This window comes from Halomonas sp. AOP7-E1-9, from assembly GCF_052376035.1.
Classification (GTDB): Bacteria; Pseudomonadota; Gammaproteobacteria; order Pseudomonadales; family Halomonadaceae; genus Vreelandella; species Vreelandella citrativorans.
On the sequence record NZ_JBQSVC010000016.1, the window covers coordinates 1 to 57,671 of the forward strand.

The window sequence follows — 57,671 nt, forward strand, 5'->3', positions numbered from 1 at the left end:
TGTTTAACGCCCGACTCACGTGTCGATTTGGAGCCGCTGTGCGGCGAAAAATATGCTGCTCTGAAGACGATTGCTATAAATCTATTAGTGCCGAACTTAGAGACTATATGATCGAAAATAAAGTCGAAGTTTGTTGGCAATATTCTCTGTCTCCTCCAAAGATAGTTCGGGGACATCACCCCATTCCGTTCCTCCAGTTTCAATAGTTCCTGCCACATGAAAATGAACATGAGCGATTGACTGACTGGACGGAACACCATTATTTTGCCAAATGGTAATGCCTTTTGGTTTGTACTCGTTTTCCACTGCTTTAGCAATATCCCTCACCGCAACAGCGAGTTTCTCAGCCTCTTCCTCAGTAACGTCTAGTATGGTTTCAACATGTCGATTGGGTATTACAAGTAAATGAGGACAGCCCCTTTGCTCTCTAGTTACTAGGTGTAAGAGGCCGGATGATAGATTAAGCCATAGGAGCTATCCTCTCCTGGCAGCACGTGACCTCATTGCTTACTTTATTCAGGAGCAGCGAGATGGATATTAAACTACACAAGACAGCGACCACTACCCCACGCATCCGCCGCGAGATCCAACGGGCACCCGCCTCGATGAGCGATAGTGAGTTGGCACGGCGTTATCATGTTTCTTGTCCCACGATTGCTCGGTGGCGCTACCGAGAGGCGCAACATGATCTGTCTCATACACGGCACAACTTGCTCACAACCCTGTCTTCTGCCCAGGAAGAAATTGTCGTGGCCCTGCGGGAGTATCTGCGGCTGAGTGTCGACGATCTGCTGGTGGTAGCAAGAGAATTTCTGCATCCGGACCTCTCACGTTCCGCACTACAGCGCCTGTTGAAACGTCGTGGTTTACCCAGCCTCGCGGCCCTGAAAAAGCAGGAGAGAGCGGCTCAAGCACCGACCCATAAGCCTTCCAAGGCCTATACGCCGGGGTATATCCATATCGACGTTAAACACCTGCCTCAAATGCCCGACGAGAACCGCAAGCGTTACCTTTTCGTGGCTATCGATCGCGCTACACGCTGGGTCTATCTTGAGGTACGTCAACATCAGTCCGCACAAGATGCCGACGCTTTTCTACACCATGTCCACCAGCGTGCGCCCTTCAAGATCAAGACGCTGCTCACCGATAACGGCAAGACGTTTACTGACCGCTTCACTTCTGGCGGTGAACGGCAGCCCAGCGGCCAGCATAAAGTCGATCAGTTCTGTCGCCAGCAGGGCATTGATCATCGGCTGATCACGCCCTATCGGCCTCAAACGAATGGCATGGTCGAGCGCTTCAATGGCCGCATAAGCGACGTGCTTAACACACACCGATTCGATTCACGTGAAGACCTGGAAACCACGCTCAAACGTTATAACTGGCTGTACAACCATCACATCAATCAAAAGGCCTTGCACCATCAGCCCCCGGTTGGTGCAATGAAGCAGTGGCAGACTGACAGGCCCGAATTATTTTGGAAGCGTGTAATCAATCATGCGGGACCCGACACCTATGCTATAGCCCTCACCACTGGCAAGCCCACACACACCACCTCCCCCTCAGACCACTGCTGCTTAAGCCCCCGCTGCTTTTCCAGCAACAAAGTTAGATACTCACGCAAAGGATGGGCAGATGGCAGCGAGGCAAGCTGCTTACGAAGCCTACGCTGATAAGAAAACTGCTCAGCAGGCACATGCAGCGGCGTGGCGTTTTGAGCAAGCCATTCGATAGTAGGCAGTAGCAAGTGGGTGGCGTTACTGTCGAGCGCTAGCGTGACGCCTTTAACATCAAAATCACCGGCATAAATATGCGGCCGTTGGGTTTTGCGCCAAGCATCGGCCAGTAAGGCAAAGCCGCCGCCGTAGTGGCTGTCGCCGCGGTAAACTACTAGCGGATTCACGTAACCGCTTAGCGCAGCAATATCCGGAGAAAACTCATAGAAGCTGTCCAGGTTTTCGACCTGAATCATGGCACTAAACGCGCTCAGCTTTAGCGTCTGTACATCTATATCGCGAATAGCGCGTGGCTCGATGGCAAGCCCGGCTATTGGCTGAGGGGGAAAGCTGACGAGTACCCGCCGCGCTCGGGGACTTTCGCGGGTGGCTTTATCCTCTTCCACGCCTTCTTTTGCTTGGGCGGCGCTGGTCAGGCCGCTGAGAGATCGGCCTAGCGGCGCTATGCGGGCGCTGTCTAATACATCGTTTATCTGCGCCAGCAACGCGGCGTCAAAGCGCAGCGTTTTGCTGGTTATGCGCGAGGTCAGGTCAATATCATGCTGATGGCACCAGGCCACTACGTCGCCTACCCATTGGCTGCGGGGCTTTTCCACCGTGGGCTGGCGGAGCAGTTCGCGGGCCACACCGTTTAGCCCATTGCGGGCGCGACCGGGTAGGTTCATACGGCTAGCTGCAGCTCAACGTCGTGGATCAGGCGCAGGTGATTAAATTGGCTGGCCTGGCTCTCCTGCTGCTTGAGCCGGAACGCCTTCTGATCGCTGCGCGGCAGGCCCTGGTATTCGGAAATCACCTGGAATAGCCAGATCTCATCCGGCCATTCCAGTGGGCTTTCGTGTAGGTATTCAAGGGCGCTGACCGGCGCTGCCTGGGGCTGGTCGATCACGCTTAAATAGAAGTGTTCGACATCCTGCTTTAGCGCCTGTTGGCGGGCGGCGGCCAGGCTGCTTTCCTGCGCTTGGGCGGGTGCGGCGGCTTCCACCGTTTGCGTGGTGTGGCGCGGCTGGGGAAGTTGGTGGAGCAGGTCGGCGAGTACCTGGCACTCCAGGTTACGATCCAGCGCCGGGGCGGCCGCTGCGTTTAGCGGGGTGGCTTGGTTAACCAGCGCGGGTACCTCGCTGCGCCGAGCGTAATTGCTGGGCACAAAGCCTGGGTGCTCGCGCATAAACGCTGCCATGCCGCTAATCAGGCGGCTGCGCGCCTGCTGTTTGCGGAAGCGCGCCATTAGCTCGATCAAGCGCCGCTGCACTTCGCGCAAACCGGTGTAGTGGTGGCTTAACTGCTGCTGAAGCTGGCTGATCAAGAGCTTGCGCAGGCTGCCGTCGCTTCCCACCAGTTCAATCAACTCGTCAAAGTTAATCAGTGCCAGGCCATCCAGAAGCCTTGCGATCTGTTTCTGGGCGCGGTCGTTCTCACGAATTTTATCGTTGAGTTGGCTGACGAAACCAAAATCGCTGTTCAGCCGCTGCCATAAGCTGTCGATGGCATCGGCGAAGCGGCCGTTAAGGTCGTCAACTTCCTGGCGCAGGCGCATTAGCTGCTGCTCTAACCGCCAGTGCTCGCCTCGGCTACGCGCTTCGCGGTAGCTGTGTACCAATGAGCGAATCAGCTCCAGGGTTTCCGCCACGTCGGCATTCACATGGCGGCGGGTTTCATCGGCGAGCATTTCGGCGATCAGTTCGCGCACTTTGGGCGAGAGCTTCACCCCGCTCTGCTCATCCGGGCGCCACAGAATACGCGCCGCCAGCATCTTGCGCAGCGCGCTATCGCTGAGCGATTCCAGCGGCACTTCATCGCGGGTGTAGGCCTGCATCAGCGTTTCAGAATGCTTGCCCAGTAGCGCTAGGCGCTCAGCGCCTGTTTTTAGCAGGCGGCTCTCCAGCTCACTCACACTCTTGCCCACGCTCTTATTCACAACAGGGCCTCCTGCGTGCCTTCTTCTCCTTCGGCATCAATCGGCAGGTTCTCTTCATCGCGAATAAAGCGCACCAGGTCCACCAGGTAATCAATCTTGCCGGTGATCACAAATACCTGGCGCTCGGAATGCGGCTGGAGCAGGTAGCCGTGCTCTTTCAGGCGCTTGAAGACCTGTTTTACCTGGGCATCTAGCTGGTCGCTTTGCGAGCCAAAAAAGCTGTCGGTGGCCAGGCGTTCCAGGCGCTCGCGCAGGCTTTGGTTGTCTTCACACTTGGCGCTGAACTCGGCCGGTTTGAGTACATCACCGGGGGCCGCCAGAGTATCGCGGCCCAGCGCTTCTTGCACCAGCTGTAGCCACTCCAGCAGCGGCAGCAGGCTGTTAAGCGTCTCGCCCAGTTGGCGCGAAAGCTGATCCCGGGCGCTGTCGTTGAGCTGACGCCAGGCCAGAAAGTAGACGCTGCCCTCTTCATTGCTGGCCAGGCGGCGGTTAAGTGGCCGCAGGTAGGTATCGATCTCCTCGCGGGTCTCTGCGTTGCTCAAGTGGCGATAGCCGCTTTCATCGCTCACCGGGCAGATAAACTCCCCGGCGAGTAAACGCTCAAGCAGTGGGCCATGTTCGATCATACCGTCACCTCCTGCTGACGTTCCTGGAGCCGCTCGGCCAAGCGGCTCAGGCGCGGTTCAATGCGTTTTAACACCCGTTTATTGGCGTTAGCGTTATCGCGGTCAATCAAGTAGCGATTGGCGAACAGCAGCAGCACGTCGGATTCAGGATTGGGGAACGCGCCGACAATATGAATGCGGTTGCTGTCACAGGCCTCAAACAGCTTTTCGACGTTGTGGTAGGCCAAGGTGCCGATCTCATCGATGGGCCAGTGGATGGCGATTTCTGCGTCGCCGCGCAGCAGGCGGGTAAACGCGAGCAGGAATTTACACAGAATCAGGTACGCCATGCCGTGGCTGGAGGACTCCAGCAGCTGGCGGTCGTTTTTAATCACCAGGTCCGTGCCGCCTTCGTTCAGGTGCAGTTCCAGGCGCAACAGGCTTTCAAAGCTGTACTGCTGGTCGCTGCGTAGCAGATCGACCACGTCGGCCAGGGTGTTCAGGTAGTCGTCGCTGGGCAGCGTCTGGCCGGATTCGCGCCACTCTTTATAGCGCTGGGCAAACAGCTTCAACGGCTCCCAGAAGCCCAGTTCGTCGATGGTGGACTGAATGCGCACTTCGGCTTTGGTGATGCCTTCCAGGCGCAGGTCGTCGGCGACTTCTTCCGAAAGCCGACGGCTCTGGGCGCTGATGCGACGGTTCAAATCGCGGAACACGGTAAAGAATTTATCCAGGTCATCGCTGAGGTTGCGGCCTTCCTGAATCAACTGCTGTTGTTGGTCTTCAAGCAGTTTGAGCATGTCGCGCAGTAGCGGCAGTTGGAGGCGCGGGTTGTCGCTTTGCAGCTTGCTGCGCTCGCTCTCCAGCGCTTCGGCAAAGCCGCTGCTGGCGTCCTTGATCAGTTGGCTTTCAACCTCCAGGCAGCCACGGCGCAGCTGCTCGATGAGCTGGTGGCGATTGCCCAATGCCTGGCGGGCGCGCTCAATGCGCTCGTCCACATCGCCCAGCGGCGCCGCCGGGGTCTGGCCGTCGGGTTCGATGGCGAGGCCTTCCAACTGGGTTAGCAGAGGCTTTAAGGCTTCCAAGCTGGCGTGTTCGCTTTCACGCTGCGTTTTAAGCGTGCTGACGGTGCTTTGGTGCGTTTTACGCGCGGCCTGAAAATCGTTTTTCAGACGCTCTTTATCGCGTTGAAGCTGCTGTTCGGCTTGTTCGAGTTCGGCTTCCTGGGTAACCAGCTGCGGCTTGTGCTGCCCCCACTCCACGCGCATAAAGCGGGTGTATTGGGTGAGTTCATCCTGACGGGCGGCGGTAACGCGGATGCGCTCCTCCTGGCTTGCCAGCCGCGCCTTGGTGTCTTTTAGCTGTGCCGGGTCGACGCCCTGTTCGGCCAGCTCCTGGCTGAAGGCTTCTTCCAGCTCCGCCCGTTGGCGCTGGTGTTCGGTGTTGGCGTCGCTTAGCTGCTGCTTGTACTGGCGCAGCTGGGCATCCAGGCTGTCCAGATGGCTTTGGCCGTCGGCTTTTAGCTCTAACAGCTGGCTTTGATGGGTTTCACCCAACGCGTTAAGGGCTTGCTGTTTCTCTTCACGCAGTTCGGTTTGTGTTTGTTCCAAGCGGGCTAACGCGGCCTGGTGCGTGGCGCGGCGCTCCTGTTGATGCTTGGCGTGGCGCTCTTGCTGCTGGCGGCGCGCTTCAAGGGCAAACTCAACTTCCTGCTCGGCACGCTTATGGGCCATACGGCCCTGATCCTGAGCTTCATCGGCCTGCTGGACACGCTCGTTATGCTGTTTAAGCGCTTTCTCGGCCGCCTGGCACTCTGACTGCACTCGACGCTTGGCGCTATCTGCTTCTTCGATGGCGGCGAGCAGCGTGGCTTCGTCCTGGGCGTAATCGGGCAAGGCAATGGCCGAGAGATCCAGCGCCAGCCCAAACAGGTCGTCGCTGCCGCCATCGGCTAACCGAGGTGCTAAATCGCGTCGTTCCAAAAGCTCTGGGGCAATCACTTTGCCCAACTGCTGCTCCCAACCGGGGCGGTGGTAGCGCAGAAAATGGCGCAGGCTGCCCTGTTCGGGGTCACGCTGCTGATAGAGTGCATAGCTGCGCTGCTCGGCGCGCTCAAGCTGCTGGCGCAACTGAACTAGCTGGTGCTCGGCATCATCCCGGGCGCGTCGGCAGCTTTCAAATTCGCGGCGCAGGCCGTCTAGCGTTGCAGCCGATGCGTTGCGTTCTTGCTGGGCCTGATCCAGGCGCGCCTGGGCAAGCTCCGCCTCGTTGGCCTCGTCAGCGGTTTGTGTCGAAAGCGAGAGCTGCGCTTTTAGCTCGGCTAGCTGCTCAACGCCCAGCTCAAGCTGGGCCTGATATTCGTCTTCCAGGCGTTGGCGCTCCTGCTGGTAGCGCTCATTGAGCTGCTGCTCGGCCTCCCACTGCTGTTCACGTCGCAGGGCTTTCTCTTCCACCAGGGCATCGATCAGCTCCTGGGCTTCACCGGTCTGGCGGGCCAAGGCTTCAGAAAGCTCGCGCAGGCGCCCATCGAGCCGCGCCTGGCTCTCTTTTACCGCATCCTGCATCACGTGCAGGTGGGCCCGCAGCTGATCGCGCTGTTCGCGCCACTGAGGCAGCGCGTTGATGTCGCGCTCAAGAGTGGGCATATCCGCCTCGAAATAGCGCTCGTACTGGGTTTGCAGATCATTAAGGCGGCGCTGGGTCTGCTGTAAATCGCTGACCACTTCGCTGTGGCGGTCGTTAAGCGCGTCCCGCGCCTGGGTATAGTCGCTTTCCCGCTGCTGAAAATCGCGCTGATGGCGGGCAAGCTCGGCATCCACATCAGCCATGCGCCGCTCAGCCTGCTGGCGGTCATCTTCAAGCTGGGGCTTAAGCTGCCAGAGGGTGGTATCCAAATGGGCAAGCTCGCGGTCAATCCCGGCAAGCCGGGCGAGCGACGCCTGCAGTGGCTCCAGGCGCATGGATTGGCGCATCTGGGCAATCCATTCACGCGCCTTGGTGTTACGAATCCGCGTGACCGGCAGCTCAACGCCATCCTCTTCGAAAATCGCCGCCAGCATGGTTTTGAGGGTATCCATCTTGCCCTCTTTGGCATGCACCGCCGACACCAACTTTTCAATATGGCGAATACGCCGCTCGGGCTTAACCAGACTGAACTGCGCGGCGATCTGGCGCAGTTTGAGGCCGTCGCGACTATTGCCGTGCAGCTGGGTAAAGTCGTTTTGGATCACCGAGCGAAATTCAGAGGTCGCGCCCAGCTTGGACGACACCGGCGTGCCGCTACGGCGCAGGCCGCTGGCCCACTGTGTGTAGTCGAGTGCAGTCACGCCCGCCTCGCTCTCCACCAAATAATCTTCCGGCTGATAAGGCCCGCCCACAAAGCGGTACTCTACCCCGCCCTCTTGCTTACGAGTCAACACTGCCTGGCAGATATTGCCTGCTTCGCGGCGGTATTCATACACCAGGTAGCTATTGCGATGAGGCAGGTAAAACGCATCAAACTTCATGCGCGTCTTGGGCACTACCTTGTTGGGAAGCTCGCCGTAAAATACCGGCACCAGGCGCTGAAGCGTGGTTTTACCCGAAGCGTTGGTGCCGCAAATATTGGTGTGGCCGTCCACACTGAGTTCAACCACGCCTTCCAGGTGGCCGTGAATCATCACGATGCGTAGCAGGTGGGCCATGCCGTGTCCTTGATCGATAGAAATTCGAAAACGACTATCTTGCCAGACACAATGCAAGGCGACACCTACTGGATGACTCGACTCACCGATTCACTCTGCCAAACGCTTTATGTAATCATTAACCCACTAGCGACTTAAACGCTCAGCGATTACATTCACGCCCACGCTTCACTTTCATTGCAGGAAACCGCCATGCCCCGCTACCCCGAGCACCTTACCGGCGAAGGCCCGGTTAACCCCTTTCCGGGAATTAAAGTACTTGAACGCCGTCTGGGCCGAGCGATCCCCCATCAGTTGGGTTCCAACGAAGGGCTGGACATGCCTCACCAGGCACTGCGCGAGCACTTTGGTGATGCACTGGCGGCGCACGCTTACAGCTATGGCGACGCCGAGGCGTTTGGTGTGCGTACCCGGTTAAGCGCCCAGCTGGGCACGCCTTTTGATCACCTGTTGGTTGATGCGGGTGCCGATAGCCTGATTGCGCTGGCGCTACGCACTACCTGCGAGCCCGGCGCTACGGTGGTATGCACGGCGGGCACCTATCCCACGTTTGGCTACTTTGCGAAAGGCCAAGGCTGCCGCCTGATTGAACCTGGCTACCATGAAGCGCCCGGCGTGCTGGCACCGGACCTGGAAGCGCTGGCCGCCGCCGCGCAACAGGAAAACGCCCGCCTCGTCTACCTGGCCAATCCGGATAACCCCAGCGGCCACCTGCACAGCGACAGCGCCATTATCAAACTGCGCAAGGCGCTGCCGGATACCTGCTGGCTGCTGTTGGATGAAGCCTATGGCGATTTTCGTGATGATGCGGGAAGCGCGTTTTCGGCTAACGCGCTGCCCGGCGTGATTCGCCTGCGCACGCTTTCCAAAGCCCATGGTTTGGCGGGGCTGCGCATTGGCTACGCCATTGCAGAACCGGCGGTGCTGGCCATGATGATGAAGGTGCGTATTCACTACGCGGTATCCGCGCTGACGCTGGCCGCCGCCGAAGTAGTGCTCGACCACCCTGAAGAAGTGAACCAGCACGTCGCTGATGTAAAAGCGCGCCGAGAGCAGTTGGCCGAGCACTTTCGCTCTTTAGGGGCCGACGTACTACCGAGCGCCACCAACTTTATCGGCATTCGCCTGCCCAGTGAGGAACTGGCCACCCACGTACATCAGCAACTTCTTTCAGAAGGTGTGTTGGTGGCACGGCTAGCGCACCCGGCGCTTTCCAACGTAATACGCATTACCGCCGTAGCGGACGCCTTGGTGCCGGGGCGGCTGGCGACACTTGAGCAGGCAATCGCCACATCGACTTGATTCAAACCTAAACCTCAATATACCTAATTACAGGGATAGCGGTAGACGAGCGCACTTGCTTAAATTCTACAGGCATGGAAGCGGAATTTATAAGTACCTCTCTTAACCGTTATCCCCGTTCTTCATACACCGCGATGATGAACCACGGGAACCCATTTGGAAGCCGTGTTTATGAATCGTTGTTATCGTATCGCCTGGAACCATCGCAAGGGTGTTTGGCAGGCCATCTCGGAGGCAGGAACGCCTCCCAAGGCACGGGGCAACGCGAGCCGCCTGGCCATTGGCACAGCACCGGCAGCAGCCGCGCTGGGGCTTTCACTTATCGTTTCCCCTGTGTACGCCGAGCTGCCCAGTGGTGGTGCGGTGGTGGCCGGCGAGGCGGCCTTCAGCCCGCAAGGCACCACGCTGACCATTGACCAAACCAGCCAGAACACGGCGATCAACTGGGAGCGTTTTTCCATTGGTGAAGGCCATCACGTTCACTTTAACCAGCCCAATGCGGATGCTGCCGCCCTAAACCGGGTCACCGGCAGCGAGGTATCCTCTATCCGCGGTGCGCTAAGCGCTAATGGCCGGGTATTTCTGGTTAACCCCAACGGCGTACATTTCTCTTCGACAGCGCGGGTGGATGTGGGGGCGCTGGTCGCCTCGACGCTGGATATTTCCACCGAAGACTTCATGGCCGGCAACTATACCTTCGAGGGCGGCAGCGGCAACGCGGTCATCAACGCCGGGAATATCACCAGCGTAGCCGGGGGCCATGTGGCGATGATCGCCGCCGAGATCATCAACACGGGCAGCATCGAAACGCCCCAGGGCAGTACCCTGATGGGCGCGGGTAGCCGCGTTACCCTGGACCTGGGCGGCCCGGTCAAGATTGAGGTGGAAGAAGCGCGCCTGGCCACCCACATCGAACAGGGCGGTGCGATTCGCGCCGACGGCGGCCTGGTGTACCTCACCGCCGGGGCGGCCAACGACCTTACCGCCAGTGTGATTAACCACACCGGCATTACCCAGGCCCGCACCCTGGCCAGCGGCGAAGATGGCCAAATTATGCTGATGGGCGATATGCAATCAGGCCGTGTCGAAGTAGCAGGCACCCTGGACGCCTCGGCGCCGAAGGGCGGCAACGGCGGCTTTATTGAAACCTCGGCGGCCAGAGTCAGTATTGCCGATGAGGTGCACGTGACAACTCACGCCGCCGATGGCGACACTGGCGAGTGGCTGATTGATCCTACCGACTTCTATATCAACGCTGGCAGCGCCACGAAAACCGACAGCGATATCGGCGCCGATACCCTCAGTGCTAGCCTCGCCAACAACAACATTACCCTGAAAACCGTGACCACCGGCAGTGAGGACGGGGATATCCATGTAAACGCCGCCATTAACTGGGATGCCGGCACCCGCCTCACCCTGGATGCCCACAACGATATCAATATCAACCAGTCCATTACCGCGCAAAACGGCACCTTGGCACTTTATGCTGTTGGCGATATCACCAGCGCCGGTGCCATTGACGTTGGTGTCTTCGACTTGGCCTCCGGCTCCTGGCGACAAAACAGCGTCAACCTGCCCGCTTTCACAGCCCGTGACTTCCGCATTGAATACATCGCCAGTTTCCTACGCACATTGGGGGGCAGCGGCAGCGCTTCCGATCCTTATCAACTCACCGATGTCTACGGTTTGCAAGGCATGGCATCCCTTCGCCTGCTGGGCAATGACTTCGTACTAGTAAGCGATATCGATGCCAGCGGCACCGCTGGCTGGAATGCAGGAGCAGGCTTTGATCCCATTGGTGATATTAGCGGTTTTAGTAGCGGCTTCATCGGCAGCCTCGATGGCCGTGGCCATGTGGTCAGCGATCTCACCATCAAGCGGCCGAGGGAAAAGTACGTTGGCCTGTTCGGTGCCATCCACTTAGCCAGCCTGACCGGCATCGGTTTGGTCTCGGCAGATATTACAGGGGGGGAAAGAACGGGTGGCCTGGTGGGACTCCAAAGACGCAGCACCATCAGCGAAAGCCATGTCTCAGGTGACGTAACTGGCGGCGAAAATGTCGGCGGCCTCGTGGGAGAAAATCAGGATGGTTTTATCAGCCAAAGCTACGCCACCGGGGACGTAAGTGGCGCTTACGTTGTCGGCGGCCTCGTGGGAAACCTAAGCGGCACTATCAGCCAAAGCTATACTGCCAGCAATGTCGCTGGTAATGATCAGGTCGGCGGCCTAGCGGGGTCTAACAATGGTGGTTCTATCCGCCAAAGCTATGCCACCGGCGACGTGAGGGGTAATAAAGTGGTGGGCGGTCTGGTGGGGGCCAGCTGGAGCACCTTCAACACCATTGAAAACAGTTTTTTTGCCACTACCGATGCGGCAGGCGCCCCCATCAATCACGGTCTCGATCCGGTAGGTTTAAACGATCACGGCAGAAAGACCAACACCAGCGGCAAATCCCACACCGAGTTGCAACGGTTGTCAACCTTTGACAGTTGGGGCACGGATATCGACGCCGAAGGTGGCACCGGTAGCGTATGGCGTATCTATAAGGGTTTATACGATGGTTTCACCACTCCGCTGCTACGCGCTTTTCTAACACCACTGGACATGCGACCAGAATACGACGGCAGAGGTATACACCAGAGCAACATTGCCTCTGTGAACACTGAAAACTGGAATGCTGCGGATAAACACCATGTGCTGGGCGGCTCCTTGGGAACGGGCAGCACCTTGACCCTTACCGGCAGTGACACTACCGGGGAATATCTGGCGACCTCCGATGCCATCATTGGCGATTTCTTCTCCGACCAGCAGGGCTACGACCTGATCACCACCCGCGTGATCAGTGACAGTAACTTGACAACCGTTGGCGATATTGCACTGACCCATGGAGCAAGCTGGGACAACGGCACCCTTCGCATCGACACCGCTGGCGATATCATCCATATCGGCGCCATCAACGGCGGCGACAATAGTGTCTTTGACTTGGCCAGCGGCCACTGGCAGCAAACCAGCGCTAGCCTGCCCGTCTTCACCGCCAACGACTTTCGTCTTAAGGAAGACACCGCCAGTTTTCTGCGCACACAAGGGGGCAGCGGCAACGCTATTGATCCTTATCAAATCATCAATGTCTACGGCTTGCAGGGCATAGCATCCCACCGCTTGCTAGGCAATGACTTCGTACTGGTGGGCGATATCGACGCCAGCGGTACCGCTGGCTGGAATGCAGGAGCAGGTTTCAATCCTATTGGTGATGCCGACACCCCCTTCACCGGACGCCTTGATGGCCAAGGCCAAGTGATCAGCGACCTCACCATCAACCGACCACAGGAAGATGATGTTGGACTGTTCAGTAGCACACGCTCAGCCCGCCTGACCGGTATCGGCTTGTCCGCGTCGGATATTACAGGGAGGCGAAGAACGGGTAGCTTGGTGGGATACAACAGTGGCTCTATCAGCCAAAGCTATGCCACCGGTGACGTAACGGGTGCTAGCCAAGTCGGCGCCGGAGGCCTAGTGGGGTACAACGTAGGCGGCACCATCAGCCAAAGCTATGCCACCGGCAACGTAACCAGCGCCCAGAGGGTTGGCGGCTTGGTGGGATATAACAAAGACGGTACCATCAGTCAAAGCTATGCCACTGGTGACGTAACTGGCTATTCCATGATTGGCGGTATGGTGGGATACGACGAAGGCACCATCAGCCAAAGCTACGCCACCGGCAACGTTAGTGGCACTGATGATGTCGGCGGCCTAGTGGGCTTCCTGGTTGGTTCAGGTGTTCCTAGCACTAGCGGCACCATCAATCAAAGCTATGCCACCGGGGACGTGAGCGGTGATAAAGACGTCGGCGGTCTAGCGGGAACTAATTTTACCGGCACTATCAGTCAAAGCTATGCTACTGGTGACGTGCGCGGTGATGAAAATGTCGGCGGCCTGACAGGACTCAGCGCCGGTATCATTCGTCAAAGCTATGCCACTGGCGACGTAACCGGCTCACAAAATATCGGAGGCCTGCTAGGAAAAAACGTCAGTACCGGCACCATTGAAAACAGTTTTTTTGCGACTACGGATGCAGCAGGCACCCCCATCAATCACGGTTTCAATCCGGTAGGTTTAAACGATGGAGGCCGAAAGACCAACGACAGCGGCAAAACCCTCGCCGAGCTGCAAGAGTTGGCAACCTTTGTCAGTTGGGGCACGGATATAGACGCCGAAGGCGGCACCGGTAGCGTATGGCGCCTTTACGAAGACCATAGTACCCCGTTGTTGCGCAGCTTCCTGACCACACTTGATATAAACCCAGTTGATGCCACAGTGACCTACAATGGCGCCAACCAAATCGGTCCCAGTATCTGGCGCGCAGAGGCTCACCATGATGCCAGCTTGATACTCGGCACGGGGATTGTCTCGGGCGGCGGCAGGGATGCGGGCGACCATGCAGTGGCAATGAAAGGACTGTACTCATCCCAACAAGGTTACGACCTGATTCAGAACAACGGCACCCTGACCGTCCAGCGCCGCCCCGTAACCGTTGCCGCTGACCATCACCACCTAATTGACAATAACCCTGCTCTTCGACTGACATGGCAAACGGATTGTGGAGCATTTAGCGCCCATTGCGGCCTCGTCGAAGGGGAACTTCTCGCAGGCCAGCTCGAACATGATGCGGGAAACGGAGCAGGCCAATATACGGTCCAGCAAGGCACGGTCACGGACAGCAACAATCCCAATTACGCGATCACCTTCGAGCCTGGTGAGCTAGTGATAGCACCAGAACCAATGCCTGAGATATCACTTCCTGTAAATAAGTTATCGTCCAACATGATATGGGCGATGCTGCCCCGCGACCCCCACGACAGCCGTACAAAAGAGCTGATGACTCAGCAGCAGACAGCAACCGTTAGCGTAGAAGGTCATGGAATTCAGCTTGAGGATCAAGGGCAATAGGGTGTGCAGCAAGCAACTCGGCGGGCGCTTTTGCGGGATCAAGTAAAGCGCCTTGCCAAGTAGTCGATCAGAAATAACACGTGGAGCCCTTGGCATAAGGGGCACCCATTGATTGCCAGCGTAAAAACGTATAGGGAATACAGAATGAAACAGCATGGCTTAGGGGCTTGTACTCGCTCCCCCTTTTCACCCGCCAACCGATGGAAAGAAACGCTTTTGCTTTGCACTGGCCTGCTAATGAGCAGTGGTGTTTTCGCTCAGCTACCGCCCGATGCAGGGCAGATACTGCAACAAAGCGAGCCCCCCACTGCCAGCCCTCAATCTTCAACGGTGCCGTTAAACCTCCAGGGGCAACCACTTTCTGAGGCTGCCCCGGGTGGGCAACACATCAGCCTGAACGATATTCGCTTTAGCGGTAATAGTCGCTTCACCACCAGCGAACTTCTCCTACTCGTTCAAAACCAGATAAATCGCCCACAGGATCTGGCGGGCATCCAGGCCATTGCCAATCATATCAGCCAGCATTACCGCGACAACGGCTACCCATTTGCGCAAGCCCTTATTCCTGCGCAATCACTGGCTAATGGCATACTTGAGCTTCAAGTCGTTGAAGGGCGCTATGGTCAAGTAACGGCGACCAGCGATGACCCAACGTTAGCGGCAGCGACCACTCCCTGGTTATCCGCTTTACGCACAGGCACTCCCATTGAGTCGGCGTCCCTGGAGCGAAGCATGCTGCTGCTGGGTGATTTACCCGGTATAGCGATCACCCCCGTTATGCGGCCAAGCACCCGTCAAGGTGAAGGCGATCTGGAGGTTCACGTAAATAGCCGCCAGCGTGTCATGGGGAGTATTGGAGCGGACAACCACGGTAGCCGTTTTTCCGGGGAATACCGGGGTAGAGCAAGCCTTTCAGCCTACCATTTGGCGACGATGGGCGATGAGTTAAGCCTTACCAGCCTTTATTCCAACGAGCATACCTGGCTAGGCGATTTACGTTATTCAACTCCTTTGGGCGCCCGGGGTATACGGGGTGAGCTCGGTTATGCCTATACCGATTATACGCTTGGTGAAGGATTTGAAGGGTATACCGGCACAGCAGACGTTTATTCGGTGGGTGTCTATTATCCACTCGTGCGCAGCCAACAATCGAATGTGTCATTAAGCGCACGGTATCTCTATAAAGACTTGCACGATGATATTGATCTCTTTAACTACCGTCGAGCCACTAACAGCCATAGCTTACCGTTGGGTATACGCTTTGATCATCGGGATACGTTAGGCGCAGGGGGCGTGACCTATGGCACAGTGACACTGGCACCGGGTACACTTTCCCAAACACAAACAGAATTAGACGATGCTGACTACGGATTTACTTACATAACGCTGGACGTCGCCAGGATACAAGCGCTAGGCAGTGGTTTTGAACTATATGGCCGCATTAATGCTCAGTGGACAGATATTGACAGTATTGACGGCTCGGAAAGTTTCTTTTTAGGAGGGCCGTATGGCGTGCGCGCTTACCCCGTTGGCGAAGGGTCGGATAGTCGTGGCTGGCTATCTCAATTAGAGGGGCGTTACCATGTAGGCAACGGCATGGCGCCGTATGTATTCGTAGACGGTGGACGCACCCTGAGAGGCGGTAATGATGATGACGCACGGTCGCTTGCGGGCGCCGGTATCGGGCTGCGTTACCAACATGAACGCATCAGCCTGAATGTTAGTAGCGCATGGAAGCTGGAGGGTGGCGATGCCCAGGCGGATAACCACCAGCGCACACCAACTCTTTGGGCGTCAACCAGCTATCGTTTTTAATTATTCAACACACGATGGCAAGGCGTGGAGACTGTTTAAGCCTTGCCAGCCTGCCCCCTATTCGGCATCCGTACTACCAGGCGAGTAACACCTGGGCGCGAGAAAACCCATAATTGTCCTGACTGCCCCTTGGCACGAATCTGCATACTTTGGATACCGACGCTAAAGCCGGCGTCTTGTACTAACGACACATCAAAGCCAATGCCATCGTCTTCAATCGCCAAGAAGAGGTTATGTGTATTTTGGCGCAGGGTAATACGCGCCACTTTTGCTCGGCTATGCTTGATAATGTTGGTAAGTGCTTCTTCCATAATTCGTGCCAGCGCCATGCACCGTTCTTCAGTGGGCGGCTGGTGCCATTGGGTCGGAATACTCCAAATTAAGCGCATGTCCAGTTCATCAAATAATGTACTGTAACGCTGCCTAATAGGGGCTATCCATGGCCCTGGCGCTGATGAGGCAGGCTGTGAAGAGGTAAACGCGTTATCAATAATATGCCGAAGATCGTTACGCAACAGCTTGAGCGTTGCGAGTGCAATTCGATGTATTTTGGTATTATCCAGGGAAGCGCTTTGATGCCTTTCCATACGCGCAATGGCACTTACCAGCGAACTTCCCAAGCCGTCGTGAAGCTCACGCCCTAATCTTAAGCGTTCGTGCAGTTTCGAGTTAGCAATACGCAAACGTTGCTGCTCATTCATTTGCGTTTGTAACGTTTGACGCGCTGCTTCTATTTCACTTTCCAACGCTGTGTTGAATGATGTTAGCCGCCGAATGGTGCGTCGGCTAAACAGCGTCATCACTATTGCCATACATAAAGCGGCAGGTAACGTAGCATAAGGAGCCCAAATGGTGGGTTCTTCGCTCCTGGCAGGGGAGAAAATAAGGGAAAGGTCATGAAGCATAATCGTGACAAAAATAATTAAGGTAATACAAACAATGACACGTTCAGTACGGGGGTTTGCAACGGTAAAGATAATAAACTGGATAAATACACTTAACAGTAGAATAGCAAACAGCAGAAACACGGCCACATCAACAATAGGCCTCAAAGAGGGGCTCGGCACATAGAGTAGCGCCATACTAGCGATTGCGACACATCCCCACAGACTAAATTCCAAGCGCGGTGATCGGCGTTCGGCAAATCTCCATAGCAACATGCAAAAGCAGGCAACATAAAATACAAAGGCAATGTGGCTAATTTTTAATATTGCGAGGGTATTTGGTAATGGCCAAGGGTCCTGTAACTGTAAAACGCCATAAAAAAGCACCCAAGCTAAATTAACAGCGCCATACCAGAAAAACACACTTAGTTGCCGGTTTTTTATCCAAACGACCAAGCTTGCCAAACCAAACGCGAATGAAACAGTAATGCTCATCCAGGGAAAACGCAGTTTGCTCCATAGCCACGCATTATAAAGAGGCATGGCGTCATGGTAAGGCGCAATCACTACACTACCCAGCCCTGCGGGCATACGCTGCGGTATACCTTTTACATAAACATGCAGCGTATTCAGTTTATCGGTATGGCGATCAGCGTCTGTTAATATCCAGTGACGCGGGGTATTGACTCCTTGGGTTAAGGGTTCGCGCAAGGAAACATCACGATGCAATAACTGGCTATTTACATAGACTGCACCGGCGGTATTCAAATAGCTGATCACCAGTGTTAAAGGATCATCCAACCGCCCCCTTTGAAAACAATCCGCTCGAAACGTCACCCGATACAAGGCCCACCCCTGATAATCAGGCCAGCGCTCATACCAGCTAAAGTCGGGTAGGCGAACGTCACTCCATGCATCGTCTGGCGTATGTGTGGGAACGGGTATAGAAGAGACCTTGGCGACTTGGGCGCTAACAATAGCTTCATTACACGAGTGCGGAGCGGCAAATAGCGGTGAAGAAACCAGACTCAATATTACGAGAGTAGCCCCAAGGAACGCGCGATAGTAACTGCAGAAACACGGTTGCATACAGTAAGCTTTTGATAAATATTTTTTATATGGCTTTCGACAGTATACTTGGAAATGCAAAGGTGCTCACTAATTTCCCTATTGCTCATGCCCTCTGACACTAATTGTAAAATACCTATTTGCCGTGAGGTTAGTGACTCATGGCTTTCCGGTGCGGGAATTAAGCCGTTTCCATTATGACTCTCTTTCCCTGCTCCTGGGCTTTCATCAAGGGGCAGGATGTTTTCAATGATACTTCTCGCTAGAAAAGGGTCAATCGGTGCCCCACCGCGCATTACACAGCGAATTGAAAGCATGATTTCCAGGTCATCCCGTTCTTTGAGTAAATAGCCATTGGCGCCTGCTATCAGCGCCCCCAAAATAGCGTCCTGGCTGCTCATTCCCGAAATAACCAAAATTAACATGGCAGGATTATGCTGACGAAAGCGTGAAATTACTTCAATGCCACTGCCATCAGGCAGGCCAAGATCCACAAGCGCTAAAGAGGGAATTTGATCAGAGAGATACTCCAGAGCACTTTTCACACAATCGACATGATCAATAACTGATTCATGATAGCCAATATCGCGCAAAATACGTGCTGAGCGTAAATGCATTTCTGGCTCATCTTCGACCAACAACACCGGCATGGGTAGCAACTGCTCACTGGTTGTCATGACGTGCTATCCTCGGTACGCGGCGGGCAATCTGTCCCCCATTATTGCGTGATTACTTGTTCAATGCATCCCTGAAAACAGTGATTTTGAGCCCAAAATAATGGCGCTGTAGGCGCCCCGCTCACTCTTTATATTGCACGGGCGTTAGCCAGTGCTGAAACGCTTCAAGCTCGCCCCGCACCGCTTGGCGATAGAGGTGCTGTAGCCTGCCCGTGACGCTATCAGAACTGATCGATTCACCCCGCTTCGACGCTCCTGCGCGTCCGCCGATATAACGTCCGTCCAACTCACGCAGCGGGAGTATTTCCGCGGCGGTGCCGGTTAAAAAAGCTTCATTGGCGTTGTAAAGCTCATCGCGGGTGATTCTGCGCTCACGTACCTCAATACCCAGCACCTGTTGCGCTAGCTGAATCACGCTATCCCGCGTAATCCCCTGCAAGCACGGGGTCACTTCGGGCGTGTGCAGTACGCCGTCGCGTAGCAGGAAGACGTTAGCGCGCGCAGTCCGTGGGTAGCGGCTTGGGGCGATATATACGGCCCCAAATCCCACGCGGCCACCATCACATGGGTCGTCAGCTCTTGTGCGCGTAGCCCCAAGCCTTCTGCGTCTAAAAACACGGTAGGTTTCAAGTAGGCATTGCTCAGGCCGTTTTTACGCAGACACCCGCGCTGGGCGGTGATTATTTCCGCTTCGCTAAACGGCAGCGGGATATCCAGCGCACGGGCGCTTTCCACCAAACGGCGCGTGTGTTCTGCCACCCGAAAAAGATGCGTACCGCTAGCGCCAGCGTAGGCGCGTACCCCTTCAAAACAGCCCATGCCGTAATGGAGAGTATGGGTAAACAGATGCACCTTGGCCTCGCGCCATTCGCGCCATTCGCGCCATTCACTGTCCTGCCAAATCCAGCCGTCGCGATCATAAAGCGGTGTCATGCCCGCTCTCCCGTAGTTGGCGCCAGCTATCAATCAACGCCTGCTGGTGCGGCTGCAAAGCCTGGTAGATCCAGGCAACGCTTTAAGCTGGCCGTCATGCGCGCGAAAGCTTCGAGCGCTGGCAAAATAAGCTAATGCCTGAGCCGCCAACGCGAAAGCGGCTGCCGTACGCCGCCGAGTGAGCTCGCTGCCATCAATACAGCCAAGCGGTTGGCCGTGTCTGCCTTCGCTTAGAAGATAAAGCCCTGAAATAGCCGGTACAACATGGTCTGCGTTTTGTGAAAACACATTGGCCCATTGTGACACCAATATAGCTGGTAGCTTACGAGGCGGGCATCAGCAGCATAGTGACCTCACCATCGGACCGATGCATAGCGTGGTGATGGCGCAGCGGTGGCTCAACATCATTCACAAACATGACATGCAGCCGAATGATCAACCCTTTCCAAGAAAGAGAGGTGGCAAGGCCACCTCTTCAGCAGAAACAGCCCGCATATCAAGCGTTAGGCAGTGCCGCGATAACCATGATTTCCACTTTCCACTCAGGCTTGGCAAGCTTGGCTTCAAGCGCGGCGCGAACCGGGGTACGCCCTGCGACTACCCACGCTTCCCATGCCGCGTTCATCTGATCAAACTCGGCCATATCGGTTACCCATACCTGAGCAGAAATCAGGTGCTCTTTTGAGGACCCTGCCTGAGCCAGCAACTCATCAATGCGCGCAAGCACTTGTTCGGTCTGGCCACGCATATCTGCCGTGGCGTCGGCGGGCACTTGGCCTGCTAGATAAACCGTGCCGTTATGAATAGCCACTTGGCTCATACGTGCATTGCTTTCGTAATAAGTAACGCTCATGGAGTCTCTCCGTCATAAGAAATACAGCTGAGATTACCGCGTTTACATTTAAAATGCTTGCCTGCAAATACACCAACTTCTTGCTGCATTCAGGCAAGCGATTTACCTACCCACTGAACCCTACATACCCGATCACGAAAGGCACCGCGGCCAAAAACAGAATAGAGACCATGGCAAGCAACCCGTCTCTGGTTAAGAGCCCGGCCGCGAAGCAGGCGATAGCCGCAGATGCTATTGAACCCGACGTGGGGATGACTTCCATAAACGGCATGAAGGGCGTCACGGCCAGGATAACGGCGAGAGGCAGGTACAACCAGGGCGGCTTGACGAAAAATACCCAGCGCGGTTTGAGAAAACGCTCAACAAAATGCACCGGCTTGCGCAGCCAGTTAATCCCTTTGCAAAGCTTGCTGGTCGACAGATTTCTACGTGATATGAAGCCTGGTAGCCAGAGGCAGTCTCGGCCTAGGATCATCTGTGTGACGAGGATAAACTCGATGGCCGCAACAATCGCGGTGATGCCCGGTATCGAACTTGCCGGAGACGTCGAAATAAGAGCAAACATTAGCATCAGTGATGCAAAGGAGTGTGGGCCGAGTTCGTCCACAAGCGACCCAATCGTTACTTTTTGCCCTTGAACCGAGTGTTCAAGATGATTCAGAACCTCGCTGAGTGCCCGCGTGGTGTGTTCGGCCATTATTGAGCTCCCTGTTCGCTATAAAGCGTGCCAGGCCGTTAATCAAGCACCTGTATCCATGGCATGCAATAGCCGTCTACAACAACGGCGCTGTCACTGTGGAGTGTAGTTTAGGTGGGTGTCATCAAATGTTAGATATCGAGCCAATAGAGGGTGTGAGAAAAGGAGGGTATGAGCAATGTTTGCCAATGCTTCATGGTATTTTTTGGAATGCCAAAACCAAAAAAGGGCCTAGCGATAAACGCTAAGCCCTAAAATTTGGTGCCGGTGGCCAGACTCGAACTGGCACACCCGTAAAGGCGGCGGATTTTGAATCCGCTGCGTCTACCAATTCCGCCACACCGGCAATGGATGCGCATTATACGGAGATAACCCTTGAGGTCAATCACATTGACTGACTTTATCTAGCGAAGGGGGTATCCTATGCCGCCTGTTTGACCACTGTTAAGAGCCAACCCATGCAGCGCGCGGACTTTTATTTCGAGCTACCCGATGAGCTGATTGCTCACTACCCTTCTGAGCAGCGCAGCGACTGCCGTTTGCTGTGCGTGGATGGTCAGATCGGCGCGCTTGAGCATCGCCAGTTTACGGATCTTCTTGAGCGCCTAAACCCGGGCGATTTGCTGGTATTTAACGATACCCGCGTGATCCCCGCCCGTCTACACGGCCATAAAGCCAGCGGCGGCAAGGTAGAGATGCTGCTTGAGCGCCCGCTGGATAGCCATCGGGGCCTGGCGCATATACGCTCGAGCAAATCGCCCAAGCCCGGCACCGAGCTGATTTTTGAAGGTGATATTCACGCCGTGGTGGAAGGCCGCCGCGATGCGCTGTTTGAGCTGCGCTTTTTGGGCGACACGCCAATGATCGCGCTATTAGAGCAGCATGGTCATATGCCGTTGCCGCCCTATATCACGCGGGAAGACGAGCTCAGCGACCGCGAGCGCTATCAAACCGTTTATGCCCGCCGAGATGGTGCCGTGGCCGCTCCCACGGCGGGCCTACATTTCGACCAACCGCTGCTGGATGCCTTGGCTGAAAAAGGCATCAACAGCGCGTTTGTCACTCTGCATGTGGGCGCGGGCACTTTTCAGCCAGTGCGGGTGGACAATATTCTTGAACACCATATGCACAGCGAGTGGATCGAGGTGTCAGAAGCCACCTGCCAGCAGGTACGCGAGGCGCAAGCCGCAGGCAACCGGGTCATTGCCGTCGGCACCACCAGCGTGCGCTGTTTGGAAAGCGCCTGCCAGAAAAGCAGCGATGGGCAGATAGCGCCCTACAGCGGGGATACGGATATTTTCATCTACCCCGGCTACGAGTGGCGCTGTGTGGATGCGTTGATTACCAACTTCCACCTGCCGGAATCGACACTTTTGATGCTGGTATCGGCGTTTGCCGGTTATGACACGATGATGAACGCCTACCGTGAAGCCGTTGCCGAACGCTACGCTTTCTTTAGTTATGGCGATGCGATGCTGCTCACCCGCTAAGCGCCTTTACGTTGCCCTTAGCGTTTTACCGATGATTTTTTGACGAGTTACCACAATGCGAAACGAATGCTTTATGCGCTTTGAGCGCTTGGCCGACGATGGCCGCGCTCGTCGCGGTCGCCTCCACTTCCCCCGTGGCACGGTCGAAACCCCTGCGTTTATGCCGGTGGGCACTTACGGCACGGTAAAAGGCATGACGCCAGACTCCATCAAGGAGATCGGCGCTGAAATCATTCTGGGCAACACCTTCCACCTGTGGTTGCGCCCGGGTACCGAGGTCATTGAAGCCCACGGCGACCTGCACGACTTCGCCCAGTGGGACAAGCCGATCCTCACCGACTCCGGCGGCTTTCAGGTGTTCTCATTAGGCGAGACGCGCAAGATCACCGAGCAGGGCGTGCACTTCCGCTCGCCGGTGGATGGCAGTAAGGTCTTTATGGGGCCGGAAGAGTCCATGGCCGTGCAGCGCTCGCTGGGTTCTGATGTGGTGATGATTTTTGACGAGTGCACGCCCTACCCGGCCACATTTGAAGAAGCCGAGAAATCCATGGAGCTGTCGCTGCGTTGGGCCAAACGCTCACGCGACGCCCACGGTGACTCGCCTTCCGCGCTTTTCGGCATCATTCAGGGCGGCATGCACCCGGAGCTTCGCGAGCGCTCGCTCAAAGGCCTCTTGGAGATCGGCTTTGACGGCCTGGCGATTGGCGGGCTTTCCGTTGGCGAGCCCAAAGAAGAGATGATCAAAGTGCTGGATTACCTGCCCACCTGGATGCCAGACGATAAACCACGCTACCTGATGGGCGTGGGCAAGCCTGAGGACCTGGTGGAAGGCGTGCGCCGGGGCGTCGACATGTTCGACTGCGTCATGCCGACCCGCAACGCACGTAATGGCCACCTGTTTACCGCTGACGGTACAGTCAAGATTCGTAATGCCAAGCATCGCCATGACACCAGCCCCCTTGAAGAGGGTTGTGACTGCTATACCTGCAAGAATTTCTCGCGCGGCTATTTGCACCACCTGGACCGCTGCAATGAAATGCTGGGTTCGATGCTCAATACCATCCATAACTTACGCTACTACCAGCGTGTAATGGCTGATTTGCGCGCGGCAATCGAAGCGGGTACATTGACGACCTTTGTGGAAGGCTTTTATGCTCGGCGCGGCCTGCCGGTGCCTCCCCTGGCCGAATAGTCATCACCCGCTCTGACGGGTGAATCAAGGGCCGCTTATCAACATAATTGTTAATTAGCGCCCCCTCTAACCCTTTCACCCATTAAGGGTCTTAACCCAGGAGTTCTCTGCAATGCTGGATTTCTTCATCTCATCAGCCCATGCCCAGGAAGGGGCAGCTGGCGGTGGCATCGCACAAATCGTTATGTTGGTCGGCTTTGTGCTGATTTTCTATTTCCTGCTGTGGCGCCCCCAAGCTAAACGTGCCAAGCAGCACAAACAGCTGGTCACCAGCTTGGACAAAGGCGATGAAGTCGTGATCGGTGGTGGCCTGGTTGGCCGCGTCACCAAAGTCAGTGATGAGTTCCTGACCCTGGAAGTATCTGAAGGCACCGAAGTCAACGTACAGAAAAACGCCGTTGCTGCCGTGCTGCCGAAGGGCACCATTAAGTCCATCTAACGCTTAAAACACCCCTGCCGATTCAGTGCCAGCCACCCCGGCAGGGGTGCCATGGTAGATACGATGGTAAATTTTGCTGTGCGTGGGGCTCCCCGCACAGCAATTCCGTTTGTAATTGAAGGCAGGGCTTGCATGCTCAACCGTTACCCCCTGTGGAAGTATCTGCTGATACTGGTCGTCCTGGTGGTTGGCCTTATCTATTCGCTTCCCAACTTATTCCCCGAAGATCCCGCTATTCAGCTCAGTAGCGCCCAAGGCGAAACGCTGAATGAGCGCCAAATTGAACGCGTTGAGAACGCACTCGGCGAAAACGGCATCGCTGTTAAAGGCGTCGAAGAAGTTAACGGCCTGTGGCTAATTCGCCTGCGTAACGACAACGACCAGCTCAATGCTCGCGATATTGCCGCCGACCTTTTAGGCAATGACGCAACGGTCGCGCTAAACCTGGCAGAAGCCACGCCGGCCTGGCTGCAAGCATTTTCCGCCTCCCCCATGACACTGGGGCTTGACCTGCGCGGTGGCGTTCACTTCCTTTTGGAAGTGGATATGGAAGCGGCACTCACCCAGCGCCTGGAAGTGAATGCCAGCGCCATGCGCGAGCTGTTGCGTAGCGAGCGTATTCGTTACCGCAATACCGATGTTGAAGGCCGCTCCCTCTCCATCGACTTTGCAAGCACTGAAGACCGCGACAATGCACGCCGTTTGATCAGCCGTGACTTCCCCAACTTTGACTATACCAATGAAGGCAGCGGCCGCTCCTCCAGGCTGGTGATGGCGCTGAGCGATCAGACCATTAACGAAATTCAGGACTACGCCATCAACCAAAACTTGACCACCCTGCGTAACCGGGTGAACGAGTTGGGTGTTGCCGAGCCGATGGTGCAGCGTCAAGGTCCTAACCAGATCGTGGTTGAACTCCCCGGCGTACAGGACACAGTGGCCGCCAAACGGATCGTGGGCGCGACCGCCAACCTTGAGTTCCGCTTGGAAGCTCGTAACGACACGCCGAGCATGGAAACGGAAACTCACGTATTCCGTAATGATGCATCACGCTCTGCCGAGCTAATGCGCGATGTGATCATTACCGGCGACAGCGTTTCCAGCGCCAGTAACAGTTTTGATGAAAACGGTCGTCCGCAGGTAAATATCAACCTGGATGGCACTGGCGGCACGCTGATGAACCGCGCCACGCGCACCAATATTGGTCGCAATATGGCGGTGCTATTTATCGAGCACAAGAGCGAAGATACGGTCGTCATTGACCCTGAGACCGGCGAAGAGACGATTGAGCGTGAGCCTTATGTAGAGCGCGGCCTGATAAGCCTCGCCACCATTCAAAGCGCGCTGGGCAACAGCTTCCGAATCACCGGGCTCGACTCTCCCACTGAAGCTGCCGAACTGTCGCTGCTGCTACGTTCAGGTGCGCTGGCGGCGCCGATCTACTTTGTACAGGAGCGCACTATCGGCCCAAGCCTGGGTGCGGAAAACATTCAGCGCGGCCTGCTCTCTGTTCAGGTGGGCCTACTGCTGCTCGTGCTGTTTATGCTGGCGCGCTATAAAGTGTTTGGCATTTTTGCCAACATTGCGCTCGCCCTTAACCTGACGATTCTGGTCGCGGTCATGTCGATGCTGGGCGCCACGCTCACCCTGCCTGGCATCGCGGGCATCGTGCTAACGCTGGGCATGGCGGTGGATGCCAACGTCCTGATCTTTGAGCGAATACGTGAAGAGTTGCGTAACGGGCTGTCGATTCAGCAGGCCATTCATGCAGGCTATGAGCGTGCCTTTACCTCGATTGTCGATGCCAATATTACCACGCTGTTAGTGGCGATCATTCTGTTCTCGATTGGTACCGGCCCCGTCAAAGGCTTTGCGGTCACGCTGTCTATCGGCATCTTGACGTCCATGTTCACCGCGCTAATGGTGACGCGTGCCCTGGTCAACCTGACCTATGGCAGCCGACCCGTCAAAAAGCTATGGATCTGAAAAACATGGATCTGAAGAACATGGACCTGAACCCCGTGCTCAGCCCCGAATGTAAGAGGTGGCAATGAAACCCCTATCACAACTGCAAATCGACTTTATGGGGCGGCGCAACATTGCGTTTATCGCCTCGGCAGTGATGCTCATCGTGTCGATTGGCGCCCTGCTCTTCCAACAGCTCAACCTGGGGCTCGACTTCACTGGCGGCACGCTGGTGGAAGTTCGTTACGGTGCCGCACCCTCGCTGGATGCCATTCGCCTTCTGCTGGTGGAAAGCGGCTTCCAGGACGTTTCGGTGCAAACGTTTGGCGCATCAACCGAGGTGCTTATTCGCCTGCAACAGGCCTTTGATCCTGACGTGGGCAGCGACGTTGTCAACCTGCTGAGTGCCAGTGGCGACAGCGTTACTCTGGTGCGCGCTGAGTTTGTTGGCGCCCAGGTGGGCGACCAACTGCGCGATCAAAGTGGCCTTGGCCTACTGGTCGCGCTCGGCGTGGTCATGCTGTATGTCGCTTTTCGCTTCCAGTACAAGTTTGCCATCGGCGCACTGTTGGCGCTGCTTCACGATGTGATTATCGTTGTGGGCGTGTTCGCACTCTTTCATCTTGAGTTCGACCTGACCGTGCTGGCGGCGATTCTGGCGGTTATCGGCTACTCGTTGAACGACACGATCGTCGTCTATGACCGTATTCGTGAGAACATCCGCACGTCACGTATCGACGATATGGCGCAGATCATCAACGAAGCCATCAACGCCACGCTATCGCGCACGCTGGCAACCTCCGGCACGACCATACTGGTACTGATTGCACTGTTAATCCTCGGTGGCGATATGATCGAGAACTTCGCTATCGCCTTGCTGATCGGCATTGGCGTCGGCACGTTCTCCTCTATTTACATCTCGGGCGCGCTGCTTATACCGCTCAAGCTTTCGCGTGAGGACTTAATCCCCACCAAAAAAGAGCTTGATGAAGAGGAAGAAGAGCTGCCGTAACAAGCCGTTCTGGTATAACGCAAAAAGGCTCTGCCGGATTAACCCGACAGAGCCTTTTTAGTAAGTGGCTGGCAACCTGGAACGCCTACCACTCAACATTCACAGCGTGCTGCTCACTACCCACCATTCACTTCTAACGGTCCGTTTCCAACCATTCATTTTTTTACTGCCAGCCCATCAAAAATGCGGCGCCAGCTGTTTGATCAACGCCTTGTAAAGACGTGGGCCTGCGGCCATCAGTTGGCCTTCTACCTTAACGCTCGGCTGGCCATCGGGTGTGCCCATTAGCGCGCCGGCTTCTTTCAAAAACAGTGAGCCCACCTGCATATCCTGCTCTTCCATACCCAGCACAAAGGCGCTGTCCACTCGGCCGCTTGCCAGCTCACACATGTCCAGCAGGCCACAGCCCGTCGCGACAAGGGTTTCTACCTGAGGTGCAAGCTGCTGGGTAACGGTAAGAAATGCCGGCAAGTTGCCAGGGCGCAGCCACGCTTCGGGCAGGCTCATGGCCAAACGCGTACCGGTAATCGCGGTGGGTTTACTAACCCGCATACGCTTGCCATTGTGTTGAGCGCCACGACCACGGCTAGCGATATATTCATCATCGCCAAACGGTGAGATCACCACCGCGTGTTCCGGGCGCCCTTTAACCAGACACACCACTGAGAGAGCAAAGCCTTTACCCGCTACCGCTAAATTAGAGTAGCCATGAATGGGTTCGATCTTCCAAACGGTCTCACTACCTTCGCCTTCACCCGCTTTATGCGAGGTGTAACGACCCACATAGCCATGCTGGGGGTAGCCACGCTCCAACTGGTGGATAATGGTCGCCTCGGCCTTGCGCGCCGCGTCTTCAAGCAGACGGTCAAGATTGGATTCTTCATGAGCGTTTTCGATACGCTCACGAACACGTTGAAACTGTTCAACTGCGCTGCGCGCTGCGCGCAACGTAAATTGGACCATCGGATTCATGATCGGGCCTTGTCACAGTGATGTTAAAGAACGTTAGGCGAAGGAATAATTGCCTATGGCGCGCAATTCTAGCAGACCCCTCTCGGGCACGCTATCGACTCGTGCTAAACTGCTCGTTTTCCGCGTTTGTTCGCTATGTTCAGTATCAAGCCCTGTTCTTCATCAAGCCCTGTTCACATTTATCGAGCCCTATCATTATGCTTGAGCGCATTCGTATCGTTTTAATCGGCACCAGCCATCCAGGCAACATCGGCGGCGTTGCTCGCGCCATGCACAACATGGGTCTGGCCGATTTGGCGCTGGTGGCTCCGCGCTGCGAGATCATTACTCAGGACAGCATTTCGCGCGCCTCCGGTGCGGATCATCTTCTGCATCAGGCCAGCGTACATGCAACGCTTGAAGACGCCGTTGCCGACTGCACGCTGGCCGTTGGCGCGAGCGCGCGCTCGCGCACCCTGCCCTGGCCCATGCTGACGCCGCGCGAACTGGCAGACCGTCTACCCGGTGAATGTCAGGCATCAACATCACGCGTCGCACTGGTCTTTGGCCGGGAAGATAGCGGCCTGACCAACGCCGAACTGCAGCGCTGCCACGCCCATGTCCACATCCCCACCAATGCTGACTTTAGCTCGCTGAATCTAGCCGCCGCCGTTCAGGTACTTGCCTACGAGAGCCGCATGGCCTGGTTAAGCCAGCAGGACGTAGCGCCCACGCCTGATACTGATGATGAGCTAGTGCCCCACGAAGAGCTGGAGCGTTATTTCGAGCACCTGGAGCGCACACTGATTACCATTGAGTTTCATGACCCGGCCCAACCTCGTCAGCTGATGGCGCGGCTACGTAGGCTCTATTTGCGCGCCCGCCCCGAAAAAATGGAGATGAACATTTTACGCGGCATTTTAACCGCAACGGAAAAATCAGCAGACAAACAGTAACCGGCATCCGCAAACCTGGGGTGGGGCATAACTTGAAGTTACGCACCCGCGCCCCAACCTCGCTATCCTGCTAACGATGAACGATGCGTTACGTCATCCGCGATGCCTTAAATGACCGCGAGCCAGCCCTGACCAAGGATCACTCATGTTCCAACGCCTACGTGAAGACATTAACAGCGTATTTGACCGCGACCCGGCGGCCCGCAACTTTTTAGAGGTACTGACCAACTATCCCGGCCTTCACGCGCTGTTAATTCATCGTTGCGGTCACTGGCTATGGAAAAAAAACCTGAAATGGCTGGCCCGTACGCTGTCGACGTTTTCCCGCTGGCTGACCGGCATCGAAATTCACCCTGGGGCCATTATCGGTAGGCGCTTTTTTATTGATCACGGCATGGGGGTCGTGATTGGAGAAACCGCGCAGGTTGGTGACAACGTAACGCTGTATCAGGGCGTCACACTCGGCGGCACCAGCTGGAACAAGGGCAAGCGTCACCCCACGCTAGGGGATGGCGTCATTGTCGGCGCGGGAGCCAAGATTCTCGGCCCCTTTACCGTGGGTGCGGGTGCAAAGGTTGGCTCGAACGCGGTGGTCACCAAGGAAGTACCGCCTGGCGCAACGGTGGTGGGCATTCCCGGCAAGATTGTTAAACGCACCGACCCCGATGTTGAAGAAGCGCTAGAGGTAGACCCGGTTCGTCGCGAGGCCATCTGCCAAAAATTTGGTTTTGACGCCTACGGTGTCAGCCAGGACATGCCCGACCCGGTGGCCCGCTCCATGCAGGCAATGCTGGATCACATGCACGCAGTGGATGAGCGCATTGAACGCATGTGCTCAACGCTGCGTAAGCTTGATGGCAGTTACCATGAAGGAAGCCTGCCCGCGCTGCGTGATGAAGACTTCGCCGATATTCTGGACGAAAACGATACCGGTTGCGCCCCAAAAAGCTCGGATGACAACACGCCGCCTCCGGCTAAAGGTTGACCAAACTACTCAGGCTTTCCCATAATGGCAGCACATTTGCCGGGAGCACGCTGAACGTTCAGTGTCGAGGTGCCTGTCATGCGTTTAACTACCAAAGGCCGTTACGCCGTCACCGCCATGCTCGACCTGGCGTTGAACGGCGAACTCAGCCCGACCAGTCTGGGGGATATTTCGCAGCGTCAGGGGATTTCCCTCTCCTACCTTGAGCAGCTGTTTGCGCGCCTGCGCCGTTCTGGGCTTGTCCGCAGCGTTCGCGGTCCGGGCGGCGGCTATTTGCTGGCCAAACCGGCGGCCGATATTAGCGTTTCAGCGGTTATTGATGCCGTTGATGAAACGGTAGATGCCACCCGCTGCCAAGGATTATCCGACTGCCAGCAGGGAAACACTTGCCTGACCCACCACTTGTGGTGCGAATTATCCGGCCAGATTCGGCATTTTCTTGATGACATCACCCTTGCCCAATTGATGCAGCGCCCCGATGTTCTACGTATTGCCTCACGGCAAAAAAATCGCGTTGAAGCGGGTATTCTCGCCTCATCACCGTAATGGCCAAGGGCGTTATTACCGCTGCCCTGGCGCTATTGAATTAAGCGGGTCTTCATGACGACGACAACCACACCTTCACTGCCTATTTATCTGGATTACGCCGCCACTACGCCGGTGGATACCCGCGTGGCCGAGGTTATGCAGCGCTACCTGACCGCTGACCAGCTATTTGCCAATCCTGCCTCGCGCAGCCATATGCTGGGCTGGCAGGCTGAACAGGTGGTGGAGCAGGCGCGTCGCCAGGTAGCCGATACCATTGGCGCCGACCCGCGTGAGATTGTCTGGACCAGCGGTGCTACGGAAGCTGACAACCTGGCGCTGATTGGCTACCTGCGTGCCAACCGTGAACGCGGCATGCACCTGGTTACCTCTACCATTGAGCATAAGGCAATCATTGATACAGCGGTTGCGCTTGAGCGCGAAGGCTTTGACGTTACCTGGCTTACGCCCGCGCACGACGGCACCATTTCGCCGGAGATGCTACGTGCTGCCATGCGGGATGACACCGCACTGGTTTCGTTAATGGCGGTCAACAACGAGCTAGGCAGTATTAACGATATTGCCGCACTCGCCGAGGTCGCTCATGAATTTGGCGCGGTTTTCCATACCGATGCAGCTCAGGCCGTTGGCCGAATCCCTTTGGACGTGGTGGCGCAAAAGATCGATTTAATGTCCCTTTCCGGACATAAAACCTATGGCCCCAAAGGAGTGGGCGCGCTGTATGTAAAACGCCACCCGGACATTCGCCTTGAGGCATTGATTCACGGTGGCGGGCATGAGCGCGGCATGCGCTCCGGCACCCTCCCAACGCATCAAATTGCCGGGATGGGTGAAGCATTTTTGTTAATACAAAAAGAGCATACTAACGATCAGGCACATATCACGCACCTACAACAGCGCTTTTTAAAGGGGCTTGAAACGCTGGATGGCGTGGTGGCCAATACTCCGCTTGACCGCGCAGTACCCAATATCTTGAACCTCGCGTTTGAAGGCATCGACGGTGAGTCGCTGTTGATGGCCCTGCGCGATGTGGCCGTTTCTACCGGCTCCGCTTGCAACTCGGCAAGCGTTGACCCCTCTTACGTCTTACTTGGGGTAGGCGTTCCGCGCACGCTAGCACTTTCATCGCTACGCTTTAGTTTTGGACGCTTCACCACGCAAGACGATATTGATCACGCGCTAACCCTCATTCGCCATGCGGTGAGCGGTTTACGAACACTGCCACGCTAAGCGGCTAGCGCTTTTACAAGGAGCACGCCTTATGTCAACACTCAACATTACCCCAGCTGCCGCACAACAGATCCGCCATGTGCTTGATGAACGTGGCCAAGGCTTGGGTCTGCGTGTGTCGGTCAAGCCCAGCGGCTGCTCGGGCTACAGCTATGTGCTGGACTTTGCCGATGAAGTCGGTAGTGACGAAGTTCTCTTTGAAGATCACGGCGCCAGCGTTTATGTGGCACCTGATGCACTTGAGATGCTGGATGGTAGCGAAGTGGACTATGTCAGCGAAGGGCTGAACCGCTTTTTCAAGTTCAACAACCCAAATGTTAAAGATGAATGCGGCTGCGGTGAAAGCTTTACGGTGTAAACCGTAGGCGCCAATGTCATCATCGGTATTCAACCCCCGCTTGAGGCGCTATAATCGCGCCCACTCGGTAATCGGTGGACACTACCGTCATTTTGCCGAAACGATTTTCCTTCGCCGCCCCGGTTTGCCGAGGCGGCAATTTCTGCTTTATCCCTTTCTCTAAAGGCCTCAAGGAGATATTTACATGGCTACTGAACGCACTCTGTCTATCATCAAGCCCGATGCCGTTGCCAAAAACGCCATTGGCGACATCATCGCTCGCTTTGAAAAAGCCGGCCTGCAGGTTGTTGCCGCTAAAATGACCCACCTTTCTGAAGAGAAAGCGGGCGGTTTCTACGCCGAGCACAAAGAGCGTCCGTTCTTTAAAGACCTGGTAGGCTTCATGACGTCCGGCCCGGTGGTTGTTCAAGTACTTGAAGGTGAAGGCGCGATTGCCAAAAACCGTGACCTGATGGGTGCTACCAACCCTAAAGAAGCGGCTCCGGGCACTATTCGTGCTGACTTCGCGGAAACAATCGACGCTAACGCTGTCCATGGTTCCGATTCTGCAGAAAGCGCTGCGCGCGAAATTAGCTACTTCTTCGGTAATGACGAAATCTGCCCGCGCTAATTTTTAGCGGCGCCGTTTCAACATTCGTTGCCGGCCATTTTCGCGGGGGCCTGGCCCCCGCCCTTTCTAGAACGCTGACCACCATGACCACCACCGTAGCCCAACATACGCCCGCTCCCCAATCTGCGCCTGACAGTGAAACGCCAGCGGCAAAAGCGCCTGAGCGCCAGAACCTGCTTGGCATGTCGCGCGAACAGATGGAAGCGTTCTTTTTGTCGATTGGCGAGAAGAAATTCCGCGCCGCTCAGTTGATGAAGTGGATCCACCAGGAAGGTAGCGATGACTTCACCGCGATGACCAACCTGTCCAAACCGTTGCGCGAAAAGCTGGCAAAAGTGGCCGAAATTCGTGGTCCCAGCGTTATTTACGAAGGCACCTCAGCCGACGGTACCCGTAAGTGGGTATTAGAAGTAGAGGATGGCAGCTACGTTGAAACCGTGCTGATTCCCGCTGAAAACGGCAAGCGGCGTACGCTGTGCGTCTCTTCTCAAGTGGGCTGCTCGCTGGACTGTAGTTTCTGCTCCACCGGCAAACAGGGCTTTCAGCGTAACCTTACCGCCGCCGAAATCATTGGCCAGGTATGGGTTGCACAGCGCAGCGTCGGGCCGCGCCGTGACACCGCTAACCGCCCGGTTACCAACGTGGTCATGATGGGCATGGGCGAACCCCTGCTCAACTTTGACAACGTAGTGCCGGCCATGAAGTTAATGCTGGATGACAACGGCTACGGGCTCTCCAAGCGCCGCGTTACGCTGTCGACCTCAGGCGTTGTGCCGATGATCGACAAACTCGGCGACGAGATGGACGTTAGCCTGGCTATTTCGCTGCATGCCTCGACAGACGAGCTGCGCAATGAACTGGTGCCGATCAACCGCAAATACAACATCCAAATGTTGCTGGATGCGTGTCATCGCTACCTGTCCAAGTGCCCGGACAATCGCCAGGTCACTATTGAATACACGCTGATCAAGGATGTTAACGACCAGCAAGAGCATGCCGAACAGCTCGCCGCGCTGCTTAAAGAGTTGCCCTGTAAGATTAATTTGATACCGTTTAACCCGTTTCCTAACTCAGGATATGAAAAACCATCACGCAACCAGGTCATGCGCTTTCAACAGTGGCTGTATGATTTGGAGTATAACGCGACGGTTCGTATGACTCGGGGTGAGGATATCGACGCAGCCTGCGGTCAGTTAGTGGGACGCGTGAAAGACCGGACAAAGCGTAGCGCTCGCTATATCCAATCGGTACAGATTGACGCTGACTAAACGGTGCTTATCTTGACTTCCGACGAGCACAGCGCTTTGATGGACACGGTTTATTCGTTGTGCCGGCGGTTAGTTAGCTATTTACACCATGAGGATCAACATGATCTGTCACTACAGGCGTTTTAACCCGTTTAGGGTGCCCATGTTCGCTGTACTGTTGAGCAGCGTATGGCTCGCCGGTTGTGCCACATCAAACACGTTACCCTCTCAGGCAAGCAATGACGCCAAGGATGCCTATACGCAGCTCGGCGTTGCCTACCTGGAGCGCAACAATCTCCCACGGGCGCGCGCCGCCCTGGGTCACGCGCTGGAGATCGACCCGCACCATGCCAAAGCATTGCAGGCCTTAGCCATGGTCTATCAACAGCAGGGCGACATCGAACTTGCCGACCAATATTTTAAACAAGCGATCGACGCCGACCCGACATTTACCCGTGCCCGCAATAATTACGCGGCATTTTTGTATCAGCAGGGGCATATTGCTGCCGCTTGCGATCAGTTGGAAAACGCATCTAACGATGCCCAGTACGCCAACCGTGCCCAGCTTTTTACCAACCTGGGCCAATGTTATTTGGCGCTGGAAGAATTTGATAAAGCGCGTGGGCGTTTAGCCCGCGCGCAGCGTATCGACCCGCGGCAGTCGCGGGGGTACTTGACGTTAGCCGAACTGGAAGTTTCACAGGGCAATTACCATGAGGCCTGGTCACCGTTGCACACCTATTTGCAGTTGGCCGGGCCAGACCGGGCAGCGCTGGAAATGGCAATTGATATCGCTCATGCCCAAGGCGACCATGCCACGGCAGCCGATTACCAGCGCCAGCTTGGCCTTATGAACTGACGCCCTGACCACTTAATTTTTTAAGGATGCTCAGCCATGAGCGACACACAGTTACAAGATAGCGTTACTTCCTCCCGTACCACCTCCTCTCCCGGTGAGATGCTCTTGCGCCAACGAGAAGAGCTCGGCGTGCCCATTGGAGAGGCGGCGCGCGCGCTTAATTTACGCCCGGCCGTCGTTGATGGCCTTGAGCATGATCATTATGACGAAATTCCGGTTATTGCTTACCGTCGTGGCTACCTGCGCTCCTACGCCAAATACCTGGGTCTGAGCGAGCATATGATCCTGGACGCCTACCAGGAGCGCTATGGCGCCGCGGATGCCGAGCGAAAAGTTATTCCGGTGGCGGTTAGTCGGCCCCCCTCAAAGCTGGGCGCCTGGCTATTTAAGCTGGTGACCTTGCTGGTGATTGCTGGCCTGATCGGCGTAACCGTCATGTGGTGGCAGAGCCGTGGTGGCAGCGAGCCGCCTGGCTTTAATGAGACGTCCAGCGTTGAAGAAGGTAGCGAAGTACCGCCGGTATCAGATACCGGCGCTGAGCCCACGCCGCCTCAGCAGCCCGCCATCACCTCGCCTGCCCAGCCGGAAAACGATACGGCCACGGGTGGTACCGCTGGTAATAGTGAAACACTGCCTACTGATAACGCGGAGCAGACCGCGACAGTCGACGAGTCTGCCGCGCTTGATATTGCGGCAGATACGGATGCGACCAATACTGATGCAGCAGACGCTGATGAAGGTGCCCCCGAGGAAGCGGCAACGGCCCCGGCAGGCAACCCAGGTCAGATGGAGCTCACGTTTAACGAGCAGTCCTGGACTGAAATTTTCGATGCCAACAATCAACGTGTATTTGTTGGCTTACAAACGCCCGGCACCAATGTAACCGTTGAAGGTGTGCCGCCGTTTCGTTTAACCGTAGGAAACGCCACTGGCGTCGTACTGCGTTACCAAGGTGAGCAGATCAACCTTGCAGAACGCGCAGGCGCCAACAATGTCGCCCGATTCACCCTGGGAGAGTGACCCGTCTTATGCACGCCCCTTCTCCGATAAAACGCCGCCAGTCCCGCCAGATTCACGTCGGCAATGTGGCGGTAGGCGGAAATGCGCCTATTTCCGTACAGAGCATGACCAACACCAACACGCTGGACGTGGCGGCTACCGTTGGGCAGATTCAGCAGTTGGAAAAAGCCGGTGCTGACATCGTACGCGTCTCCGTACCGGACATGGACGCTGCGGAAGCCTTTGGAAAAATCAAGCAGCAGGTGGGTGTGCCGTTGGTGGCCGACATTCACTTTGACTACAAGATCGCCCTGCGCGTCGCGGAGCTAGGCGTTGACTGCCTGCGCATCAACCCCGGCAATATTGGCCGTGAAGACCGCGTACGCGCGGTGGTGAGTGCCGCACGTGATAACGGCATTCCTATCCGCATTGGCGTTAACGCCGGTTCGTTGGAAAAAGACCTTCAGAAAAAGTATGGCGAGCCCACGCCTGCCGCGCTGGTGGAATCCGCCATGCGCCATATCGACCACCTGGATCGGCTCGATTTTCAAGAGTACAAGGTCAGCGTAAAAGCCTCTGATGTGTTTATGGCCGTTGCGGCTTACCGGGACCTTGCCACGCGCATTGAGCAGCCGCTTCACTTGGGGATTACCGAAGCAGGCGGGCTGCGCTCGGGCACCGTTAAGTCGTCTATTGGCTTGGGTATGCTGCTAATGGATGGTATCGGCGACACGATTCGTGTGTCACTTGCCGCCGACCCGATAGAAGAGATTAAAGTCGGCTTTGATATGCTCAAAAGCCTGCGCCTGCGCGCCAAGGGCATCAACTTTATTGCCTGCCCCAGCTGCTCACGCCAAAACTTTGACGTTATCAGCACCATGAATCAGCTTGAAGAGCGTCTGGAAGACATCATGACGCCGCTGGATGTTTCGGTGATTGGCTGCGTCGTTAACGGCCCGGGTGAAGCAAAAGAGACCGATATTGGCCTGACCGGCGGCAGCCCCGCCAACCTGGTGTATATCGACGGCAAACCGGCCAGCAAACTGCGTAACGACCACCTGGTGGATGATCTTGAGCGGATGATCCGCGAAAAAGTGCGCCAAAAACAGCAGCAAGAAGATGACATGATCGCCCGCAGCGTTTAATGCCGGGGCCATGCATCAGCCAGGATGCAGAACGAGGAGTTTTCATTGAGCAAGTCCGCTGTTAAAAAGATTCAAGCCATCCGTGGTATGAACGACCTGTTGCCCAGCGATAGTCCTCGCTGGCAATTTTTTGAGACCAAAGTACGTCAGTTAATGCATCGCTACGGCTTCGATGAAATTCGCACGCCGATTGTCGAGCAAACAGCGCTGTTCGCCCGCTCGATTGGTGAAGTGACCGATATCGTCGAAAAAGAGATGTACACTTTCGACGACCGCAACGGCGATAGCCTGACACTGCGTCCTGAAGGCACCGCCAGTTGCGTGCGCGCAGCGATGGAACACGGCCTGCTCTACAACCAGACCCAACGACTTTGGTACCAGGGTCCGATGTTTCGTCACGAGCGCCCTCAAAAAGGCCGCTATCGCCAGTTTCATCAGGTAGGTGTTGAGACATACGGCTTTGAAGGGCCGGATATCGATGCCGAAGTGATTCTGCTCTCGGCACGCCTGTGGAAAGAGCTAGGCCTGTTTGAGCATGTCACGCTTGAGCTTAACTCGCTGGGTTCGTCCGAGGCGCGCGCCGCCTACCGCGATAAGTTGGTGACCTACTTTGAGCAGCACCGCGAGATTCTCGACGAGGACTCCCAGCGCCGTTTGATCACTAACCCGCTGCGCATTCTGGACTCTAAAAACCCGGCCATGGCGGACATGCTTAACGGCGCCCCGCAGCTCATGGATCATCTTGATGATGCATCGCGCGAACACTTCGAGCAGCTGAAAGCCATGCTGGATGCGGCGGGTATCCCCTTTGTGATCAACCCTCGTCTGGTGCGCGGGCTCGACTACTACTGCCGTACGGTGTTCGAATGGACCACCAGTGCGCTGGGTAGCCAGGGCACGGTATGTGCTGGCGGTCGTTACGATGGCATGGTGGAACAGCTGGGCGGCAAACCGACCCCGGCGGTTGGGTTCGCCATGGGTATTGAGCGGTTAATCCTGTTGCTGGAGACGCTAAACCTGGTGCCGGACGAAGCCCTGGGCGGCTGCGATGTCTATCTCCTGCCTATGGACGATAATGCAACGATTGCCGCGCTCACGCTTGCCGAACAGCTGCGTAGTGAGCTTCCCGACTTGCGCCTTCAACTGCACTGCGGCGGCGGTAGCTTTAAGAGCCGCATGAAAAAGGCCGACAAAAGCGCTGCGCCCATCGCCATCCTGCTGGGCGAGGACGAACTGGCCGAACACGCCGCCACGCTTAAGTTCTTGCGCGATGACCGCGAACAGCAGCGCGTGAGCCAAGCGGCACTTTCTGCCACGCTAGGCGACCTGCTGGCCCACTAAGCCAACCGAACAGGCGCTGTGCGCTTACAAATAACTAATCGCCGCTGTGCTGCGGCGATTTTATGCAATAGGAGGCCGCCCGTGGCGGATCGAAGCGAAGAAGAGCAGCTGGACATCGTTAAGCGCTGGTGGAAAGAGAATGGAACCTCTCTGATTGCAGGTGCCGCTCTTGCTGCTGCGGGCGTCTTTGGCTGGAATGCATGGCAAAACTATCAGCAAGGCCAGTCGGAAGCCGCCTCGGTGCGCTACCAGCAATTGGTCAACGTTGCCACGGCCAACGAGCTGGATGAGCAGCAAACGGCCAGCGCCCGCGAGCTCATTAGCGAGCTTACCGACGATTACGGCAAAACGCTCTATGCTGAATTGGCGCTGCTTATGGACGCTCGGTTAGCTGTACAGCAGGGCGATATCGATGCGGCAAAAATCTCTCTTGAACAGGTAGCCGATAACTCATCGCGTCGCTATGTGCAAAGCCTGGCCTGGCTGCGTCTGGCACGCATTGAGGTCGCCAACGGTAATCCTGAAGCGGCACTTGCTTTACTGGATGAGCCGATCAGCGAAGCCCTGGCGGCGCAGCAAGCCAACGTCCGCGGTGACGCCTACGCAGCCTTGGAGCAAACCAATCAGGCGCGGAGCGCTTGGCAAAACGCGCTGGAACTTGCGGAGAGCCTCGACCAAACGCTTTACGGCGTACCATTCAAGCTTGACGATCTTGGCGCCGAGGAGGCGACACAATGATGAATCTGCGTCTTTCCAAACAGATCATGCGCGTGACGCTAGGTGCGGTAGCCATTGCTCTACTGGCAGGTTGTGCCAATAAAGGCGAACCCGCGTATACGCCCAAAGAGCTGCGTAGCTTTGATGAAACATCAAATCTGACCACCCAGTGGCGCCAGAATATTGGCAGCGGCCTGGGCCGTGCGCGTTACCCTATCGCCCCTTCCCGTGAAGGCAGCACGATCTTTGCTGCCGATGCACAAGGCCTGGTCATGGCGTTAAACGCTAATACCGGTAATCGTGAGTGGCGCGTAGAGCTTGATACACCGATCTCCAGCGCACTGACCGCGATTGCAGGCCAGGTCTACCTGGGCACTCGCAACGGTGAAGTGATTGCACTGGATCAACGCGATGGCAGCGTCAGCTGGCGCTCCAGAGTATCCAGCGAAGTGCTGGCCGCGCCTCAAGCCAACCAGCAATTGCTGGTCGTACAAAGCGTTGATGGTCAGATAACGGCACTAGACCGCACCAACGGCCAGGAGCGCTGGGTTTATACCAGTTCTCAGCCTGCCCTTACCCTTCGCGGTACCGGGACGCCGATGGTCATTGACCCGGTCACTTTCGTCGGCCTCGCAAACGGACGCCTGGCCACGCTTGATAACCGTAGCGGCCAGCCGCTGTGGGATATGCAAATCGCCACCCCCAGTGGCCGTAGCGAAGTTGAGCGACTGGTCGATATTGCCGGCCAGCCGCTGATTACGCCTGACGGCCGCCTGTTTGTCACCAGTTACAACGGTCGCGTGGTGGCACTGGAAGCCACACGCGGCAGCGTACTCTGGGAAAGTAATCTCTCTAGCCGCCATTCACCGCTGATGGTGGGTAACTATCTTTATGTGGTTACCGACGACAGCCACCTCGTCGCGCTTGATGCCGAAAATGGCCAAGAAATATGGCGTAACAATGAACTTGAAGATCGCTGGCTTACCGCCCCAGCCTTTGCTGATGGCCGTATCGTGGTTGGCGATTTTGAAGGTTATGTCCATTTGATCGACGCGCGTGAAGGTAACATCGTGGGCCGCACCCGGGTGCATAAATCCGGCATTAGCGTGTCCCCCATTACTGATGGCAGCACCATTCATGTCCAGGCCGACAATGGTCGTCTGGAAACCCTGGAAGTCACTCCATGACACCCGTCATTGCTTTGGTCGGTCGCCCCAATGTGGGCAAATCGACACTGTTTAACCGCCTAACGCGTTCGCGTGATGCACTCGTGGCCGACTTTCCCGGCCTCACCCGCGACCGCAAGTATGGCAACGGCATGCTGGGCGGCAAAGCCTATACGGTGATTGATACCGGCGGTATCAGTGGTGATGAGGAAGGCATTGATGCGGCGATGGCAGAACAGTCGCTTGCCGCGATTGATGAAGCCGATATTGTCCTGTTCCTGGTCGATGCCCGTGCCGGGCTTAACGTAGCGGATGAAGCGATTGCCAACCATCTACGCGTTAACCAGAAAAAAACCTGGTTGGTGGTGAACAAGACCGATGGCCTGGAAGAGCACTCGGCCATGGCCGACTTCTGGAAGCTGGGCCTTGGCGACCCTTGGGCCATTGCTGCCGCGCACGGACGTAACGTTTCAACGCTGATTGATACCGTGCTTGAGCCGTTTCCCGAGCGCGACCCCAGCATTCCAGCGGATATCGGTTCCAAAGGCATCCGCATTGGGGTCATTGGTCGCCCCAACGTGGGCAAATCCACGCTGGTCAACCGCCTTCTGGGTGAAGATCGCGTCGTAGTGTTCGATGAAGCCGGTACCACGCGTGATGCTATCGAGATTCCTTTCGAGCGCCGCGGCAAGCCGTATGTGTTGATCGACACCGCCGGTATTCGCCGCCGCAAGAACGTTAGCGAGATTGCCGAGAAGTTTTCCATTATCAAAACCCTTGACGCGATTAAAGAGTGTCATGTGGCGGTGATGGTACTGGATGCCCGCAGCGGCCTGGTTGAGCAGGATCTTCACCTGTTGGATTACGTGCTGACAACGGGGCGTGCGCTGGTACTGGCGATCAACAAGTGGGATGGTCTGGAGAGCGAAGCAAAAGACAAGATGCGTGCCGATATCAAGCGCCGCCTGGGCTTTGCCGACTACGCTGAAATGCACTTTATTTCAGCTCTGCACGGTACCGCAGTGGGTGATTTATACCCCTCCATTGAGCGGGCATTCAATGCGGCCAACGCACACTGGTCGACCAACCGGTTGACGACCCTGTTACAGGATGCGGTCAGCCAGCACCAGCCCCCGATGGTTAACGGGCGGCGTATTAAGCTGCGTATGGCCCACCAGGGCGGCAGTAATCCGCCGATTATCGTTGTGCACGGCAATCAGACCGCGTCGGTTCCTGAAGCGTATCGCCGCTATCTGATCAATACTTTCCGTAAAGTGTTGAAGGTGCGCGGCACGCCCATGCGGTTTGAGTTCCGCTCAGGCGATAACCCGTTTGACTCTATGGCCGGGGCCAGTGATAAAGAGAAAGCCAAAAAGCGCGAGCTTACCCGCACCAAAGATGCGCGGAAAAGCCGTCGCTAAACGCTCTATGCGCTATCCCGCAGTAATAACGCCTGCTTGTTTAAGCAGGCGTTTTTTGTTTTAAGCTAACATGTGCAAATTTTCTTGACAGAAACCAGCGCGGCCCCTCAAATAGCCGCGCTTCTCGCTCATGCTCCCCGGCGCTTGCCGCCACCATCCTTCTCAGGAGGGAACCTTATGTTATATGCCGTTCGTCACTGGCGCTGGCTTGTGATGCTGAGTTTGGCAAGCCTGCTTACCGGCTGCCTTGCACTCCCCCAAACGGGGCTATTTGCCTTTCGCTTGGCCATTACCTCACTCGGCGTGGAGGATGTGCGTATTGGCCCCTACTCCGTTGACGCAGGCCTGGACACCAGCGATTTGACCAGCCTGCTGGCTTCAAGCCTGGGCATGGGTAGCCTGCCGGTTCAGGCGACGCTTGCGATGGGCCTTGGGCTACCTGCGGGAATGCCGGCAGTAGCCATGTCAGGCTTTAACTGGACGCTGGACATGCCAGGCGTTGACCCCGTGGAAGGGGAGTATACCCAGGATGTTTCATTAACCTCGGGCGACGGCGCCAATCTACGCTTGCCGGTGGCATTTGACATCCTGGGCACCGATGCCCAAAAAATGGCGCCAATGCTGAACCTGGTCCAGCAGCTCGCCTCTCAAGGCGAACTACCCGCAGGCAGTGAGCTTGCGATCACGCCAGGCGATTTACGCGGCCTAGGCATGACACTACCGGCGGGGCTGCTCACACCGACCATTCGCCTTAATGTGGGTGAAGATGGTCAGCTAATCCCTCAGCGTTAAGCTGTTTCTGCCAGGCATGGCAACAGAGGCTAGCCAATGCTCCACGTGGTCAAGTCATCTGGTTAAATGTCGGCTCAGTTCAGCGTTTATCCCTAGCCTCAATCCCTGTCCTTAATCCCTGTCCTTAATCCCTGTCCTTAATCCCTGTCCTCAAGTGCATTAAGTGACAACAAGGGGATTGATTTACCCTGCACAGTGGTTATCTTGTGTGCATGGAATTCAATCATCTTTAAGGAAATCATCTCATGCGTTGGCTTCGTCCCTTTGCTGTTACTGCGCTATGCGCTTCTTTAGCGGCCTGTTCAACGTCCCCTACCGGACGCTCGCAATTATTGCTGCTTTCCGATGACCAGCTTAACGAGATGGGCCAGCAGGCATTCGCCCAGTACCAGCAGGATATTCCTACCGCAGGCCAGGCAAGCCACCGCTATGTGCAGTGCATCACCAGCGCCATCGTGGATGTATTACCGGCTGAACAGCGTAACCTTGACTGGCAAATCCGGGTATTTGAAGCCGAACAGCCCAACGCCTTCGCACTGCCTGGCGGTTATATGGGGGTCAATACCGGCATGCTGAATGTTGCCACCAACCAGGATCAACTGGCCTCCGTGGTAGGCCATGAAATTGGTCACGTACTTGCCCGCCACGCCAATGAGCGGGCATCGACCGAAAACGCTACGTCACTAGGGCTTTCGGTTATTTCCAGCGCATCGGGCATGCAAACCCCTGGCGGACAACAGCTGATGGGCGTGCTGGGCATGGGCGCGCAATACGGCATTGCCTTGCCGTTCTCACGTAGCCATGAAAGCGAAGCGGATGTGATTGGCCTGGACCTGATGGCACAGGCAGGCTTTGACCCGCGTCAAAGCGTTACGCTCTGGGAAAACATGCAGGCCGCCTCGGGTGGTGGCGCGCCACCGGCCTGGATGTCGACGCACCCAAGCCAGGGGCAGCGTATCGAGGGCCTACAAGCCAATATGGACACAGCGCTTGCCACCTACGAGCAGGCGCGCAGCAGCGGGCACACGCCTAACTGCCAGCGCCCGTAACCCTTTGCTTTAATTTGTAACAATAAAGGGCCGATCCATCTCGGCCCTTTTTTTGATCAACACATGCAAGCAGCTAACCCGCGTTGAGCATTCTGCGCAGCATCTGGCGTACCTGGGTCGTCTCGGGGCGTACATTTCGCCATAGATAAAATGCTTCGGCGGCCTGCTCTACCAGCATTCCCAGGCCATCCAACCGCTGGGCACCATGCGTTCCTGCCCACTTCAAGAAGACCGTTTGCGTAGCGCCATACATCATGTCGTAGGCCCAGGCATCGTTTGCAAATAGGTTACTCGGCAGAGGGGGTAAATCGCCCGTTAGGCTGGCACTGGTTCCGTTGATCACGACACTAAAAGGGCCTTTAGCTGCCTTAAACCCTCCGCCATGGATCTCGCCCAAATCAGCAAAATCGTCGGCCAACTGTTGAGCTTTTTCAGCCGTTCGGTTAACGACCACCACCTCGCCAGGCTTTTCTGCGAGTAACGGCTCTAAAATTCCCCGCACGGCCCCACCAGCGCCCACCACCAGGATGCGCTTATCGGCAAGTGCTACACGGTTATATGCAAGGTCGCGTAACAAGCCAACGCCATCGGTATTATCGCCGTAAGTAAGGCCATTACCTCCGACTATCAGCGTATTCACCGCACCAGCCCGCTGGGCACGCCTGCTCAGGGTATCGCAGAGCGCAAACGCCTCCTCCTTAAAGGGTACGGTAACGTTGGCCCCCCGCCCGCCTTTATCAACGAATGTGCGCCAGGCATCGGTAAAGCCATCCAACGGCGCCAGTTGTGCTGTGTATTCAATTTTTTGCTGTGTTTGCAGGGCAAATTCGTTATGAATGAGGGGTGATTTTGAGTGCTCAATGGGATTACCCAATACGCAATAAAGGTCACTCATCAACTCGTTCCTGTACGCTGTTTTATATTTCTGTGGATCACGATGTTTAAGCCCTATCCGACACGTTGAGCCAGTCTCTTGGCACCAGGTAATCATTTAGCGTGGCTTCAGCACTCTCAGGGGCAGGCGTATAGGCATACTCCCAGCGCGCCAGTGGTGGCATCGACATTAAAATTGACTCGGTGCGCCCGCCGCTTTGTAAGCCAAACAGCGTTCCTCGGTCCCATACGAGGTTAAATTCTACATAGCGGCCGCGACGGTAAAGCTGAAACGCTCGCTCACGCTCGCCCCAATCATCCTGTTGGCGGCGCTTAACAATCGGCACGTAAGCCTCTAAAAAGCTATCGCCCACGGCGCGTTGAAAGGCGAAACACTCCTCGAAACTGCCAGCATTCAAATCATCGAAAAACAGCCCGCCCACCCCACGGGTCTCATCACGGTGCTTTAAATAAAAGTACTCATCGCACCACGCTTTATAGCGGTCATAAACAGCATCGCCAAAAGGGTCGCAGGCGGCTTTGGCCACCTGGTGCCAGTGCACCACGTCCTCAAGCACCGCGTAATAGGGCGTTAAGTCAAAGCCTCCACCAAACCACCAGACGGGCGTTTCGCCCTCTTTTTCAGCAATAAAAAAGCGTACGTTGCCGTGGCTGGTAGGGACATGCGGGTTTTCAGGATGTAGTACCCAGGAAACTCCAACCGCATGAAAGCTGCGACCGGCAAGCTCCGGCCGGGCTGCCGTTGCCGAGGGCGGCAGTTGAGCACCATACACATGAGAAAAGTTGACGCCGCCTTTTTCAAAGACACCGCCCTGCTCAATCACGCGTGAGCGTCCGCCACCGCCCTCTTCACGCTGCCAACTGTCCTCCTTAAACGCAGCTTTACCGTCAGCCGCGGCCAGCCCCTCACACAGCCGGTCTTGAAGGCCGAGCAGGTACTGCTTAACGTCGTCTAAATGCTCGTGCGCCACGATGACTCCCGTTCAAAATTCTTACTACACAGTAATCTTCACCATAGCGCGTTTAAGCACTTGGTACTTAAGCCGTTTACTTATCTATTTAAGCGCGCATTACCTGGCCACTGGCTAAATCACGGATGGTGCTGGGTCGTGGATTCCCGCCCAGCTCGCCCGCTACTATCGCGGCGACCTCCTGCCCAAAAATAGTGGCGACTTCTTCATCGCTCATGGCAGGTGCCTCACCCGCACGATTGGCCGATGTCGACACCAGTGGCCCGCCAAACGCTTCGCATAACGCTTTCATTAAGGGGTGGTCGGTCACGCGTAAGGCCACGCGCTGATGAGCACCGCGAACCAGCGCATGGCTGCGACCGTTATCCGGCACCAGCCAGGTGTTAGGGCCAGGCCAACTGGCCGCAAGGGGAGCATGCAGTTCAAGCGGCAATTGGTTTAGCCAGGGCTGAAACTGCTGGATACTGGCCGCCACCAAAATAATGCCTTTGGAAGGGTCGCGCTCTTTCATGCGCATTAACCGGGTAAGCGCTTCATCATTATCCGGGTCACAGCTAAGCCCCCACACAGCTTCGGTGGGGCACGCAATAACACCGCCAGCATGCAGTGCATGAATGGCAACTTCGAGGTCGACAGCCGGTTTCATTGGCTCTCCTGCTCTACAAGCAATTAGCGATAAGAGAATGCTCACATCCTATCATGGCCTGGGTAAGCGTACCCAACCACCCACCTGCTGAGCGACCCATCCATCAAGCTCCAGCATCAATAACCGCTGCTGGCAGCTGCTGACAGACTCCCCGGTATGCTGAACCAGTGAATCAAGCGGCACCGGCGTTGCCGATAAAACGTTAAGCAGCTCATCAGGCAGTGGTTCGCTTGATGGCGCCATTGACCCTGAAGGGGGAGACGAAGCCTTCACGGACGCGGGTAAAAAGCTACCCGCCCACTGCTGCAACTCTTCAAGCATATCGTCGACATGGCGCACCAGCGTTGCGCCATTCCGCAACAAGTGCAGGCAGCCTTGAGCCTGAATATTGTGCAAAGACCCAGGCAGGGCAAAAAGCTCCTTGTTCTGCTCCAGGGCCAAGCGAGCACTCACCAATGAGCCGCTTTTCTCGGTGGCTTCGATCACTAACGTCCCCAATGAAAGCCCGGTCACAATCCGGTTGCGGCGCGGGAAGAACGCAGGGCGCGCCTTGGTGCCCGGCGGATGCTCTGACAACAATAACCCGCCAGGCGCACAGCTCAATTGCTCATGCAGGTCGCGATGTCGAGCCGGATAAATAACGTCCACGCCGCAGCCTAATACCGCAATACTGCTTCCACCGGCACTTAGTGCGGCGCGCTGAGCGATGCCATCAATGCCCAGCGCCATACCGCTGACCACGCACCAGCCTCGGCGAGCCAGTTCCCGCGCAAAGCCCTGGGCATTGGCATTACCTTCCGAGGTGGGTTTGCGGGTTCCCACCATGGCAATCCTTGGCCCTTCAAGCGCCTGTAAATCCCCTTGGGCCCAAAGAATGGCGGGCGGGTCCGGTAGCTCGTTGAGCAGCTCAGGCCAGGCCGGGTGGTGACGATGCAGAATATGTCGCGCTGGTCCGCTCTGCTGCCATGCCCGCGCATCGTCTACGCATCGCTGAAGTGGGCTGCGCTCAGGGTGCTCAAGCCACAGCCGTAAGGCGCTGGCGGCGTTAGCGGGCAGTGTCGCCAGCCAACCTTCCGGCCAGCGCGGCTGGCGTGCCACCATCTGGGTGATGCGCAGTGCGCCCATGCCCGGCAAGGCGTTGACCACTAACCACTCACTGGTATTCATCGACGCTCCTCAACGTGCATGCTGAATATCCCCATTGCGTTATAAATCCGGAGTCACCACACGATCACCCACTTCCAGCATGCTGGACGCTTGCATCACCAGCGCATAACTCACCTGCTGGTAAGGCTTCACTACCATTGCCCAGCCCGCTGGGCTCGGTGGCAACGGCGTTACTACTTGGCGACGCGCGTCGAAAACAGTTTCGCTGGGCGAATTCACTTGAAGCAGATGCCCTGGCTCCAGGCCGTCTTGCGCGCCTACATCCAAAGCAATGATGTGCAAGGCACCTATAAAACGTACGCCGCCGGGCACGGCGAGAATACGACCGTTTATTGCACTGCTCGGCAAGCGGGGTTGAAGCGCCGTTCGAGGCGCATCGGGTTCCAGGGCAAGAATAAGATCGTTACTACGCACCTCTTGATGAGCGCTAAGCACTTCCAGCAGGGCAATATCCTCCTCACTGCGTACAAGGCGAGCTTCGCCGATGTGACTTAACGCCTGCCCCAACACCGCGCCGTCGTCAGCGGTATAGGTCTGTGTCTGACGATAAATACCGAAGGTGGCAAGGCCCGTCGTTGCTCTATTCGTTACGCTGCTCGGTACGCTTTCCAGTGCGTGGCTCGGCATAGCGCCACGGGCGTAAATCCGGTCACCTGCACCGTTGATCAATCGCTGGTGCTCGCCAGCCAACACATAGGCCATCTCAGGCTGGCGCGCTCCGGCTTCTATTACTCGGTGTTCACGCCAAAAGGCGTTAAGGCTTTCAAGCGAGAGTGCGCCGAGCTCACTTACCCTCGCGTCGAGCGCTCCATCGGGCATTGGCAAGGTGCGTATTTGGGGAGAAAGCGTCACCACCGGCAGCGTTTCAGCGCCAACGGCGTGAAGACTTATTAACAACCCAGACAGCAGGCTTACTACCCTCTTGAGCACGTCACAAAGCGCGTTTTGTCTTGCCGCGCGGCGCATAAAGTTGGCTAGCACTATCCCGTACTCCGTGAAGGATGTTTCGATCATTTTCATGGCGCTTCACCGCATGTGCTGATGCCCAGGAGCGCTGCCAGCGTGATATAGTGGCGATTAGCAAAGTACCAGGCCGCCGCTATTCGGCCTGATTATCCAAGATTTAGCTTAACGATGACGGTAATCCCCATGGCCAAACTTCCTATTCTCGAATTCCCCGATGAGCGCCTGCGCACCAAGGCGGTACCGGTGGAAACCGTTGACGACGAGGTCCGCCAGCTTGTCGACGATATGTTAGAGACCATGTACGACGCGCGTGGCATTGGCCTTGCAGCCACCCAAATTGATGTCCATCGTCGTATCGTCGTCATGGACGTAAGCGAAGATAACTCGCAGCCGCTGGTGCTGATCAACCCTCGCTATACGCCGGTCGGCGAAGACCAAGAGCCGCTTTCTGAAGGCTGCTTGTCAATTCCCGAGCACTACGCGGAAGTGCCGCGCTACCTTACGGTAAAACTCAACGCGCTTGACCGTAACGGCGAGGCGTATGAGCTTGAGGCCGATGGCCTGCTGGCGCACTGCATTCAACACGAGTACGACCACCTTGAAGGTGTACTGTTTGTTGATTATCTTTCGCCGCTAAAGCGCGACCGCATCATGAAAAAAATGCAGAAACGTCATAAGCTGATGAAAGACGACGCTTAACAGCCACCCGTTTTAGCACAGTTTACTTCGGTTTTTGTAGAAGTTTTGTAAGTGAGCGTATTTAAAACGCTTAAGGCCGAGAAGCCTGGTACTCCATACAACGGTACAACAGCCGTTGTATACCCTGCTTCTCGGCCTTTATTGTTGCCCCAGGCTTTCTCATTTCCCCTGTTACCAGGTACCTGTTGTCATGTCACAGTTGCGCGTTGTTTTTGCTGGCACGCCTGATTTCGCTGCCTCAAGCCTTGCGGCCCTACTGGCCAGCAAACATAAGGTAGTGGCGGTTTATACCCAACCCGACCGCCCGGCAGGTCGTGGTCGCAAACTCACGCCAAGCCCCGTTAAAAAGCTTGCTCTTGAGCATGCGCTTCCGGTCTACCAGCCACAAACGCTAAAAGACCCGGCCGCTCAAGCGGAGCTTGCCGCTTTAAACGCCGATATTATGGTGGTCGTGGCGTACGGTTTATTGCTGCCTCAGGCAGTATTGGACACACCGCGCCTGGGGTGCATTAACGTCCACGCCTCACTGCTACCCCGCTGGCGCGGTGCCGCCCCGATTCAGCGCGCGATTGAAGCCGGTGATAACGCCTCGGGCGTTACCATCATGCAAATGGATGCAGGGCTTGATACCGGCGCCATGCTGCACGAAGTACGCACCCCGATCACCGAGCAAACCACCGGTGGCGACCTGCATGACCGCCTGGCGCTTCAAGGCGCCACTGCGCTCACCAGCGTGCTGGATAAACTGGCCAACGGTAACGCCAGTGCGACACCCCAGCCGGAAGAAGGCGTTACCTACGCCACCAAGCTCAGCAAAGCAGAGGCCGAGCTGGACTTCACTCAGCCTGCTGAACGCCTTGCGCGTAAAATCCGCGCCTTTAACCCCTGGCCGGTGGCGTGGTGTCAGATGGGTGATGACCGCTTACGCTTACTCATGGCAAGCGTTGCAGCCGGTGAACAGGGCGCAACGCCGCCCGGCACGCTGCTTGAAAACGGTGAAGACCATCTGCGTATTGCCTGTGGCCCGGAAGGCCGCGAGGTTTTATATATCAGCAGCGCCCAACTTCCTGGCGGCAAGGCCATGGCTGTGCGCGACTTACTCAACGCCCGCCATGCCCGATTGACGCCCGGTAACCGCCTTGGTCAGCCTGAATCCCAGCAAGGAGACGCTTTATGAGTCAGCAACGCTCACAACACGGTAAACGCGCATCAGGCAATAGCGGCCAGGACGTGCGCGCCGCCGCCGCCCGTGCGTTAGCGCCGGTCATCTCTCAGCAAGGCTCACTGGCCGCGCTGGATGAGAACAGTGTCGTTGCCCGCGACCGGGGCCTTTTAAAAGAGCTCTGCTTTGGCACCTGTCGCCAGCTTCCACGTTTGGAAGCGCTGGCTAACAGCCTGCTAAAGCAGCCTTTCAAAAAGCGTGACAGTGATATTCACGCCCTGCTGCTGCTGGGTATTTATCAGTTGCTGTATATGCGTATTCCCGCCCACGCGGCCGTCGGCGAAACCGCCGGTGCCGCGCGCTTGTTGGGTAAAGAGTGGGCGACCCGCGTACTGAATGGCTGCCTGCGCCGCCTACAGCGCGAGTCGGATGAACTCCAGGCCGCCGTTGATCAGGATGAGAGTATTGCGCTGGCCCACCCCCGCTGGCTGCTGGATGCGCTACGCAACGCTTGGCCGGAGCAGTGGCGGGCAATTGTTGAGGCAAATAATCAGCCTGGCCCCATGACGCTGCGCGTAAATCAGCATCACAATGACCGCGAAGCCTATATAGAACGGCTGACCGAACAAGGCTTAAGCGGTGAACTCTGCGCCCACTCGCCGGATGGCATTACCCTTAACACGCCCTGCGATGTCACCCTGCTACCCGGATTTTCCGAGGGCCACGTTAGCGTACAGGATGAGGCAGCCCAGTTGTGTGCTGCGCTACTTGGCCCAGCCCTGGCACCTCGCCCTGGTGCGCAGGTATTGGATGCCTGTAGCGCGCCTGGCGGCAAAACGGCCCACTTGCTTGAACAGTTTGATATTGCGCTGACCGCCCTGGATAGCGATAACCAACGCCTTTCGCGAGTAGAAAGCACGCTAGAGCGATTGGGTCTATCCGCCACGCTTCAGAATGTAGATGCCACTCAGAGCGACTGGTGGAATGGCACACCGTTTGAGGCTATTCTGCTTGACGCTCCTTGCTCGGGCACCGGCGTTATACGGCGCCATCCGGATATCAAAACACTGCGACGCAAAGAGGACATCCGCAAGCTGGCCAAGCTACAGCAGCAGCTACTGGACAATTTATGGCCCATGCTGCGCGAAGGCGGCACGCTGTTATACGCCACCTGCTCGGTACTGCCTGAGGAGAATGCCCAACAGATCGAGGCCTTCCTGGCGCGCACACCTGATGCCAAAGTGACCACGCCCAGCGATGTGGCCTGGGGTATCCAAAGCGGTCAGGGCCGCCAGCTATTTCCAGAGCAAGGACGTCATGACGGCTTTTTTTATGCCAGGCTTGAGAAGCAGTCTGCCTAGGCGCGTTCTGGTGCCAAGGCAGTGAACTCATGACTAAGGATGGAGATACCATGACTCACCACACCTACAAGCACATAGAAATCACCGGCTCTTCCGAGAAAGGCATCGAGGAAGCCGTGCAGAATGCAATCGCCAAGGCATCCGAGTCTATCCAGCACATGCGCTGGCTAGAAGTGACCGATACACGTGGCCATATTGAAGACGGCCGCGTGGCCCACTGGCAGGTCACCGTTAAAGTCGGTTTCACGCTGGAATAATCCTTACCTGCATTTCGACGGCGGCTGGTTTACACTGGCCGCCGTCTTTATTGCAGCGCATTACGTTAGATATACAACGCTACCTATTGCGCTGGCGCTTTCAATGGAACCGATGCTCAGTAATGAAAATCATCATTCTCGGCGCCGGCCAGGTCGGCGGCACCCTGGCGGAGCACCTCGCTCGCGAGGAAAATGACATCACCGTTGTCGATACCGACGCCAATAAGCTGCGCGAGCTGCACACCAAGCTCGATATTCGCACTGTCACCGGCGCGGGTTCCTACCCTATCGTTCTGCGGCAGGCTGGCTGCGAAGATGCTGACATGTTAATTGCGGTGACCAACAGCGACGAAGTCAACATGATCGCCTGTCAGGTCGCGCATACGCTGTTCCGCACGCCTACTAAAATTGCCCGAGTGCGCGCCACGCCCTATCTGACTCGCAAGGGGCTTTTTGCCCACGAAGCGATCCCCATTGATGTATTGATCAGCCCCGAACAGGTGGTCACCGATCACGTCCGCCGCTTGATTGAGCACCCCGGTGCGTTGCAGGTGCTGGACTTTGCGGATGGTCTGGTGCAGCTAGTGGCGGTCAAAGCGGTGTATGGCGGGCCACTGGTGGGTCAGGACCTGGCCTTTTTGCGCAGTCATATGCCCAACGTGGATACTCGCGTCGCGGCTATTTATCGGCGTAACCGGCCCCTCATCCCCCGCGGCGACACGGTCATTGAAGCCGACGATGAGGTGTTTTTCCTTGCTGCCAGGAGAGACATTCGCGCGGTCATGAGCGAGCTTCGGCGAATCGAACGAGGCTTTCGCCGCGTCGTCATTGCGGGCGGCGGCAACATTGGCGAACGCTTGGCCGAGCATCTGGAACATAGCCATCAGGTCAAGATTATCGAGCATAGCCTTGAGCGCTGTACCACGCTCTCCGAACGGCTTGACCGCACCGTCGTGCTTCACGGCAGCGCGACCAGCAAGCGGCTTCTGGAAGAAGAGAACATTGAAGACTGCGACATTTTCTGCGCGCTGACCAATGACGACGAAGTCAATATCATGTCGTCGCTGCTGGCCAAACGGCTGGGGGCCAAGAAGGTGCTTACGCTGATCAACAACGCCGCTTACGTAGACCTCGTTCAAGGTGGCGAGATCGATATCGCGATTTCGCCCCAGCAGGCCACGATTGGCAGCCTGTTAACCCACGTACGCCGAGGCGATATCGTCAATGTGCATTCACTGCGCCGTGGAGCGGCAGAAGCCATTGAAGCCATTGCTCATGGCGACAAACACTCTTCGAAAGTTGTCGGTCGTACCGTTCGCGAGATCGGCCTGCCCGAGGGCACCACGATCGGGGCGATTGTGCGCGGCAAGGACGTCATTATCGCTCATGGGGATGTCACGGTGGAGAGCGGCGATCACGTGATTCTGTTTGTGATCGATAAGCGCCGCATCCGCGATGTCGAGCGTATGTTCCAGGTCGGTTTGACGTTCTTTTAGGAGCATGCACCTACCATGAGTCTGCGGGTCATTTTACGCATTTTAGGGCTGCTGCTGATGCTGTTCAGCCTGACGATGCTCCCCCCCATTTTGATTTCCCTGTGGTTTCGCGATGGGGTCTGGTACGCATTTATGATCGGTATCGCCATTACGGCGATCACCGGCTTAACCTTGTACCTACCCAACCGCCGTGCCCACAAAGAGCTACGCATCCGTGATGGTTTTTTAATCGCGGCGATGTTCTGGACGGTTCTGGCGCTGTTTGGTTCGCTACCATTGATGCTGTTTGGCGATACGTCGCTGAGCATTACCGATGCGGTGTTTGAATCATTTTCAGGCCTGACCACGACAGGCGCCACGGTGATTACAGGGATCGACTTTTTGCCCAAATCGATTCTCTACTATCGCCAACAGTTGCAGTGGCTTGGCGGGATGGGGATTGTGGTGCTGGCCGTCGCGATTCTGCCTACGCTTGGGGTCGGCGGCATGGCGCTTTACCGCACCGAAATTCCAGGACCTCTGAAAGACTCCAAACTAACGCCACGCATTACCGAAACGGCCAAAGCGCTTTGGTACATCTACGCCACTCTCACCATGGCCTGCATGGTGGCCTATATGCTGGCCGGCATGGATTGGTTTGATGCCATAGGGCACAGTTTCTCTACCGTGGCGATTGGCGGTTTTTCTACTCATGATGCCAGCATCGGTTACTTCAACAGCGCAGCGATTGAGCTGATTTGCGCGGCTTTTATACTCATTTCCGCGTTCAGTTTTAGCCTGCATTTTATCGCCTGGCGTGAAAAGCGCTTGCTGCACTACTTCCAAGACCCGGAAGCACGCTTTTTAATGCTGTTTCTGGCAGGACTTGTCACGATTACCGCGATTACCCTGTGGCTGACACACACCTACGATACGCTAAGCGGCTTGCGCTACGCGCTTTTCGAGGTGGTGTCCGTCGCGACCACAGCAGGCTTTTCCGTCGCCGACTTCTCGGCCTGGCCTGGCGCTATCCCTTTTTTACTGTTTATTGCCGCTTTTGTGGGCGGCTGCTCCGGCTCAACAGCAGGGGGAATGAAGGTTATCCGGATTATCCTGATTCTCAAGCAGGGCATGCGCGAGGTTATGCGCTTGATCCATCCCAATGCGGTTATCGCGGTTAAAGTCGGCAAAGTGAGTGTACCCGACAGTATCGCCCAGGCCGTTTGGGGGTTCTTCTCCGCCTACGTCATGCTGTTCTTTTTAATGCTGATGGGCGTTATGGCGACCGGCGTGGATCAGGTCACCGCCTGGTCGACCGTGGGATCAGCGCTTAATAACCTTGGCCCGGCACTCGGAGAAGCCAGCGGCAACTACGGCGAGCTACCTGATCTTGCCAAATGGATACTGGTGCTTGCCATGCTGCTGGGCCGCCTGGAAATTTTTACCGTGTTAGTGTTATTTACGCCCGCTTTTTGGCGGCGCTAATTCGGATGATGCCGTTTACTATTTGAGTTGAGACACCTAATGACCCAAGACGACACCACCCCGCTAGCCACGGCGTCTGACGCACCACCCGCCACTAGCGGGCCGCTGAAAACGGTTACCGTGGGCGGTACTACCTACACTTTTCTGGGTACAGCGCACGTGTCGGCACAAAGTGCTGACGATGTAAAAATGCTGGCTGACAGCGGGCTTTATGACGCCGTAGCAATTGAGCTGTGCGACGCCCGCCATCACAGCATGACGAACCCGGATGCCATGGGTGAGCAGGACCTTTTCCAGGTATTCAAGCAGGGCAAAGCGGGTATGGTCGCGGCAAGCCTGGCACTGGGCGCTTTTCAACAGCGCATCGCTGAGCAGTCCGGCATTGAGCCAGGTGCCGAGATGCGCGCCGCGCTTGAAGAGTGCCGTAACCGTAACTTGCCGCTTTTACTGGTTGACCGCGATGTCGGGATAACGCTTAAGCGCATCTACCGCAACGTGCCCTGGTGGCAACGCTTTTCACTCTTTTCAGGCCTGATTGGCAGCGTACTATCGCGCCAGGACGTATCCAAGGAAGAGATCGAAAAGCTAAAAGAAGGCGATATGCTGGAAGCCACGTTTAGCGAGTTTGCCGCTGAATCTGAAGCCCTTTACACCCCACTGATTCGCGAGCGCGACCGCTACATGGTGCTACGTCTTGCCGAACAGGCGCCACCTGGGCGCTTCAAGAACGTGTTAGTGGTGCTGGGCGCTGGCCACCTGAAAGGCACCGTTGAGCACCTGGAAGCACCATTACCCGAGAACCCAACGGTAGAGCGCGAAGCGTTGGAAGCTTCACCGCCGCCCTCCAAACTCTGGAAAGCCTTGCCTTGGCTGATTACCGCGCTGGTCATTACCGGCTTTGCCATTGGCTTCTCACGCAATACCGACTTGGGTTGGCAGTTGGTGCTGGAGTGGTTCTTGATCAACGGGATTCTGTCCGGCGGGGCGACCATTATTGCGCTTGCCCACCCGGTCACCGTTATTACCACTTTCTTTGCCGCCCCGCTTACCTCGCTTAATCCAACGATTGGGGCCGGTTTTGTCGCCGCCGGGGTGGAGCTTTACATGCGCAAGCCCAAGGTGCGCGACTTCGCCTCGCTACGTCAGGATGTCACCCACCTCAAAGGGTGGTGGAAAAACCGGGTGTCGCGCACGCTGCTGGTGTTTATCCTCGCCACGCTCGGCTCAGCCGTGGGCACTTGGGTCGCAGGCTTTCGAATTGCAGGTGCCTTGTTTGGTAGTGGTGCGGCGTGAGTACGCTTAAGCGTTCGCCCTGGCAGGCAGATGCCCTGCTGTTGCTGGTAACCATACTAGCGGCGGGCGGATGGATTTTCTCCAAGGAAGCGCTAGCCGGTATGCCGCCGCTGCTGTTTATCGGCACACGCTTTTTGCTGGCTGGGCTCATCCTGCTGGGCTTTGCCTGGCCCGCCTTAAGCGCTATGCCAGCACGGCGTATTCGGCGCGGTATTTTTGTGGGCTTTCTGTTTAGCGGCGCCATTGGCTTCTGGATCATGGGGCTTGCGACGTCAAATCACCTGGGCGAAAGTGCGTTTATCAATAGCCTGGGGATATTGCTGGTGCCTATCGTTGCCAAGCTGCTGTTTGGCGACAGACCACCACGCACCACCTGGATCGCCCTGCCCGTTGCCCTGCTGGGCTTCGCATTACTCTCCCTTAATGCTGGTTTCAAGGTAGAAACCAGCCAGCTTTTGATGGTCTGCGCAGCACTCTGCTTTGCGTTACTCATCAATATTAATACCCGCGTCGTGCGAAACGTAGCCGCCCTGCCGCTCACCACACTTCAGCTGTTATCCGTGGGCACCGTATTAACCCTGGTGTCCTTTATGTTTGAGCGCCAGCCCGTGGCGCTTAACACGTCTATTCTGGGCTGGTTTATGGCCAGTGTTCTATTGGCAAGCGCCCTGCGGTTTTTCCTGCAAATTACCGCCCAGGGAATGACCACGCCAAGCCACGCCTCGGTGGTATTGATGCTGGAAGCGGTATGGACCGCATTATTTGCCGCCTGGTGGTTTGGCGAAGTTATGGCGCCGCTACAGCTACTCGGCTGCGGGCTAATTTTTACCGCCCTGCTGATTAACCGCTGGTACTGGGTGCGCAAGATACTCCTGCGCTGGCTACCCGGCGCTGCCCGCTAACGACTCTCTTCGAACCCTTCCTTTCGTGCTAACAGGCGCGTCATTGCCTCAGTGGGTTCTGCAATTTTCTTGTAGAACCGGCTAGCGGCGTAGCTATCGTTAAACACATCGAAGTAGTCATCCAGCACGGCCGCCGCGTTGTTGTCGCCCCCTTGGCGCAACAGCTCAATGGCCACTTCTGCCGTACATAAATGCGCTTTCGAGGCGGGCTTACGCAGCCGGTAGCGGGTTTCGCGTTCGGTATGTAACGGCAATACCGGCAACGCATCCAGGTACGCACTCTTGCGAAACATGCGCCGCGCCTGCCGCCATGTACCATCCAGAATGATAAACACAGGAATACGCGATTCCTGTTTGGCGCTGTGTACGGCGTCCATTCCCACCACCCGGTCGGCATAATCGGGCTGGTCATCCGGGAAGATGACAAAGGGCACATAGCGCGGGTCTGCCAAAAGCTCGATTAACTGCGCATCCGGCGCCGTCCGATACCAGGTAAATACCTGCGTTTGAGCCAGCACATCCCCTATCAACCGACCCGTATTGGTCGGCTTATAGTGCTCCAACGGATGCGTCAGCAGCCATACCTGGGCGTGGCTTTCGGCCTTCACCTGGTACGGGCAAAGGCAGTTTAGCGCGGGCAAATTACAGCCCTCACAGCGTATGACAAAACTGCCCCGCGCCTTGAACTCTCGACGCGGTGGGCGAGGATGACCAGTGACAGAATCACATTCAGTTGAGGCAGGCATCCGCGCTCCAAAGGTCGTCAACAGGATGAAAAAGGGCGCAGAGTATAAAGCAGTGCTTGATC

General features: G+C 56.4%; 48 protein-coding genes, 1 tRNA gene and 3 pseudogenes. 33 read left to right on the forward strand and 19 right to left on the reverse strand.

Going from position 1 to position 57,671, the window contains the following annotated elements; all coding sequences use genetic code 11:
* Positions 1–96: 96 nt before the first annotated feature.
* Positions 97–396: an HIT family protein gene (locus ACT3R4_RS10475; protein ID WP_441679025.1), complete on the reverse strand. Its 300-nt coding sequence runs from the start codon at positions 394–396 to the stop codon at positions 97–99.
* A 134-nt stretch (positions 397–530) separates the two neighbouring features.
* Between ACT3R4_RS10475 and ACT3R4_RS10480 the strand changes: the two are divergent.
* A pseudogene (locus ACT3R4_RS10480) lies at positions 531–1,511 on the forward strand (IS481 family transposase); the annotation flags it as partial.
* Between the two features lie 2 nt (positions 1,512–1,513).
* Here the strand turns inward: ACT3R4_RS10480 and ACT3R4_RS10485 are convergent.
* Genes ACT3R4_RS10485 through ACT3R4_RS10500 form a run of 4 tightly spaced genes read right to left on the reverse strand, consistent with a single transcriptional unit; the run spans position 1,514 to position 7,939 of the window.
* A complete protein-coding gene (locus ACT3R4_RS10485; protein ID WP_441679023.1) occupies positions 1,514–2,401 on the reverse strand; it encodes a DUF7281 domain-containing protein in 888 nt (295 codons plus the stop codon).
* Complete coding sequence (locus ACT3R4_RS10490; protein WP_193055299.1) at positions 2,398–3,651, reverse strand: hypothetical protein; 1,254 nt, start codon at positions 3,649–3,651, stop codon at positions 2,398–2,400. Before ACT3R4_RS10490 ends, ACT3R4_RS10485 begins: the two co-directional genes overlap by 4 nt.
* Positions 3,648–4,277, reverse strand: a complete 630-nt coding sequence (locus ACT3R4_RS10495) for a condensin complex protein MksE (RefSeq protein WP_193055298.1) — start codon at positions 4,275–4,277, stop codon at positions 3,648–3,650. The genes ACT3R4_RS10490 and ACT3R4_RS10495 overlap by 4 nt, the downstream gene beginning before the upstream one ends.
* Complete coding sequence (locus tag ACT3R4_RS10500) at positions 4,274–7,939, reverse strand: ATP-binding protein (RefSeq protein WP_441679022.1); 3,666 nt, start codon at positions 7,937–7,939, stop codon at positions 4,274–4,276. Before ACT3R4_RS10500 ends, ACT3R4_RS10495 begins: the two co-directional genes overlap by 4 nt.
* Before the next feature lie 192 nt (positions 7,940–8,131).
* Between ACT3R4_RS10500 and ACT3R4_RS10505 the strand changes: the two genes are divergently transcribed.
* The 3 genes from ACT3R4_RS10505 to ACT3R4_RS10515 all read left to right on the forward strand — a co-directional run bounded on the left by ACT3R4_RS10505 (position 8,132) and on the right by ACT3R4_RS10515 (position 16,003).
* Positions 8,132–9,241: a pyridoxal phosphate-dependent aminotransferase gene (locus tag ACT3R4_RS10505; RefSeq protein WP_441679021.1), complete on the forward strand. Its 1,110-nt coding sequence runs from the start codon at positions 8,132–8,134 to the stop codon at positions 9,239–9,241.
* Positions 9,242–9,412: 171 nt separating this feature from the next.
* A complete protein-coding gene (locus ACT3R4_RS10510) occupies positions 9,413–14,188 on the forward strand; it encodes a GLUG motif-containing protein (protein ID WP_441679020.1) in 4,776 nt (1,591 codons plus the stop codon).
* A gap of 144 nt (positions 14,189–14,332) precedes the next feature.
* Complete coding sequence (locus ACT3R4_RS10515) at positions 14,333–16,003, forward strand: ShlB/FhaC/HecB family hemolysin secretion/activation protein (RefSeq protein ID WP_441679019.1); 1,671 nt, start codon at positions 14,333–14,335, stop codon at positions 16,001–16,003.
* Between the two features lie 35 nt (positions 16,004–16,038).
* Here ACT3R4_RS10515 and ACT3R4_RS10520 read toward each other — a convergent pair whose 3' ends face one another.
* The 7 genes and pseudogenes from ACT3R4_RS10520 to ACT3R4_RS10550 all read right to left on the reverse strand — a co-directional run bounded on the left by ACT3R4_RS10520 (position 16,039) and on the right by ACT3R4_RS10550 (position 21,461).
* Positions 16,039–17,919 (reverse strand): sensor histidine kinase, encoded by a 1,881-nt coding sequence (locus ACT3R4_RS10520; protein ID WP_441679017.1) that lies wholly within the window; start codon positions 17,917–17,919, stop codon positions 16,039–16,041.
* Between the two features lie 2 nt (positions 17,920–17,921).
* Positions 17,922–18,632 (reverse strand): LuxR C-terminal-related transcriptional regulator, encoded by a 711-nt coding sequence (locus ACT3R4_RS10525; protein WP_441679015.1) that lies wholly within the window; start codon positions 18,630–18,632, stop codon positions 17,922–17,924.
* 121 nt (positions 18,633–18,753) lie between these two features.
* Positions 18,754–19,565: pseudogene (locus ACT3R4_RS10530) on the reverse strand (aminotransferase class IV).
* A gap of 129 nt (positions 19,566–19,694) precedes the next feature.
* Positions 19,695–20,060 (reverse strand): annotated as a pseudogene (locus ACT3R4_RS10535) (ornithine cyclodeaminase family protein); the annotation flags it as partial.
* 1 nt (position 20,061) lies between these two features.
* Positions 20,062–20,418 carry a RidA family protein gene (locus tag ACT3R4_RS10540; protein WP_441679013.1) on the reverse strand — a complete coding sequence of 119 codons (357 nt, stop codon included), beginning with the start codon at positions 20,416–20,418 and terminating at the stop codon, positions 20,062–20,064.
* Positions 20,419–20,524: 106 nt separating this feature from the next.
* Positions 20,525–21,115, reverse strand: a complete 591-nt coding sequence (locus ACT3R4_RS10545; protein ID WP_441679011.1) for an exopolysaccharide biosynthesis protein — start codon at positions 21,113–21,115, stop codon at positions 20,525–20,527.
* Positions 21,116–21,374: 259 nt separating this feature from the next.
* Positions 21,375–21,461, reverse strand: a tRNA-Leu gene (locus ACT3R4_RS10550).
* A gap of 112 nt (positions 21,462–21,573) precedes the next feature.
* Here ACT3R4_RS10550 and queA point away from each other — a divergent pair.
* From queA to secF, 5 genes are all read left to right on the forward strand, one after another.
* The gene (gene queA / locus ACT3R4_RS10555; RefSeq protein WP_441679009.1) at positions 21,574–22,605 is read left to right on the forward strand and encodes a tRNA preQ1(34) S-adenosylmethionine ribosyltransferase-isomerase QueA; all 1,032 of its coding nucleotides are present in this window, start codon (positions 21,574–21,576) and stop codon (positions 22,603–22,605) included.
* A gap of 73 nt (positions 22,606–22,678) precedes the next feature.
* Positions 22,679–23,797 carry a tRNA guanosine(34) transglycosylase Tgt gene (tgt, locus tag ACT3R4_RS10560; RefSeq protein WP_441679024.1) on the forward strand — a complete coding sequence of 373 codons (1,119 nt, stop codon included), beginning with the start codon at positions 22,679–22,681 and terminating at the stop codon, positions 23,795–23,797.
* Positions 23,798–23,909: 112 nt separating this feature from the next.
* Positions 23,910–24,236 carry a preprotein translocase subunit YajC gene (yajC, locus tag ACT3R4_RS10565; protein WP_193055290.1) on the forward strand — a complete coding sequence of 109 codons (327 nt, stop codon included), beginning with the start codon at positions 23,910–23,912 and terminating at the stop codon, positions 24,234–24,236.
* Between the two features lie 132 nt (positions 24,237–24,368).
* Entirely contained in the window at positions 24,369–26,222 is a 1,854-nt protein-coding gene (secD, locus tag ACT3R4_RS10570) for a protein translocase subunit SecD (protein WP_087106568.1), read from the forward strand.
* 64 nt (positions 26,223–26,286) lie between these two features.
* Positions 26,287–27,213 carry a protein translocase subunit SecF gene (gene secF / locus ACT3R4_RS10575; protein ID WP_441679007.1) on the forward strand — a complete coding sequence of 309 codons (927 nt, stop codon included), beginning with the start codon at positions 26,287–26,289 and terminating at the stop codon, positions 27,211–27,213.
* A 177-nt stretch (positions 27,214–27,390) separates the two neighbouring features.
* Here the strand turns inward: secF and ACT3R4_RS10580 are convergent, their stop codons facing one another.
* Complete coding sequence (locus ACT3R4_RS10580) at positions 27,391–28,185, reverse strand: inositol monophosphatase family protein (RefSeq protein WP_441679005.1); 795 nt, start codon at positions 28,183–28,185, stop codon at positions 27,391–27,393.
* 197 nt (positions 28,186–28,382) lie between these two features.
* Between ACT3R4_RS10580 and trmJ the strand changes: the two genes are divergently transcribed.
* From trmJ to ACT3R4_RS10660, 16 genes are all read left to right on the forward strand, one after another.
* Positions 28,383–29,120 (forward strand): tRNA (cytosine(32)/uridine(32)-2'-O)-methyltransferase TrmJ, encoded by a 738-nt coding sequence (gene trmJ / locus ACT3R4_RS10585; protein ID WP_441679003.1) that lies wholly within the window; start codon positions 28,383–28,385, stop codon positions 29,118–29,120.
* A gap of 145 nt (positions 29,121–29,265) precedes the next feature.
* A complete protein-coding gene (cysE, locus tag ACT3R4_RS10590) occupies positions 29,266–30,105 on the forward strand; it encodes a serine O-acetyltransferase (RefSeq protein WP_441679001.1) in 840 nt (279 codons plus the stop codon).
* Positions 30,106–30,183: 78 nt separating this feature from the next.
* On the forward strand, positions 30,184–30,651 hold the full coding sequence (locus ACT3R4_RS10595) for a Fe-S cluster assembly transcription factor (RefSeq protein WP_193055284.1): 468 nt from the start codon (positions 30,184–30,186) through the stop codon (positions 30,649–30,651).
* A gap of 54 nt (positions 30,652–30,705) precedes the next feature.
* Positions 30,706–31,881, forward strand: coding sequence for an aminotransferase class V-fold PLP-dependent enzyme (locus ACT3R4_RS10600; protein ID WP_441678999.1), 1,176 nt, complete (start codon positions 30,706–30,708; stop codon positions 31,879–31,881).
* Between the two features lie 31 nt (positions 31,882–31,912).
* Complete coding sequence (locus ACT3R4_RS10605) at positions 31,913–32,239, forward strand: HesB/IscA family protein (protein WP_441678997.1); 327 nt, start codon at positions 31,913–31,915, stop codon at positions 32,237–32,239.
* A gap of 184 nt (positions 32,240–32,423) precedes the next feature.
* On the forward strand, positions 32,424–32,849 hold the full coding sequence (ndk, locus tag ACT3R4_RS10610) for a nucleoside-diphosphate kinase (RefSeq protein ID WP_087106555.1): 426 nt from the start codon (positions 32,424–32,426) through the stop codon (positions 32,847–32,849).
* A gap of 83 nt (positions 32,850–32,932) precedes the next feature.
* The gene (rlmN, locus tag ACT3R4_RS10615) at positions 32,933–34,117 is read left to right on the forward strand and encodes a dual-specificity RNA methyltransferase RlmN (protein ID WP_193055282.1); all 1,185 of its coding nucleotides are present in this window, start codon (positions 32,933–32,935) and stop codon (positions 34,115–34,117) included.
* A 100-nt stretch (positions 34,118–34,217) separates the two neighbouring features.
* Positions 34,218–34,955, forward strand: coding sequence for a type IV pilus biogenesis/stability protein PilW (pilW, locus tag ACT3R4_RS10620; RefSeq protein WP_172118617.1), 738 nt, complete (start codon positions 34,218–34,220; stop codon positions 34,953–34,955).
* Positions 34,956–34,991: 36 nt separating this feature from the next.
* Positions 34,992–35,975, forward strand: a complete 984-nt coding sequence (locus tag ACT3R4_RS10625) for a RodZ domain-containing protein (RefSeq protein WP_441678995.1) — start codon at positions 34,992–34,994, stop codon at positions 35,973–35,975.
* A gap of 8 nt (positions 35,976–35,983) precedes the next feature.
* Entirely contained in the window at positions 35,984–37,099 is a 1,116-nt protein-coding gene (gene ispG, locus ACT3R4_RS10630) for a flavodoxin-dependent (E)-4-hydroxy-3-methylbut-2-enyl-diphosphate synthase (protein WP_172118615.1), read from the forward strand.
* 45 nt (positions 37,100–37,144) lie between these two features.
* Entirely contained in the window at positions 37,145–38,440 is a 1,296-nt protein-coding gene (gene hisS / locus ACT3R4_RS10635; RefSeq protein WP_172118614.1) for a histidine--tRNA ligase, read from the forward strand.
* Between the two features lie 81 nt (positions 38,441–38,521).
* Positions 38,522–39,178: a YfgM family protein gene (locus ACT3R4_RS10640; RefSeq protein ID WP_441678992.1), complete on the forward strand. Its 657-nt coding sequence runs from the start codon at positions 38,522–38,524 to the stop codon at positions 39,176–39,178.
* Positions 39,175–40,344: an outer membrane protein assembly factor BamB gene (gene bamB / locus ACT3R4_RS10645; protein WP_172118612.1), complete on the forward strand. Its 1,170-nt coding sequence runs from the start codon at positions 39,175–39,177 to the stop codon at positions 40,342–40,344. Before ACT3R4_RS10640 ends, bamB begins: the two co-directional genes overlap by 4 nt.
* A complete protein-coding gene (gene der, locus ACT3R4_RS10650; protein WP_172118611.1) occupies positions 40,341–41,744 on the forward strand; it encodes a ribosome biogenesis GTPase Der in 1,404 nt (467 codons plus the stop codon). Before bamB ends, der begins: the two co-directional genes overlap by 4 nt.
* A gap of 177 nt (positions 41,745–41,921) precedes the next feature.
* On the forward strand, positions 41,922–42,536 hold the full coding sequence (locus ACT3R4_RS10655; RefSeq protein ID WP_441678989.1) for a hypothetical protein: 615 nt from the start codon (positions 41,922–41,924) through the stop codon (positions 42,534–42,536).
* Positions 42,537–42,781: 245 nt separating this feature from the next.
* The gene (locus tag ACT3R4_RS10660) at positions 42,782–43,585 is read left to right on the forward strand and encodes a M48 family metallopeptidase (protein ID WP_441678987.1); all 804 of its coding nucleotides are present in this window, start codon (positions 42,782–42,784) and stop codon (positions 43,583–43,585) included.
* 73 nt (positions 43,586–43,658) lie between these two features.
* Here ACT3R4_RS10660 and aroE read toward each other — a convergent pair whose 3' ends face one another.
* The 5 genes from aroE to ACT3R4_RS10685 all read right to left on the reverse strand — a co-directional run bounded on the left by aroE (position 43,659) and on the right by ACT3R4_RS10685 (position 48,283).
* A complete protein-coding gene (gene aroE / locus ACT3R4_RS10665; protein WP_441678985.1) occupies positions 43,659–44,480 on the reverse strand; it encodes a shikimate dehydrogenase in 822 nt (273 codons plus the stop codon).
* A gap of 46 nt (positions 44,481–44,526) precedes the next feature.
* The gene (hemF, locus tag ACT3R4_RS10670; RefSeq protein ID WP_441678983.1) at positions 44,527–45,450 is read right to left on the reverse strand and encodes an oxygen-dependent coproporphyrinogen oxidase; all 924 of its coding nucleotides are present in this window, start codon (positions 45,448–45,450) and stop codon (positions 44,527–44,529) included.
* 88 nt (positions 45,451–45,538) lie between these two features.
* Positions 45,539–46,096 (reverse strand): L-threonylcarbamoyladenylate synthase type 1 TsaC, encoded by a 558-nt coding sequence (locus tag ACT3R4_RS10675; protein WP_172118606.1) that lies wholly within the window; start codon positions 46,094–46,096, stop codon positions 45,539–45,541.
* 51 nt (positions 46,097–46,147) lie between these two features.
* Entirely contained in the window at positions 46,148–47,263 is a 1,116-nt protein-coding gene (dprA, locus tag ACT3R4_RS10680; protein ID WP_441678981.1) for a DNA-processing protein DprA, read from the reverse strand.
* Positions 47,264–47,302: 39 nt separating this feature from the next.
* Positions 47,303–48,283 carry a peptidoglycan-binding protein gene (locus tag ACT3R4_RS10685; protein ID WP_441678979.1) on the reverse strand — a complete coding sequence of 327 codons (981 nt, stop codon included), beginning with the start codon at positions 48,281–48,283 and terminating at the stop codon, positions 47,303–47,305.
* Between the two features lie 129 nt (positions 48,284–48,412).
* Here ACT3R4_RS10685 and def point away from each other — a divergent pair, with 129 nt between their 5' ends.
* From def to ACT3R4_RS10725, 8 genes are all read left to right on the forward strand, one after another.
* Positions 48,413–48,928 (forward strand): peptide deformylase, encoded by a 516-nt coding sequence (gene def, locus ACT3R4_RS10690; RefSeq protein WP_172118603.1) that lies wholly within the window; start codon positions 48,413–48,415, stop codon positions 48,926–48,928.
* 190 nt (positions 48,929–49,118) lie between these two features.
* A complete protein-coding gene (gene fmt / locus ACT3R4_RS10695) occupies positions 49,119–50,105 on the forward strand; it encodes a methionyl-tRNA formyltransferase (RefSeq protein WP_441678977.1) in 987 nt (328 codons plus the stop codon).
* Positions 50,102–51,451 carry a 16S rRNA (cytosine(967)-C(5))-methyltransferase RsmB gene (gene rsmB, locus ACT3R4_RS10700; protein ID WP_441678975.1) on the forward strand — a complete coding sequence of 450 codons (1,350 nt, stop codon included), beginning with the start codon at positions 50,102–50,104 and terminating at the stop codon, positions 51,449–51,451. Before fmt ends, rsmB begins: the two co-directional genes overlap by 4 nt.
* Positions 51,452–51,501: 50 nt before the next feature.
* Complete coding sequence (locus ACT3R4_RS10705) at positions 51,502–51,708, forward strand: dodecin (RefSeq protein ID WP_172118637.1); 207 nt, start codon at positions 51,502–51,504, stop codon at positions 51,706–51,708.
* Positions 51,709–51,830: 122 nt separating this feature from the next.
* Entirely contained in the window at positions 51,831–53,204 is a 1,374-nt protein-coding gene (trkA, locus tag ACT3R4_RS10710) for a Trk system potassium transporter TrkA (RefSeq protein ID WP_172118600.1), read from the forward strand.
* A 15-nt stretch (positions 53,205–53,219) separates the two neighbouring features.
* Positions 53,220–54,668: a TrkH family potassium uptake protein gene (locus ACT3R4_RS10715; protein ID WP_172118599.1), complete on the forward strand. Its 1,449-nt coding sequence runs from the start codon at positions 53,220–53,222 to the stop codon at positions 54,666–54,668.
* 39 nt (positions 54,669–54,707) lie between these two features.
* Positions 54,708–55,961, forward strand: a complete 1,254-nt coding sequence (locus tag ACT3R4_RS10720; protein ID WP_441678973.1) for a TraB/GumN family protein — start codon at positions 54,708–54,710, stop codon at positions 55,959–55,961.
* Positions 55,958–56,863 carry a DMT family transporter gene (locus ACT3R4_RS10725; protein WP_087106509.1) on the forward strand — a complete coding sequence of 302 codons (906 nt, stop codon included), beginning with the start codon at positions 55,958–55,960 and terminating at the stop codon, positions 56,861–56,863. Before ACT3R4_RS10720 ends, ACT3R4_RS10725 begins: the two co-directional genes overlap by 4 nt.
* On the opposite strand, the gene ACT3R4_RS10730 is transcribed toward ACT3R4_RS10725, so the two are convergent.
* Positions 56,860–57,609: a tRNA-uridine aminocarboxypropyltransferase gene (locus ACT3R4_RS10730; protein ID WP_441678971.1), complete on the reverse strand. Its 750-nt coding sequence runs from the start codon at positions 57,607–57,609 to the stop codon at positions 56,860–56,862. The genes ACT3R4_RS10725 and ACT3R4_RS10730 overlap by 4 nt on opposite strands.
* Between the last annotated feature and the right edge of the window lie 62 nt (positions 57,610–57,671).

Coding starts and splice junctions, on each gene's coding strand:
- ACT3R4_RS10485 (WP_441679023.1), bottom strand. CDS start 2,401: ATGAACCTACCCGGTCGCGCCCGCAATGGGCTAAACGGTGTGGCCCGC.
- ACT3R4_RS10495 (WP_193055298.1), bottom strand. CDS start 4,277: ATGATCGAACATGGCCCACTGCTTGAGCGTTTACTCGCCGGGGAGTTT.
- ACT3R4_RS10500 (WP_441679022.1), bottom strand. CDS start 7,939: ATGGCCCACCTGCTACGCATCGTGATGATTCACGGCCACCTGGAAGGC.
- ACT3R4_RS10505 (WP_441679021.1), top strand. CDS start 8,132: ATGCCCCGCTACCCCGAGCACCTTACCGGCGAAGGCCCGGTTAACCCC.
- ACT3R4_RS10510 (WP_441679020.1), top strand. CDS start 9,413: ATGAATCGTTGTTATCGTATCGCCTGGAACCATCGCAAGGGTGTTTGG.
- ACT3R4_RS10515 (WP_441679019.1), top strand. CDS start 14,333: ATGAAACAGCATGGCTTAGGGGCTTGTACTCGCTCCCCCTTTTCACCC.
- ACT3R4_RS10525 (WP_441679015.1), bottom strand. CDS start 18,632: ATGACAACCAGTGAGCAGTTGCTACCCATGCCGGTGTTGTTGGTCGAA.
- ACT3R4_RS10540 (WP_441679013.1), bottom strand. CDS start 20,418: ATGAGCGTTACTTATTACGAAAGCAATGCACGTATGAGCCAAGTGGCT.
- ACT3R4_RS10545 (WP_441679011.1), bottom strand. CDS start 21,115: ATGGCCGAACACACCACGCGGGCACTCAGCGAGGTTCTGAATCATCTT.
- queA (WP_441679009.1), top strand. CDS start 21,574: ATGCAGCGCGCGGACTTTTATTTCGAGCTACCCGATGAGCTGATTGCT.
- tgt (WP_441679024.1), top strand. CDS start 22,679: ATGCGCTTTGAGCGCTTGGCCGACGATGGCCGCGCTCGTCGCGGTCGC.
- yajC (WP_193055290.1), top strand. CDS start 23,910: ATGCTGGATTTCTTCATCTCATCAGCCCATGCCCAGGAAGGGGCAGCT.
- secD (WP_087106568.1), top strand. CDS start 24,369: ATGCTCAACCGTTACCCCCTGTGGAAGTATCTGCTGATACTGGTCGTC.
- secF (WP_441679007.1), top strand. CDS start 26,287: ATGAAACCCCTATCACAACTGCAAATCGACTTTATGGGGCGGCGCAAC.
- ACT3R4_RS10580 (WP_441679005.1), bottom strand. CDS start 28,185: ATGAATCCGATGGTCCAATTTACGTTGCGCGCAGCGCGCAGCGCAGTT.
- trmJ (WP_441679003.1), top strand. CDS start 28,383: ATGCTTGAGCGCATTCGTATCGTTTTAATCGGCACCAGCCATCCAGGC.
- cysE (WP_441679001.1), top strand. CDS start 29,266: ATGTTCCAACGCCTACGTGAAGACATTAACAGCGTATTTGACCGCGAC.
- ACT3R4_RS10595 (WP_193055284.1), top strand. CDS start 30,184: ATGCGTTTAACTACCAAAGGCCGTTACGCCGTCACCGCCATGCTCGAC.
- ACT3R4_RS10600 (WP_441678999.1), top strand. CDS start 30,706: ATGACGACGACAACCACACCTTCACTGCCTATTTATCTGGATTACGCC.
- ACT3R4_RS10605 (WP_441678997.1), top strand. CDS start 31,913: ATGTCAACACTCAACATTACCCCAGCTGCCGCACAACAGATCCGCCAT.
- ndk (WP_087106555.1), top strand. CDS start 32,424: ATGGCTACTGAACGCACTCTGTCTATCATCAAGCCCGATGCCGTTGCC.
- rlmN (WP_193055282.1), top strand. CDS start 32,933: ATGACCACCACCGTAGCCCAACATACGCCCGCTCCCCAATCTGCGCCT.
- pilW (WP_172118617.1), top strand. CDS start 34,218: ATGATCTGTCACTACAGGCGTTTTAACCCGTTTAGGGTGCCCATGTTC.
- ACT3R4_RS10625 (WP_441678995.1), top strand. CDS start 34,992: ATGAGCGACACACAGTTACAAGATAGCGTTACTTCCTCCCGTACCACC.
- ispG (WP_172118615.1), top strand. CDS start 35,984: ATGCACGCCCCTTCTCCGATAAAACGCCGCCAGTCCCGCCAGATTCAC.
- bamB (WP_172118612.1), top strand. CDS start 39,175: ATGATGAATCTGCGTCTTTCCAAACAGATCATGCGCGTGACGCTAGGT.
- der (WP_172118611.1), top strand. CDS start 40,341: ATGACACCCGTCATTGCTTTGGTCGGTCGCCCCAATGTGGGCAAATCG.
- ACT3R4_RS10655 (WP_441678989.1), top strand. CDS start 41,922: ATGTTATATGCCGTTCGTCACTGGCGCTGGCTTGTGATGCTGAGTTTG.
- ACT3R4_RS10660 (WP_441678987.1), top strand. CDS start 42,782: ATGCGTTGGCTTCGTCCCTTTGCTGTTACTGCGCTATGCGCTTCTTTA.
- aroE (WP_441678985.1), bottom strand. CDS start 44,480: ATGAGTGACCTTTATTGCGTATTGGGTAATCCCATTGAGCACTCAAAA.
- ACT3R4_RS10675 (WP_172118606.1), bottom strand. CDS start 46,096: ATGAAACCGGCTGTCGACCTCGAAGTTGCCATTCATGCACTGCATGCT.
- dprA (WP_441678981.1), bottom strand. CDS start 47,263: ATGAATACCAGTGAGTGGTTAGTGGTCAACGCCTTGCCGGGCATGGGC.
- ACT3R4_RS10685 (WP_441678979.1), bottom strand. CDS start 48,283: ATGAAAATGATCGAAACATCCTTCACGGAGTACGGGATAGTGCTAGCC.
- def (WP_172118603.1), top strand. CDS start 48,413: ATGGCCAAACTTCCTATTCTCGAATTCCCCGATGAGCGCCTGCGCACC.
- fmt (WP_441678977.1), top strand. CDS start 49,119: ATGTCACAGTTGCGCGTTGTTTTTGCTGGCACGCCTGATTTCGCTGCC.
- rsmB (WP_441678975.1), top strand. CDS start 50,102: ATGAGTCAGCAACGCTCACAACACGGTAAACGCGCATCAGGCAATAGC.
- ACT3R4_RS10705 (WP_172118637.1), top strand. CDS start 51,502: ATGACTCACCACACCTACAAGCACATAGAAATCACCGGCTCTTCCGAG.
- trkA (WP_172118600.1), top strand. CDS start 51,831: ATGAAAATCATCATTCTCGGCGCCGGCCAGGTCGGCGGCACCCTGGCG.
- ACT3R4_RS10715 (WP_172118599.1), top strand. CDS start 53,220: ATGAGTCTGCGGGTCATTTTACGCATTTTAGGGCTGCTGCTGATGCTG.
- ACT3R4_RS10720 (WP_441678973.1), top strand. CDS start 54,708: ATGACCCAAGACGACACCACCCCGCTAGCCACGGCGTCTGACGCACCA.
- ACT3R4_RS10730 (WP_441678971.1), bottom strand. CDS start 57,609: ATGCCTGCCTCAACTGAATGTGATTCTGTCACTGGTCATCCTCGCCCA.